53 protein-coding genes (1 of these 53 running past the window's edge) are annotated in these 57,671 nt (G+C 40.6%); 33 read left to right on the forward strand and 20 right to left on the reverse strand.

What is annotated here, in order from left to right; translation table 11 throughout:
* Positions 1-165: DUF5344 family protein (locus tag JI666_RS22015; protein ID WP_211201546.1), on the reverse strand; the 165-nt coding region annotated here is incomplete at its 3' end.
* Positions 162-530 (reverse strand): YwqH-like family protein, encoded by a 369-nt coding sequence (locus JI666_RS17245; RefSeq protein ID WP_206894173.1) that lies wholly within the window; start codon positions 528-530, stop codon positions 162-164. The genes JI666_RS17245 and JI666_RS22015, both read right to left, overlap by 4 nt.
* Before the next feature lie 626 nt (positions 531-1,156).
* Here JI666_RS17245 and JI666_RS17250 point away from each other — a divergent pair.
* Both JI666_RS17250 and JI666_RS17255 read left to right on the forward strand, forming a co-directional pair.
* Entirely contained in the window at positions 1,157-1,639 is a 483-nt protein-coding gene (locus tag JI666_RS17250) for a competence protein ComK (protein WP_206894178.1), read from the forward strand.
* A gap of 85 nt (positions 1,640-1,724) precedes the next feature.
* On the forward strand, positions 1,725-2,561 hold the full coding sequence (locus JI666_RS17255) for a DUF2785 domain-containing protein (RefSeq protein WP_206894179.1): 837 nt from the start codon (positions 1,725-1,727) through the stop codon (positions 2,559-2,561).
* A gap of 27 nt (positions 2,562-2,588) precedes the next feature.
* On the opposite strand, the gene JI666_RS17260 is transcribed toward JI666_RS17255, so the two are convergent.
* From JI666_RS17260 to JI666_RS17270, 3 genes are all read right to left on the reverse strand, one after another.
* The gene (locus JI666_RS17260; protein WP_286170927.1) at positions 2,589-2,765 is read right to left on the reverse strand and encodes a DUF4021 domain-containing protein; all 177 of its coding nucleotides are present in this window, start codon (positions 2,763-2,765) and stop codon (positions 2,589-2,591) included.
* A 131-nt stretch (positions 2,766-2,896) separates the two neighbouring features.
* Entirely contained in the window at positions 2,897-4,078 is a 1,182-nt protein-coding gene (locus tag JI666_RS17265; RefSeq protein ID WP_206894181.1) for an NAD(P)/FAD-dependent oxidoreductase, read from the reverse strand.
* 27 nt (positions 4,079-4,105) lie between these two features.
* The gene (locus tag JI666_RS17270; RefSeq protein ID WP_206894183.1) at positions 4,106-4,531 is read right to left on the reverse strand and encodes a helical membrane plugin domain-containing protein; all 426 of its coding nucleotides are present in this window, start codon (positions 4,529-4,531) and stop codon (positions 4,106-4,108) included.
* 393 nt (positions 4,532-4,924) lie between these two features.
* On the opposite strand from JI666_RS17270, the gene JI666_RS17275 reads away from it, so the two are divergent.
* On the forward strand, positions 4,925-7,324 hold the full coding sequence (locus JI666_RS17275; RefSeq protein ID WP_206894186.1) for a M14 family zinc carboxypeptidase: 2,400 nt from the start codon (positions 4,925-4,927) through the stop codon (positions 7,322-7,324).
* A 150-nt stretch (positions 7,325-7,474) separates the two neighbouring features.
* Entirely contained in the window at positions 7,475-9,307 is a 1,833-nt protein-coding gene (locus JI666_RS17280; RefSeq protein WP_206894187.1) for a terpene cyclase/mutase family protein, read from the forward strand.
* A 47-nt stretch (positions 9,308-9,354) separates the two neighbouring features.
* Here the strand turns inward: JI666_RS17280 and JI666_RS17285 are convergent, their stop codons facing one another.
* Positions 9,355-9,798 carry an ASCH domain-containing protein gene (locus JI666_RS17285; RefSeq protein WP_206894189.1) on the reverse strand — a complete coding sequence of 148 codons (444 nt, stop codon included), beginning with the start codon at positions 9,796-9,798 and terminating at the stop codon, positions 9,355-9,357.
* Positions 9,799-10,142: 344 nt separating this feature from the next.
* Between JI666_RS17285 and JI666_RS17290 the strand changes: the two genes are divergently transcribed.
* Positions 10,143-10,916, forward strand: coding sequence for a PAS domain S-box protein (locus JI666_RS17290; RefSeq protein WP_349769354.1), 774 nt, complete (start codon positions 10,143-10,145; stop codon positions 10,914-10,916).
* Between the two features lie 59 nt (positions 10,917-10,975).
* Entirely contained in the window at positions 10,976-11,758 is a 783-nt protein-coding gene (locus JI666_RS17295) for a YhfC family intramembrane metalloprotease (RefSeq protein WP_206894193.1), read from the forward strand.
* 888 nt (positions 11,759-12,646) lie between these two features.
* Here JI666_RS17295 and JI666_RS17300 read toward each other — a convergent pair.
* The 4 genes from JI666_RS17300 to JI666_RS17315 are packed head-to-tail and all read right to left on the reverse strand — an operon-like array spanning position 12,647 to position 15,649.
* A complete protein-coding gene (locus JI666_RS17300; protein WP_206894195.1) occupies positions 12,647-13,201 on the reverse strand; it encodes a DUF3794 domain-containing protein in 555 nt (184 codons plus the stop codon).
* Positions 13,201-13,815: a DUF3794 domain-containing protein gene (locus JI666_RS17305; protein WP_206894196.1), complete on the reverse strand. Its 615-nt coding sequence runs from the start codon at positions 13,813-13,815 to the stop codon at positions 13,201-13,203. Before JI666_RS17305 ends, JI666_RS17300 begins: the two co-directional genes overlap by 1 nt.
* Before the next feature lie 13 nt (positions 13,816-13,828).
* Positions 13,829-14,353, reverse strand: a complete 525-nt coding sequence (locus tag JI666_RS17310; RefSeq protein ID WP_206894197.1) for a DUF3794 domain-containing protein — start codon at positions 14,351-14,353, stop codon at positions 13,829-13,831.
* A gap of 18 nt (positions 14,354-14,371) precedes the next feature.
* The gene (locus JI666_RS17315) at positions 14,372-15,649 is read right to left on the reverse strand and encodes a collagen-like domain-containing protein (protein ID WP_206894198.1); all 1,278 of its coding nucleotides are present in this window, start codon (positions 15,647-15,649) and stop codon (positions 14,372-14,374) included.
* 449 nt (positions 15,650-16,098) lie between these two features.
* On the opposite strand from JI666_RS17315, the gene JI666_RS17320 reads away from it, so the two are divergent.
* On the forward strand, positions 16,099-16,980 hold the full coding sequence (locus JI666_RS17320) for a DUF3794 domain-containing protein (protein WP_206894199.1): 882 nt from the start codon (positions 16,099-16,101) through the stop codon (positions 16,978-16,980).
* 354 nt (positions 16,981-17,334) lie between these two features.
* Here JI666_RS17320 and JI666_RS17325 read toward each other — a convergent pair whose 3' ends face one another.
* Positions 17,335-17,418: a YjcZ family sporulation protein gene (locus JI666_RS17325; RefSeq protein WP_206894317.1), complete on the reverse strand. Its 84-nt coding sequence runs from the start codon at positions 17,416-17,418 to the stop codon at positions 17,335-17,337.
* Positions 17,419-17,702: 284 nt separating this feature from the next.
* Between JI666_RS17325 and JI666_RS17330 the strand changes: the two genes are divergently transcribed.
* From JI666_RS17330 to JI666_RS17355, 6 genes are all read left to right on the forward strand, one after another.
* Positions 17,703-18,251, forward strand: coding sequence for a sigma-70 family RNA polymerase sigma factor (locus tag JI666_RS17330; RefSeq protein WP_206894200.1), 549 nt, complete (start codon positions 17,703-17,705; stop codon positions 18,249-18,251).
* Positions 18,248-18,676 (forward strand): hypothetical protein, encoded by a 429-nt coding sequence (locus JI666_RS17335; RefSeq protein ID WP_206894201.1) that lies wholly within the window; start codon positions 18,248-18,250, stop codon positions 18,674-18,676. Before JI666_RS17330 ends, JI666_RS17335 begins: the two co-directional genes overlap by 4 nt.
* Before the next feature lie 15 nt (positions 18,677-18,691).
* Positions 18,692-19,756, forward strand: coding sequence for a DUF6677 family protein (locus tag JI666_RS17340; RefSeq protein WP_206894202.1), 1,065 nt, complete (start codon positions 18,692-18,694; stop codon positions 19,754-19,756).
* Positions 19,757-19,760: 4 nt separating this feature from the next.
* Positions 19,761-20,714 (forward strand): LiaF transmembrane domain-containing protein, encoded by a 954-nt coding sequence (locus tag JI666_RS17345; RefSeq protein WP_206894204.1) that lies wholly within the window; start codon positions 19,761-19,763, stop codon positions 20,712-20,714.
* 274 nt (positions 20,715-20,988) lie between these two features.
* Complete coding sequence (locus JI666_RS17350) at positions 20,989-21,636, forward strand: pentapeptide repeat-containing protein (RefSeq protein ID WP_206894205.1); 648 nt, start codon at positions 20,989-20,991, stop codon at positions 21,634-21,636.
* A 151-nt stretch (positions 21,637-21,787) separates the two neighbouring features.
* On the forward strand, positions 21,788-22,822 hold the full coding sequence (locus JI666_RS17355) for a zinc-binding dehydrogenase (protein WP_206894325.1): 1,035 nt from the start codon (positions 21,788-21,790) through the stop codon (positions 22,820-22,822).
* Between the two features lie 132 nt (positions 22,823-22,954).
* Here the strand turns inward: JI666_RS17355 and JI666_RS17360 are convergent, their stop codons facing one another.
* Complete coding sequence (locus JI666_RS17360) at positions 22,955-23,302, reverse strand: carboxymuconolactone decarboxylase family protein (RefSeq protein ID WP_206894206.1); 348 nt, start codon at positions 23,300-23,302, stop codon at positions 22,955-22,957.
* Positions 23,303-23,875: 573 nt separating this feature from the next.
* Here JI666_RS17360 and JI666_RS17365 point away from each other — a divergent pair.
* The 4 genes from JI666_RS17365 to JI666_RS17380 all read left to right on the forward strand — a co-directional run bounded on the left by JI666_RS17365 (position 23,876) and on the right by JI666_RS17380 (position 27,567).
* Entirely contained in the window at positions 23,876-24,349 is a 474-nt protein-coding gene (locus JI666_RS17365; RefSeq protein ID WP_206894207.1) for a GNAT family N-acetyltransferase, read from the forward strand.
* 481 nt (positions 24,350-24,830) lie between these two features.
* Complete coding sequence (locus JI666_RS17370) at positions 24,831-25,505, forward strand: DUF421 domain-containing protein (RefSeq protein WP_349769355.1); 675 nt, start codon at positions 24,831-24,833, stop codon at positions 25,503-25,505.
* Between the two features lie 272 nt (positions 25,506-25,777).
* Entirely contained in the window at positions 25,778-26,650 is an 873-nt protein-coding gene (locus tag JI666_RS17375) for a vanadium-dependent haloperoxidase (RefSeq protein WP_206894208.1), read from the forward strand.
* A 137-nt stretch (positions 26,651-26,787) separates the two neighbouring features.
* Entirely contained in the window at positions 26,788-27,567 is a 780-nt protein-coding gene (locus JI666_RS17380) for a DUF2628 domain-containing protein (RefSeq protein ID WP_206894209.1), read from the forward strand.
* A 62-nt stretch (positions 27,568-27,629) separates the two neighbouring features.
* On the opposite strand, the gene JI666_RS17385 is transcribed toward JI666_RS17380, so the two are convergent.
* A complete protein-coding gene (locus tag JI666_RS17385) occupies positions 27,630-30,689 on the reverse strand; it encodes an efflux RND transporter permease subunit (protein ID WP_206894210.1) in 3,060 nt (1,019 codons plus the stop codon).
* 268 nt (positions 30,690-30,957) lie between these two features.
* Here JI666_RS17385 and JI666_RS17390 point away from each other — a divergent pair, with 268 nt between their 5' ends.
* The 4 genes from JI666_RS17390 (at position 30,958) to JI666_RS17405 (ending at position 35,373) form a co-directional block, all read left to right on the forward strand.
* Positions 30,958-31,836 (forward strand): TetR/AcrR family transcriptional regulator, encoded by an 879-nt coding sequence (locus tag JI666_RS17390; protein WP_349769356.1) that lies wholly within the window; start codon positions 30,958-30,960, stop codon positions 31,834-31,836.
* A gap of 85 nt (positions 31,837-31,921) precedes the next feature.
* Entirely contained in the window at positions 31,922-32,212 is a 291-nt protein-coding gene (locus tag JI666_RS17395) for a YnaG family membrane protein (protein WP_206894213.1), read from the forward strand.
* A 127-nt stretch (positions 32,213-32,339) separates the two neighbouring features.
* Positions 32,340-32,717 carry a hypothetical protein gene (locus JI666_RS17400; protein ID WP_206894215.1) on the forward strand — a complete coding sequence of 126 codons (378 nt, stop codon included), beginning with the start codon at positions 32,340-32,342 and terminating at the stop codon, positions 32,715-32,717.
* Between the two features lie 268 nt (positions 32,718-32,985).
* The gene (locus JI666_RS17405) at positions 32,986-35,373 is read left to right on the forward strand and encodes an immune inhibitor A domain-containing protein (protein ID WP_286170928.1); all 2,388 of its coding nucleotides are present in this window, start codon (positions 32,986-32,988) and stop codon (positions 35,371-35,373) included.
* A 15-nt stretch (positions 35,374-35,388) separates the two neighbouring features.
* On the opposite strand, the gene mprF is transcribed toward JI666_RS17405, so the two are convergent.
* Entirely contained in the window at positions 35,389-37,977 is a 2,589-nt protein-coding gene (gene mprF / locus JI666_RS17410; protein WP_206894216.1) for a bifunctional lysylphosphatidylglycerol flippase/synthetase MprF, read from the reverse strand.
* Positions 37,978-38,327: 350 nt separating this feature from the next.
* Between mprF and JI666_RS17415 the strand changes: the two genes are divergently transcribed.
* Positions 38,328-38,468, forward strand: coding sequence for an FmdB family zinc ribbon protein (locus JI666_RS17415; protein WP_206894219.1), 141 nt, complete (start codon positions 38,328-38,330; stop codon positions 38,466-38,468).
* 101 nt (positions 38,469-38,569) lie between these two features.
* On the opposite strand, the gene JI666_RS17420 is transcribed toward JI666_RS17415, so the two are convergent.
* Positions 38,570-39,484 (reverse strand): TetR/AcrR family transcriptional regulator, encoded by a 915-nt coding sequence (locus tag JI666_RS17420; RefSeq protein WP_206894220.1) that lies wholly within the window; start codon positions 39,482-39,484, stop codon positions 38,570-38,572.
* A gap of 202 nt (positions 39,485-39,686) precedes the next feature.
* On the opposite strand from JI666_RS17420, the gene JI666_RS17425 reads away from it, so the two are divergent.
* The 6 genes from JI666_RS17425 (at position 39,687) to JI666_RS17450 (ending at position 46,928) form a co-directional block, all read left to right on the forward strand.
* A complete protein-coding gene (locus JI666_RS17425; RefSeq protein ID WP_206894222.1) occupies positions 39,687-41,207 on the forward strand; it encodes a DHA2 family efflux MFS transporter permease subunit in 1,521 nt (506 codons plus the stop codon).
* 314 nt (positions 41,208-41,521) lie between these two features.
* Entirely contained in the window at positions 41,522-41,893 is a 372-nt protein-coding gene (locus JI666_RS17430) for a lactococcin 972 family bacteriocin (RefSeq protein WP_286170929.1), read from the forward strand.
* A 129-nt stretch (positions 41,894-42,022) separates the two neighbouring features.
* On the forward strand, positions 42,023-44,221 hold the full coding sequence (locus JI666_RS17435) for a DUF1430 domain-containing protein (RefSeq protein WP_206894223.1): 2,199 nt from the start codon (positions 42,023-42,025) through the stop codon (positions 44,219-44,221).
* Positions 44,222-44,228: 7 nt separating this feature from the next.
* Positions 44,229-44,894 carry a putative bacteriocin export ABC transporter gene (locus JI666_RS17440; RefSeq protein ID WP_206894224.1) on the forward strand — a complete coding sequence of 222 codons (666 nt, stop codon included), beginning with the start codon at positions 44,229-44,231 and terminating at the stop codon, positions 44,892-44,894.
* On the forward strand, positions 44,887-45,996 hold the full coding sequence (locus JI666_RS17445) for a S8 family peptidase (protein WP_206894225.1): 1,110 nt from the start codon (positions 44,887-44,889) through the stop codon (positions 45,994-45,996). The genes JI666_RS17440 and JI666_RS17445 overlap by 8 nt, the downstream gene beginning before the upstream one ends.
* Positions 45,997-46,142: 146 nt before the next feature.
* The gene (locus JI666_RS17450) at positions 46,143-46,928 is read left to right on the forward strand and encodes a class I SAM-dependent methyltransferase (RefSeq protein ID WP_206894226.1); all 786 of its coding nucleotides are present in this window, start codon (positions 46,143-46,145) and stop codon (positions 46,926-46,928) included.
* A gap of 47 nt (positions 46,929-46,975) precedes the next feature.
* Here JI666_RS17450 and JI666_RS17455 read toward each other — a convergent pair whose 3' ends face one another.
* Entirely contained in the window at positions 46,976-48,673 is a 1,698-nt protein-coding gene (locus JI666_RS17455) for an ABC transporter substrate-binding protein (protein WP_206894231.1), read from the reverse strand.
* 130 nt (positions 48,674-48,803) lie between these two features.
* Between JI666_RS17455 and JI666_RS17460 the strand changes: the two genes are divergently transcribed.
* The 4 genes from JI666_RS17460 (at position 48,804) to JI666_RS17475 (ending at position 52,375) form a co-directional block, all read left to right on the forward strand.
* Positions 48,804-50,063 (forward strand): MDR family MFS transporter, encoded by a 1,260-nt coding sequence (locus tag JI666_RS17460; protein ID WP_414635154.1) that lies wholly within the window; start codon positions 48,804-48,806, stop codon positions 50,061-50,063.
* A 59-nt stretch (positions 50,064-50,122) separates the two neighbouring features.
* The gene (locus tag JI666_RS17465) at positions 50,123-50,677 is read left to right on the forward strand and encodes a DEAD/DEAH box helicase family protein (protein WP_206894238.1); all 555 of its coding nucleotides are present in this window, start codon (positions 50,123-50,125) and stop codon (positions 50,675-50,677) included.
* Between the two features lie 132 nt (positions 50,678-50,809).
* Positions 50,810-52,093, forward strand: a complete 1,284-nt coding sequence (locus tag JI666_RS17470) for a S41 family peptidase (protein WP_206894239.1) — start codon at positions 50,810-50,812, stop codon at positions 52,091-52,093.
* 45 nt (positions 52,094-52,138) lie between these two features.
* A complete protein-coding gene (locus JI666_RS17475) occupies positions 52,139-52,375 on the forward strand; it encodes a hypothetical protein (protein ID WP_206894240.1) in 237 nt (78 codons plus the stop codon).
* 51 nt (positions 52,376-52,426) lie between these two features.
* Here JI666_RS17475 and JI666_RS17480 read toward each other — a convergent pair whose 3' ends face one another.
* The 4 genes from JI666_RS17480 to JI666_RS17495 all read right to left on the reverse strand — a co-directional run bounded on the left by JI666_RS17480 (position 52,427) and on the right by JI666_RS17495 (position 56,915).
* Positions 52,427-53,023: a hypothetical protein gene (locus JI666_RS17480; RefSeq protein WP_206894241.1), complete on the reverse strand. Its 597-nt coding sequence runs from the start codon at positions 53,021-53,023 to the stop codon at positions 52,427-52,429.
* 217 nt (positions 53,024-53,240) lie between these two features.
* Positions 53,241-54,389, reverse strand: coding sequence for a Ger(x)C family spore germination protein (locus JI666_RS17485; protein WP_206894243.1), 1,149 nt, complete (start codon positions 54,387-54,389; stop codon positions 53,241-53,243).
* The gene (locus tag JI666_RS17490) at positions 54,386-55,474 is read right to left on the reverse strand and encodes a GerAB/ArcD/ProY family transporter (RefSeq protein WP_206894245.1); all 1,089 of its coding nucleotides are present in this window, start codon (positions 55,472-55,474) and stop codon (positions 54,386-54,388) included. The genes JI666_RS17485 and JI666_RS17490 overlap by 4 nt, the downstream gene beginning before the upstream one ends.
* Positions 55,467-56,915, reverse strand: coding sequence for a spore germination protein (locus tag JI666_RS17495; protein WP_206894247.1), 1,449 nt, complete (start codon positions 56,913-56,915; stop codon positions 55,467-55,469). The genes JI666_RS17490 and JI666_RS17495 overlap by 8 nt, the downstream gene beginning before the upstream one ends.
* Before the next feature lie 228 nt (positions 56,916-57,143).
* On the opposite strand from JI666_RS17495, the gene JI666_RS17500 reads away from it, so the two are divergent.
* Positions 57,144-57,671 carry the beginning of an NAD(P)/FAD-dependent oxidoreductase gene (locus JI666_RS17500; protein WP_206894248.1) on the forward strand. It continues 738 nt past the right edge of the window, so only the first 528 of its 1,266 coding nucleotides appear in the window; the start codon lies at positions 57,144-57,146; its stop codon lies off the right edge, out of view.

A 57,671-nucleotide genomic window follows, 5' to 3' on the forward strand; every position in this document is an offset into this window, starting at 1 on the left:
TTCTGTCATCATGTGATTCAACTCATTCAAGCGGTTCACAACATCAAGATTATTGCCTTCTCCTGTGTTCTTCGGAAGTTCTGCGTTAAAGGCACTTAAACTCTTTTCAATGCGACTAATGGACTGTTCAATTTCATTGAATTTGACTAGTAGTTCATTACTCAATTGGTATTTCTCCTTTCTAATGCTTCTTGTTCAATGCGGTGCCTTTCTTGGGTAATGTTCATTTCAAGTGCTTGAATTTCGTACCTGAGATACTTTGCTTTATTTTCCATTGTGATCATTGCTGTGTTTAGCTGGTTCGTAGATAAATCTTGGTAAGCTAGTTTCATATCTTCTCGTATATTTTTGAATGAGTTCGCTAGCTCACCTTCCCATGTAGCGGGGGAGAGTTCAGGAGTATCGATAAGCTGTTTATTCTGGAAGAATTCATTTTGTATACCTTCAAGTTTAGTTAAGCTAGATTGTAGGCGGATAAGCTGAACTTGTTTTTCAGCTACTTCGGATTGTAAATATGATAAATAGGACATTCGCTCTATCCCCTTTGTATGGTCGTTAAGAAAAATCGTGCTCAAACAGTATTATAGGGTACCAATAGTCACTTGTGTGGTAAATAGGAGGAACCTCCCGAAAATGAGACTGATGTATGGGGTCTTAGTACCTAAAAGTGAGGAAGGAGGGAAGATGCGCTCGGATTGGATTTTCCTTAATTGGATAAAAAAACCATTATATTATACAACTTTTATACCGAAAATCAATAGCTCCTAATCCTTTCAAAAGTGGAAAGGAAAAAGAAAAATAAAGTGATAAAATCATACTAAAAAAGTATTCCTAAATTTCAAATAATTAACTATAATCAGAGTAGGATGGAAATTACTAGTAGGATCTAACTGGATTGTGGGAGAAAGGGAAAAGGCCACTAGGTCATCCAGACTAGCAGAAAAGGAAGGTAATTGAACGGTAGGGTGGTGAATCGTTAGTGAACGGCATACCTAAAAACCCCAGAATGTCTAGTCGTGGCAGACTCATTCTGGGGTCGTTGTTGGCGTGGAAACCAACTTTACACTTAGTATACCGTTTTACGTGGGAAAGGGAAACCTTAAGGAAGGTATTAAGTGACAATTCATCTAACATTAGAGCGGAAGGGATACTAAGGATGAGAGAATATAATACTGAGATAATGGAAGACTATGAGATCAGCAAAACAACGAAGGCGATTGAGCTTGCGAAAGAGGTTGGTTATAGCTCTCGGATCTATGACCGTAATGGGATCTATTTATCAACGAAAACGCCGGTTGAATTAATTCGGCATGCGTGTCTTGAGGCCGGTATGACATATGAAGGTCGGAGAAAGGCTGTTATTTATCATTTAAGGTATGAGCAGCAAACGCCGATCATTGTGTCGAACTGGAACTCGATTTCGGTTTTTCCAACCGAATCACCAGAGAAAATGGATTGCTGTTGGATTTTCTATCAGCATGTGAAAGAGATGACGGCGCTGTCGAAGAGTTCTTCGAAGATTCTTTTTCAAGATGGGTTTGAGTTAATTGTCCCTGTTTCCATTGGGAGATTGCAGAAACAGATGGAGCGGATGGGGCGTTGGATCAGTCACTATTCGAACAATCCGGTGTATTCTTAAAAAGGGAAGGGGTCAGACACGTGTCTGACCCCTTTGCTTATAATTTGTTAAACTATGTAAGAGATGCTTTTTGGGGGGAGACGGTATGGAACTTAAAACGGAATTAAAGCAGTTGAACTTCGAACACCCTGATCAAGTGAAACAAGTTGATTTGGATCTTCTATTGAAGACCATGCTGAACGAGATCGGGTCTACGGATCCAGAGCTCAGGGATGAACTTATTTTTGGAACGTTTGCTGAGCTTGTGATGAAGGATTATTTAACAGTAGAGCAGCTGAAATTTGTTATGACGACTTGTTTAGATAATCAACACGTATTCTATAGACTTGGTGAAAAGGGGACGGATACTGTTTTCACCCGTTCTTTCTCAATTCTGGTTGTTGCACTTCTTTTAGAGAAGGATCGAGATGTAGCTTTTCTATCAGATGGAGAAGCAACTAAAGCTATTGATCATTGTGTTCGGTATTTGCAGGAAGAGCAGGATACGCGCGGGTATGTAGAAGAGAAGGGCTGGGCGCATGGTATTGCACACGGTTCGGATGCGCTTGCAGAAGCGGTGAAGCATAGAGCATTTGGTAAGGAGCATGTTACGCAGTGTCTAGAGACGATTCAACTTTGTTTGTTTAAAGACGGCGTGTATGTAGATGATGAGGATGAGCGGATATTGTTAGCGTTGGAAGCCCTTCTGGACAGGGGGGTGGGTGATGCCGTCTTAGTCTCGTGGATTGTTGGAATGGAGGACGAGCTTGAGATGCTATTCAATAACGAAGGGTACAGTGTGCCTTTCTTTCATACGAAAGGAAATGTGATGCATTTCTGGAAGAGCTGTTATTTCAGGCTTTTGTTTAAGAATTGCTGTGTAGACACAAGAGGTACGATCGAGAACGTGGTGAAGAAATGGACGGAGAAATTTTATGGGTAGGCATAGCTTCACGCTATGCCTCTTTTTTTATTTTTTTCGTTTAGGATTCGAATCGGGCAATCGATCTTCCTGCTCCGTTTCTAACATCCCGTATTCGCCATTCATAGCCTGTTCGTCTTGATCGACGCCGAGATCGTATTCGTTTACATACGATTTCTTCATCATCGTTGGCTGATTAGCGAATTTTTTCTTATTCAATTTCATATGAATCACCCCTACTTGTTATAGTGGCTCAAAGCGGGGTTTTTATACGGAAATGATGGAGTGTCACGATTCAACAAATAACTACAAAAAGCGGGTGGTGCCAGGCACCACCCGCTTTTTCTGATTAACTCTTAATACGCGAGCGCAAAGAGACCTTTAATATGAGAGAGGTAACGAACGCTACTTGCTTCTTTCATGACGGAAGCTGGTAGTCCTTTAAGGGACGTTGCGTTCTCGCCAATTGATGCTACAGCATCTTTACGACCAAGGCTTGCAAGTGTTCCTGAGTTAACTGGAGTAAAGTCTTGGTAGTCCTTGCCTTCAAGGTAAGCATAGAGGTTATAACCAACTAGCTCACCCATCTGCCATGCGATTTGAGCTGTTGGTGGTTGTGGACGTTCATCACCCGGTTTGAAGTATACGGCGCTATCACCTACAACGAATACATCTTCGTGTGAAGTGGATTGAAGGTAGTTGTTCACTGTTGCGCGTCCGCGATTTACGGCAATACCTGATTCAGCAACTAATGGATTACCTTGTACGCCACCTGTCCATACGAACGTGTTTGCTACGATTTTCTGGCCGTCTTTAAGCTCAATTGTGTTGCCTTCAACGTTTGTAACAGGTAGGTCAGTTAGGAATGTTACCCCGCGTTTTTCAAGGCTTGTCATGGCGCGATTAATCAATTCATCCGGAAGCATTGGAAGGATTTTCGGCATTGCTTCAACAAGCATTAATTTGATTTTATCGCGGTTAACGCCGTATTTACGTGTCAGCTTCGGAAGTTCATCCGCTAGTTCGCCTACAAGCTCTGTACCGGTTAGACCCCCACCGCCGATAAGGATCGTTGCGTCTGCTTCGTCTCCTGTTTCAGCGAAACGCTTGATGCATTCTTCGACATGAGTACGGATTTTGTTAGCATCTTCAGCTGATTTCAAGACCATGCTATGTTCTTCAAGTCCAGGAATTCCGAAGTAAGCTGTTTTGCTACCGAGTGCAACGACAAGTGCATCGTAAGAAAGAGTAGAGCCGTCTCTGAGCTTCACTTCTTTGTTGTCAACAGAGAAGGAATCAACGGTTGCGATTTTCAGGTCAACGTTAGCTCCTTTTAACAACTTTTCTAATGGAAGGGCAGCTGCTTGTTCGGTTATGTTTCCTGCTGCAAGACGATGCAGTTCTGTGATGATTTGGTGTGTTGGTGTTTGGTTGATCAATGTAACGGTTGCTTCAGATTCACCTAAGTATTGACGTACGGATAAAGCAGCAAGAAGCCCACCATAACCTCCGCCTAGAATAACGATTTGTTTTGACATGATGTTTCCTCCATTCTTAGCTGCTCTTTATGATTTTTGGTCGTCGCGTTCGCCAGAAACTTTCAGGTAAGCATTCACAAATCTGAAAAGCTTCTGTGCTTGTGGGTCTTTGAGCATTTTAAGTAGACCGAAAACGCCGATTGTTTCTGAACTCTTCTCAGCCATGTCCTTCGCTTCAATTGCATTCGCTGCAACCTCTTTGGCAGTAGATTTCACTGGATGAATAAGTTCTGATAGAAATTCCGTTGTATCACTCATTAACACGTCATCTGTTGCGATGGAGTTAACGGTGTTGTATGTGGAAGAAAGCATGTTCACTAATTCAGTTACTTTCGGAAGCTCCTTTACAAGTGTGTTCAATGATTCCTGTACCTCGGGGTCTAAGAGCTGATCGAGTAATTCGCGTTGCTCTTGTGTCGCTTGAGTTGTCTCTTTGGTTGTTGATTCTGACATAACCACTACTCCTTCTTGTAAGCAAATTTGCTTATTTATCGTGTTGAAAGAAAAATCGATAGTAAGGTATTTCCATGCATGGTCTGAATCGTTACGACTCACATGATGCATGTGCAAGCTAATAGCAAATCTGATAATTCACCTATTTTAGTGTCTACCATTGTGTAATCTTCAATACGTACTTACTTAGGTTAAGTTATCGGTAAGGTAATTTCAATGTATTGCATTTGCTTAACCGCTTACATTTGAAAAAGAGTTTTGGAGGGGGTCAGACAGGGGTCTGACCCCCTCCAAAAGACCTACTACCAATCAGTATGAATGACATATACAAAATATTGAATAAGAGTAATAAACTAGAAGTTAGACTATTTAGTTAATTAGAGGGGGAATAAGATGAAGAAGCAATTAATCGCTGGACTTGTCACGCTCGGTCTTTTTGCAGCGCCGATGACAGGTTCTGCTGAGGCGAATTGGAAGAATGTGAATTGGAATGAAACGTTACAGGAAGAGGAAGGAAGCCCTTTTAATAGTGAGAATTATGACTTTGTGAACTATTCGGAAGTCGATCAGAAACTTAAGGAAATTGACAAGCAAAGCAACCGGATAACAGTTGAGACGCCTACGCAATCTTCTGGTGGTCATGATCTTTATGTTGTCACCATTTCAGATCCTGATTCAAAAGGGAAGTATGGGTATCAGAAAGCATTAAGAAAGAAGATGTTTAAGAATCCTGAGAAAGCAGAGAAATTTATTGAAAAGCACCCTGATTTTAAAGTGCCTGTGATGATCAATGCATCCATCCATGGAACGGAATTCGTTGGATCGGATGCTGTACTTCAACTGATTGAACGCTTCGCTACAGCTGATGATGCAAAGACAAAGGAGCTACTTGAGAATCACATTCTTATTTTTAATGTGGTAGCAAACCCGGATGGTCGCATCGATGCCACACGGTTTAACTCGAACGGTATTGATTTAAACCGCGATTTCATTACGCAGTCTCAGGTTGAGACAAAGCATACGGTTAACTTGATTAAAGAATGGAATCCAATGGTCTTTCTTGATTTACACGGCTATGTTAAAGCGTACGGAGGGGAAGATCACCCTGGATTAATTGAGCCATGTACACCTCCTCATAATCCGAACTATGAATATGATCTGTATTCAAAGTGGGCCATGGATCAGGCAGAGTCAATGGAAGGTAACATTGTCGATCATAGAAGTGAATATGACAATACAAACACAGAAACGTCTAACGTCAACTATCAAACGATGACAGGTACATACATACCACAGCGGGATGATGAAGCAGGCTGGGATGACTATCCACCGATTTTCACCCCAATGTATGCGATGTACCACGGGGCATATGGATACACCCTTGAAGCTCCTACAAATGATTGGGATGGTGTAAAGTGGCATTACGATGCGGTCATGGGTGCGCTTGAATTCTCTAATGACAATAAAGAAGCGATGGTTAAAGATCAAATTGAAGTGTTTAAGCGTGGAATCCAGTTTGATCACCCGTATCACACAGAAGGATTTTTTCCTAAAGCCTACATTCTTCCAGTTGATGAAAAGGATCCAACTGCTACAGAAAAAGCCGTAGAGCACTTAATGTTCAATGATATTAAGGTGACAGAAGCGAAAAAGGCATTCACGTTCGATGGAAAAACGTATCCTGCAGGGACTTACATCGTAGATATGAGTCAGGCGAAAGCAGGACTTGCGAATACGATGCTATGGGACGGAGAAGATATAACGGACATTACTCCGGCCATGTACGATATTTCTGCGTGGAACCTTCCTGAGCTTTGGGGATTTGAAGCGACTGAAGTTGATGCAAAACGTTCCTTTGATGTGAAAACGTCAGATGTGAAAAAAGTCTCTACAGATGGAGAACTAGTTGACTCTGGTCCTTATGTTATTGAAAACTCATCCGTGCAAGCTGTGAATCTTGTGAACAAGTTAATCCAGAATGGGTTTGACGTAAAATGGGGCCAAGATGGAAAGTTTCATATTAATGCAGACCCAACTCCTGACTTGAAAAAGCTTGTGAAAGAATCTGGAGTTAAGGTTGTGAATGGTACTCAAGCGGGAGGAAAGAACCTTACCTCGAAGAAAGTAACGATACTAAAAGATGGTGGAATCTATAAAGCGCAGTCGCATGCTGGAACACGTCTATCACTTGAACGATTAGGGTTTGATGTGAATGAAATCACTCCACGTGAGCTTGCAGAGCATGGTCTTGGCGATACGGATGTCTTCTTCTATAGCGGTACGTCTCGTTTAATTTCATACTCTAATATTGAAGCTAATGCCCCGTTTGGTTTGGATGACGAAAGCCAATATCAAGCGTTCAAGCAACAGATTGAGTCTTATGTTGAAGACGGAGGAAAATACATTGCAATCGGAGCTGGCGCTTCTGATGCGACGAAAAAGCTTGGATTAACAGATGTGACGGTTAACAAAGGCTACTCAAACAGTAACGGAATTGTGAAAGTGGATTATGGTAATCACTCTTTAACATCAGGGTATGGAGCAAATGATTATGGCTTCGTGTATCAGCCAGTTTGGTATTCGAATGTTGAAAATACTGATATTCATGCATCATTCGATACCGGTGATTTCTTTGTCGCAGGCCACTGGGAGGATCGTGATGCGGCAGAAGGGCAACCTGTCATTGTGAAAGAGCGCGATCATGATATTACGTTAATTGGAATTGAAGCAGGATTCCGAGATCATACGGATTACTTGTTCCGACTGCTATCGAATGCAGTGTTTAGCGAATAGAAGTGAAAAGAGCTGATCCAATGGGTCAGCTCTTTTTTAAAGGGGGAGTGGGTCAGGCACGTGCCTGACCCACTCCCCTTTCTTGAATGGTTCCCGTCCTATAAGAATAGGTATAAGGAAAAAGAATATCTGCGGAAAGGGTTGATTGAAGTGAGGGCAAAGGTAGAATCAGAAATCAACCGAATCGTGCGAAGGTTAAAGAAGGATCAATTGCCTGGTGGGGACTGGGACTATCCGTTTGAGACGGGAGTTACAACGGATGCATATATGGTCATTTTGCTAAGAGTGATGAAAATTCATAACGAGGAGTTAATTCGTTCTCTTGTTGAACGAATTCTAAGTAAACGCGGTTCGGATGGCCTGTGGAAGCTATTTCCTGATGAAGAGGAAGCGAATTTCAATGTGACGCTGGATGCATACTACGCACTTCTTTCTTCTGGTTATAAATCAACTAATGATCCTGATATGAGGATTGTAAAGAGGTATCTTCTCTCAAAGGGAGGCCTTGCAAACGCGGGGATGTTTTCGAAGATATTGCTAGCGATTACAGGTCAAATCCCGTGGCCGAACGACTATCCATTTACACTTGAACTTATGGTACAGCCTTTAACCACACCGCTAAACATGTTTGATATTTCTGTGTTCGGTCGCTCAAATCTCATTCCGATCTTAATTCTGGCAGACAAGAAATACAGTCTAAAAAACACTGGAGGACCAGATTTATCTGATCTTACTGTTGAACGATTTTCACGTGAAACTGAGGATGGAAATGCGACAACCTTTCTCAGGAAGCCGAGGTATGACAAACCGCTTGCTTTAAAAAGAGCAGAGCAATACATGCTTGATCGCATTGAACCTGATGGAACATTCCTGAGTTATTTCAGTTCGACCTTCTTAATGATCTTTGCACTGATGGCGCTTGGCTATTCAAAAAGTCATCCTGTTATTACAAAGGCAATTCAAGGCATTCAGTCGATGCAGGTTAAAATCGATGGGCTAACACATATGCAATATACGACGGCAAATGTATGGAATACAGCGCTAATTAGTTATGCGATGCAAGCGGCTGGTGTTCTTCCTAAATCAGAAACGGTTCAAAAAGCGAATCACTACTTGCTTTTGAAGCAGCAGCTTTTATACGGCGACTGGGCAGTGCATAATCCTGATACTCTCCCAGGTGGATGGGGATTTTCGAACATCAACACAATCAACCCGGATGTTGATGACACCACAGCTGCCCTAAGAGCGATTAAGCATTTCGCGAAAAGAAATTCTGAGTATAGGGGTGCGTGGGATCGTGGGAGTACATGGATGATGTCGATGCAGAACAGCGACGGTGGGTGGTCAGCTTTTGAGAGAGGCATCGATAATAAATTGTTAAGCGCACTGCCACTTCAGGGCGCAGAATATTTGTTGCTCGATCCATCAGGCGCAGATCTAACAGGGCGTACCCTTGAATTCTTAGGAACGTTCACGAAATTAAATAAAACCCATCCAAGTGTGAGGGCTGGGGTTAACTGGTTAGTGAACCATCAGAAAGAGGATGGGTCCTGGTATGGACGCTGGGGGATTTGCTATATCTATGGGACGTGGTCTGCGTTGACAGGGCTAAGATCTGTTCGATCGATGGAGCAGGCGACGGTTGAGAAAGCGGTACGCTGGTTGAAGGAGATTCAAAATAAAGACGGTGGATGGGGAGAGTCCTGCAAAAGTGACATTGAGCGGAAATATGTGCCTCTTGGCGTAAGTACGCTGACGCACACAGCCTGGGCAGTGGACGCTCTCATTGCATGCACGGATGAACGCTCACAGGAAATCGAAAGAGGCATTCACTTCTTATTAGAAAACGGCCAAAGAGACGACTGGACGACTGCTTATCCAAAAGGACAGGGCATGGCAGGAGGCCTCTACATTCATTACCATAGTTATCGGTATATCTGGCCACTACTTGCGTTAGGGCATTATCGGAGGAAGTTTGGTTGAGTGGAGGGGGTCAGGCACGTACCTGACCCCTTTTTTTGTGAGCAACTTTATTTAACATCAATCAATTCAAACCGTTCACACACCACTAACATATCTTCCGAAAATTCCCTTTCAACTTCCTTTAATTCGGCTGTGAAGAACGCTTCATGGACATTCCACCAGTACTCATAACTTAGGTCACCTTCACCTTCAGCCGCTGCAAATTCCTCTGATACTTCATTCATGGGAACGATTGAAACTTCAACTGTCTTAATGATTGCTACCGGCTCGTTTTGACTATTGAGGATAATGCTATAGTCGTTTGTTGTTGGTAAAGGCTCTTCATCAAATTCGTAAAAGATGTGCGCTGAGCATGTAGCTGTTTTGATTCCTCTCATTACTAGATTAGCGAGCTGATCTGCATCGTCCCCGAATTGCCAGGCTGTGACAGATTGAGGCTTTTCTCGATCCTTCCAGTAGTGATCCCAGTAATTCTGTGCTGCTTCAATCATTAGTGATAACCTCCGTTAGTAAAAGTGAAATTCAACATGCTATAAATCTTAGATAATACCAAGTATTTCAAACAAACCATGATTCCACAATCATCTTTTCGGTTGTAGAGCTAGACAATCTTATAAACCATAACTTTCTTTAATGCTTTAAAGTAGCGGGGGTCAGGCACGTACCTGACCCCTTAAAGATAAATAGTAAAAAGGAATTAACCCTTTTTTGTAGAATTTTAAGGTAATGTTGCTTGTTCTGGTAAATATGTATGATTTTCGTTCAAACCTTTGCTTATGACCGGTGAGTTGTACACCATCAATTAAGACTAACAATGAGAAGGGGGAGTGGTGTAGTGGAACAGCTTAAGGGGGATAAACAAGTATCCGTCATTCAACAAGAAGCGATGTATCAGCAAATTGTCGAATATTCGTTTGAAACAACCGTTATACATTCCAATCAGAAGGTACTTTATATAAATCAGGCGGGTGCGGATTTTCTAAGAGCAACGAAAGAGAACATTATTGGGGCTAATATCGTTGATCTTTTTACCAATGAATACAAAGATTTTATCGTTGAACGAATAAGGAAAAACGAGGAAGAGAATATCATCGGGGAGCTTATTGAAACGACAATCTATCGGCTGGATGGAACGCTTGTTGAGGTAGAGTTGTACTGTCATCCTGTTTATTTCGGTAAAACAAAAGCGATACAGTCAATTGTTCGGGATATTACGCCGCGAAAAGAAGCGCAACGTAAGCTAAGGCAGGTCGTTGATGAAGTATCAATTCCACTTGTACCTGTCTTAGATGGCATAGCAGTTCTACCACTCGTTGGAATGATGGATCAATGTCGAAGCGAGCAAGTGCTTGATAGTCTACCAAAGAAAATTCAGGGGCGGAAACTAACTCATTTGATTATTGATGTTTCAGGAATCTACAATTTCGACGAAGTGGTAGCACAGTTTCTTTTCAAAATTAATGCAATCGTGAGCTTGCTTGGAATTACGTTAATTTATACCGGATTCAGACCTGAATTAGCTCAGAAAGCTGTTCAGACAGGGATTGATATTTCGTCAGTAAAGACGATGATAAATGTGAAGATGGCGTTACGGATGTTAATGGAATAGGAGGTTAAGGGAGTGGGGTACCTGATCTCACTCCCTTACCCTTTGATAAGGAGAGGATTATGATCGTTAGCCAATCGATAATCATTTCAATGTTTGTACCTGTTGTTTTTTCGTTTGCACTGTTTGTTGGGTTAATCCTGTTCTATAAGAAAAAAACGGGGATTTCTGTTAAACCTCTAATCGTCGGCAGCATTGGTTTTATCGTTATCACTCAAGTGCTTGAAAAAACACTGCACGTTGTCGTCGTTCTGAACTTCCCAAACTATGCGAATTATCCATGGCTATTCGGATTGTACGGCGGAATGGCAGCAGGTATATTTGAAGAGGTTGGCAGGTTTCTTCTCTTTATCTGGCTTCTGAAGAAGTACCGTGAGTACAAAGATGGTCTTTCGTTTGGTATTGGATGGGGAGGAATTGAAGCGATTGTGCTCATGTTAACTGTTGGACTTCCGAATATCCTGTTTGCTTATATGATTAATGCAGGGACGTTTGAAGTAAACTTGGGAGTACAGCTGGCAGCAGATGAGATAGCTACATTGAAAGAGACAATCTTGAATCAGGGAATTAGCTTTTATTTATTGGGAGCTGTAGAACGTTTCTTCGCAGTGTTTATGCAAATTGCATTCAGTCTATGGGGGCTTTATGCTGCAATAAAGGGTAAATTCATTTATGTCCTTTATGCTGTTCTTATTCATGCAGCGATTGACTTTCCTCTGGTCTTTTTTCAAACCGGTCATTTTACGAACATTTGGGTGATCGAGAGTTATGTGGCGGTTATTGGCGTTCTTTCATTTATAGTGATAGGTAGAATAAAGACAGCTATTCATAAGGCGAATGAGTAATTATAAATACGAAACGGAGTAAAAGGGGTCAGGTGCGTGGCTGACCCCTTTTACCACATGATGGATAATTTAACTATTTTTGCAAAACACTGCTCTTCATCCACACCGTTCTTTTCAATAGTCATAAACTATTGTTAAGGGAGGTGGTTGATTTGTGTAGTAAATGCAAAAAGAGTTATTCTCACAAACATGAGGGCTATTCTAAGTGTCATAAGTATGAAGAAGATTATGACCATTCATATAAAAACAAACATCATTGTTACTCTCATTGTTGTTGCAAGAAGTATGTTTGCAAGCCAGTTTACAAAGTTGAGTATTGTTGCTGTGAGGTAAAGAAATGTAAATGTTGTAAGGATTATTAAGGTTAGCACCTTTCATGTTCATGAAAATAGTCTTGTTTGTAGGAACGCATTCGTCTGCCCTTATAGTAGGTTCATATAAGACAAGCTATTTTCTTTTAGAGGTCTACAAGTGTAGGCCTTTTTTTCGTCGAGTACAGAGGTAAGAAACTATTCATCTCCTTAATGATATGAGAGTTAATTTCATTCTAAAAATGGATGTAGAAATTAATTGATCTAGAAGAAATAAGTGATGAGGCTGGGACAAAACTAAAATACATGAAGGAAATCGCGAATTTTGAATGGTAAGAGTATGACCTTAGCGTAGCCAACATACGTAGACTCCGACTGAGGCCGTGCCCGCGGAAAGCGAAGTATGTTGGCGAAGCGGTTGTTTCCTATCTGTAAATTACGAAAGACCCGATCTGATTCAAATGAATTGTTCGGGTCTTTCTCATGGTTATTTACTTATGTCCCAGCCTCATCTATGTAAGAAGAAACAAGATACTTTATCGTGTTTCTTCTTTGTGAATTATGGAGCTGTTGTGTCCTACGGGCAAAAAGGTGGTTCTTTTGTTGCTCTTAGGAATAGCGTAACGTTCTTAAAGATTTCTCGATCGTTAATCGCTTTTACAAAAACGTCTTCTACACAAGTCTCTACGCAGAAGCGATCTTCTTCTGTTGTATTTGCTGGTAGGATGATAAAAGCTGAGAATGGCACTGTAAAGTGAGCGGAATGGACAGATTGAACAGCATTCCAAGCTGTATAGACGACTTTTTGTTTAATGACGCCTTCTATTACAAGCTTCCATCCTGTTAGTTTTGTTCCTTCTGCATTCTCTTCAGTACTTATTGGAGTTCGAATGACGCGTTTCGAAAGAATTTTTACTTGAACAAATACTTTGTCAATTGTTTCGATGTCTGGTTTTTGAGGTGGAATGTGAAGTACTTCAGGTATTGAGACTTCAGTCCAGTTACGATCGTCTGTATCTAGTCCTTCAAATGTAATTGTTGATGGATCACACAATCCTACAATTTGAATAGCACTCGGGCAGCCGTTTGGCTGGCAGGAACAGCGTGTATGGTTATTGCAACCGCAGCTCATTATTGACCTCCTCCTTGTGGTGGACATACAAGTGGTGTCGCTTTAATAAAGAGTGTAACGTTTTTAAAGATTTGTCGCTCCGTCGTACGGCTAATGAAGATATCTTCAATACACGTATCAATTTTATATTGTGTTGTGAGCGGTGTACCAACAGGCAGAATAATGAATGCAGAGAATGGAACGTCGAAGTGAGCGCTATGGACAGATTGATCTTCTGTGCATGCGGTGTAGATCACTTTTTGACGAAGAATCCCTTCTACGACTAGTTTGCGTCCTGTTAAAAATGTTCCCTCTTCGTTTTCGATAGGTACGACAGTATCGGGAGCTGATTCATAATAAGGCGTACGAATAACGCGCTGAGAAATGATTTTAACACGTGCATTTACGGACATTAGTTCTTCAATGTCTGGCTTTTGAGGCGGTACACACAATACTTCTGGAACGAAAATTTGCGTCCATGTGTCATTTCCATCTGCTAATAGTGCTGCTTTTTTGGCGCTTGAGCATTCTCCAGTTGTAATGATTAATGGCTGATCATCACAAGAAGAGTGTGGCGATTCTACATAATTTCCAGTAACGGTACAATTCACTTGACCTAAGTTGGCTTTCATCATTTCACTCTCCTAATCAATGTTGGTCTTCCGGACATCCAACTGCCGGAGCTTCTACCGCTTGAAGCAGTAAGGTTACATTTTTGAAAATAGTACGATCTGTGAAATCCTCCACAAAAACATCCTCCACACAACTGTTCACTTGAAAGTTTTGTGTTAAAGGTGTATCTTCCCCGATAACAATAAACGCTGAGAATGGTACTGCAAATTGAGCTGAGTGAACAGACTGCTCATCAACATCAGCCGTATAAGAAATCGTCTGGCACAGTTCACCTTCAACAATTAATTTTCTACCAGTTACAAGCTTACCTTCTTGATTTGGTACACCATCTGAGTTAGGAGTTTCAATTACTTTTTGGCGTACGATTCTTACTGCAATATTGATTGAGTTAAGCTGTTCGATATCATATTTTTGTTCTGGCAGAATAAGAGTTTCCTGGACTGATAGTTGTGTCCAGTATTTTCCTGGGCCAGTTAAGTCAAAAGCGTCTACGTCACATAGCCCACTTACCATAATGTCTTCTTGTTCAAAATAACTCACTTTTTAACCTCCTTTTTTTTATGCGAAAATAACATCATCGATATACCAAACGCCGCCGATCGTTGCATCTGGGGATGGGTTTGTTTCTTCGGCAACAAAAACGATCGTTGCTTGTGTGGTGCCTGCAGGTACTGGAGAATCACAGCTCTGTACTGCACGATAGGATTCAAAGTCATAATTCGTAATTACTTCTGGTTCTCCATCGACTAGAGGTGCTGTCTCAATTTGATTAGGTACCCCTGGTGGGTTACATATTTTCATTGCCGCACCACTTAGGTCCATTCCACAAATATCCTGGACATCCGCTGTTCTATCTCCCCAGAAAACATATGCAGTTGTCGTTAAACTAGGGGGAGTAACATTACCGTTAAGGCGATCGAATCTAGCTCCCCAGAAGTTTAATTCATAGAAGCAAGCAGGATTGATAGTTACTACTTGAGCAAGTACAGCCTTCTCCCATTCAATTCCATTAAAAGTAGGTCTTAGGCAAGCTGAGTTTTTACCAGAGTGTGCCATGTAAAAAAGGTTGCTGGCAGGATCAAATTGAGTAGTATCTTTAGAGTTTTCAACTAGACACTGAACCGTCCAATCACTTGAAATTCTAGGTTCAAATCCGCCATTTTTAATTAAATCGCAACGTGGACAGCTGATTCCTGGAAGTCCCTGTGGTCCCTGTGGTCCCGTGGGTCCTTCTGGCCCCGCAGGTCCTTGAGGTCCCGGTGGTCCTGGAACTGGACAGCAACAATCGTTACATCCACCGGAACCTTTACATTCGCAGCACCCTGGAGGTCCTGGTGGTCCCGGAATTCCTTGAGGTCCGGCTGGTCCAGCAGGTCCAGCACACCCAGCAGGTCCCTGATCCCCTTTATCTCCTTTAGGCCCTACTGGTCCTTGAAGCCCTTGTGGTCCTGGAGGGCCCATACATCCACTGTCACCTTTTGGCCCTTGTGGTCCACTTGGTCCTAGAGGTCCTTGATCACCTTTTGGACCCTGAACACCCATTGGTCCTGAATGCCCCTGCGGGCCGGGGTATCCTGGATAACCCATTGGTCCTCCTGGCCCCATTGATCCGCCGTCCCCTTTTGGCCCTTGAGATCCTGCGTCACCTCTTGGTCCAGGATAACCAGGGTATCCTGGTGCTCCAGGAGGTCCGTAGCATCCACTATCACCTCTTGGTCCTGGATCTCCTTTAGGCCCTTGAGACGCATAATAAGAGGACTGTTGTGAGTTATGAGATTCTTCATAAATTGACCGCTTTTTACGTGGACGGTCATTAAAATTCCTATAGCCTGTCATGATATACCTCCTTTTCTTACAATAGACTATGGCAATAGAGACAAGAGTGAATAGACGAATATACTTGTTTATTGAAAATGTTTAAGGTGTCCACACTTCCCATTTCAACTATTCATATTCTAATTCAAAGGGAGGTGTTCTTTATGTGTAGTAGATGTCACAAGTCGAAATCGTGCTTCTCCTATAAGAAAAAATGTTGTACAACATACTATAAACGGAACTGTTGTTCCTACGAGAAACATTATGAGAAGAAATGCTGTTGTCGATCTTGCTATAGGTGCGAATGCGTTCGCGTATGTAAAGTGAAGTGTTGCTGCTACGACTATGAGCCATGTCACTATACGAAATGCAGTTATGAGCGAACGTTATTGTAATCACTGGTAATTAGTCTCTGCATACAGTGTTACTAGCATAGTAGATAATTGGTTAGCTAGAGGGGGGATAAAAGAATGAATGATTGGTTTTACAATATTCATGGGGTAACGCCAAACCATATGTATCCAGAAGTAACATCGAGATGTGACGTTGTAACGATTTGCGAAACAGATCTATTGAACATCCCTTGTGCTAAGCCAGACTTAGAAGAGGTACTGGACATCTTTGTAACGATTCATAAAAAGGATATTAAATTAATCAAAAAACGTTCGGGATGCAAATGGGTTATCCATGCAGTGAAAAACATTAAAATCATGTATGAAGCAAATACACCGTGTCAATCAGTTCACACCGCTCATTTTTCGATCCCGTTTTGTATCGTGATAGAAGCAGAAACGGATTGTGCAGACTTTTTTATAGCAGTAGAGGATATTCACCTAACGGAGCATAATTGCAGATCGTTCTATGTTTCTGTTGTGATTTGTGCTATTGAGTTTCCAGGGAAATTCCATATTGAAAAGCATGAAGAACACTTTCACTACCGTCGTGAAAAAAATGAAGAGCATCACCATCCTAACCATCGTCATAATCATGAGTGTGAGTGCGATTGTCATGATCACCAGCATGAGGATCACAAGGGACCTAAGCATGAACAAGAATGTGGCTGCGAAGATCATGACGAACCACTGCATGAACAGGGGTGTGGCTGCGATCATCATGAAGAACCGAAGAATAAACGTGAAGATGAGGATGATGAGGAGTACGATCACTACTCAGGTGGGAAAGATAAATTCATTCGCTATTCTGCACGAGACAATAAATCAAAGCCTTGCAAAAGTCTGTTTGAGAAAGAAGACCAATCGAAACATAATAAACAGAGCTACACTTCTTGGGTGGAGAATGAAATTAGAGATGCAAAGCGTAGAAGAAGAAAGAAATACTCACGGTTAAGATAGCAACAAGTAGAAGGAGCATTCTTACTGAACCTCTTATCTGGTTTCTAGAAGTGCTTGTTCTAAAGTATGGAGGGACACTGGTTTTCATTGCGTTTCACTTGAATCCAATGTGGGTTTCATCTATGTATCATTGTCCCTTTTCAAATAGGTAACCTGTTCATGCTTTTGCACTTTATTGGTATGTGTGTATATGTTTCACCAAACTTAGAAAGTGGGCAAGCTGTGAAGAACATCATAAATGGAAGAATTACTTAAAAAGCACACCCCTTCTTTGAAAAGGGGTGTTTTTGTTCGTAGGACTTTTGAAGGGGGTCAGGTACGTACCTGACCCCCTTTCATTGTTCATTGAAATTCTCAGTTTACGAAAGTAACGCCAACGATAATTAATAGAACAAACAACACAACAATTAGAGCAAAGCCGTTATTGTATCCAGACATAGTTATCACTCCTGTTTCTTAAGTTAAGAGGAATTGGATCACCCTCATTAATAGAATATGCAATAGAATAAAAGGGGTGAGGACAAGTAGTGAAAATAGTCTTTAGTGGTTTAATGTGTTGGGGGACAGGTACGTACCTGTCCCCCTTTTTTATGTGTAAAATAAAAATGGTAGATTAATGGTTGTTAAGTAAACGAAAAAATAAATTTAATTTGAGAAAAAGTGTAGGGGTTTATTCGTTTTGTTCGTCTATATAGGTAACGTCGCATGAAAGGGGGGAGAGGTTGGAAGAGTCATTGATTCATCGAGCGAAGAATGGCAATGAACATGCTTTTCGTCTGCTGATTGAAATGTATAAAGACTATGTATTTAAAAGCATTTACGGAGTGCTTCGTAACCAGAAGGATGCTGAGGATGCGTCTCAGGAAGTATGGATTAAAATCTATACCTCTCTCCCCAGCTATGAGGGGCAGGGGTTCAAAACGTGGATCTCTCGAATTGCGGTTCGTCACGCGATTGATTGTAAAAGAAAGAAAGCAAGACGAAGTGAGGAGCTTGTTGATGAGTTTGCGATCAGCATAGACACTGACTCCAGGAGCAGTCACCTCGTTGAACGAAGCGTCCTCTTAAAGGAGCAAAAGCAGCTCGTCTTAAAATGTCTTGAACAGGCCCCGGCTGCCTATCGCGACGTGATTGAAGGGTACTACATAAAAGAAAAAACGTACCAACAGTTAGCAGAAGAACATAACGTCCAGGTGAAAACCATTGAGACGAAGTTATACCGCGCAAGATCTTGGATTCGAAAGCATTGGAAGGAGGAGGATTTTCTATGAATCATTACACGTTGGAAGAGTGGATGCGATATGCACGAGATGAGCTAGATTTTGGGAAACAAACAGAATACGAGAACCATCTCGATCATTGCGAGCACTGTCTTACTCTTTATATGAAAGCGATTGAGTGTATAGAAGATGAGCTACCTAAGATTGAAAATCCTTCACTCTATACCGATGACCTTATGATACAAATTCCGTTTGAACCTGTCGAAGCTATTCCAATTAAAAAGAAGTGGTATGAGAATCGAGCATTTCACTATGTATTAGCTGCTGCGATGACATTCCTTCTCATGACGACAGGCGTTTTCTCGCAGCTTACAACCGTACCGAAAGAATTAGAACAGAACCAGCGTTCTTCATTTACAGAAGACGTACTTAATAAAACGACGAGCTTACTTGATCGAGTTGAACAAAAGAAATAGAGGAGGTAAGAGAATATGGTGAAAAATAAAAACCCAATTATTGCATTTTTGCTAGCGTTTCTTCCGGGAGTGGGATTGATGTATTTAGGTAAAGTCGGAAGAGGAGTATTGTTCTCTCTTGCCATTATTGGATCAATTCCCTTTGGATATGCATTGAATCAAGCGTTATGGATGCCAGAAGCTTTCATTCTATCAATTGGAGCTGGACTTTTGCTGTATGGTGTAAGCATTATCCACACAGCGTTGATCGCATCTAAAAGTGTGCAACGGACCGAGAATCAAGGTGAGCCTTTAAGCTCGGAACGCTTCTACACAATTATTCTATCGATGGTGCCGGGGCTCGGTCATTTCCAACTTGGATTAATGAACCGTGGCGTAACATTTCTAGCATCCTTTCTTGGTGTCGCAGCGATGATTCTATTCGTCACCTTCATTACAGGCACCGGGGGATTTGTTGTATTTCTTATTATTCTCCCGGTCATCTGGGTTTACAATTTCTTTGATACGATGCAGTTGCTGAACAAGAAAGAAGCGGGAGAAGATTTACAAGATCGCTCGATTCTAGAAGATTTTGAAGATCACCATCAAGGTGGCAAAAAAAGCGTTGTGCTTGCAACACTGTTATCCATGTTTCCTGGAGCAGGGCATTTGTATCTCGGATACCAGCGCAGAGGTGTGCAATTAATGGCGGCGTTTCTATTCTCGATCTACATACTGGATGCCCTCCGACTAGGTATCTTTCTATTTCTTGTTCCGATTATCTGGTTCTTTAGCTTCTTCGATGGCTTGCAGCGCGCAACCCGTCATAACAGAGAACCGATGGAAGATGAACCGATTGTCTCCTATTTCGTGAATCACCAGAAGTGGATTGGCATTGCACTGATTTTCATCGGGGTCTATTACCCGATTACGAATATTATCTTACCGGCTTTGGCACCGTATGTGGATAACTATTTTCAAGTGAATCTGTACAACCTCGGTCAATACATGCAAACGGGAATTGTTTGTGCTCTACTAATTATCGGTGGCGTTAAGCTTCTTGGTGGAAGTAAAAAGAAAACGAGTATGGGGGAGGAATAGCGTCATGAGAACATGGAGAGTAGGAACGATTTCAATGGGAGTAAGCCTTTTGTTTCTTGGCGTTATATTATTGCTATCCCAAGTTTTTAAATGGGACACTGCATACGTCTTAATTAGCTGGTGGCCAGTGTTGCTTATCGTGCTAGGGATCGAAACGCTTCTTTACTTTTTGCAATCTCATGCGGAAAAACCATATTTAACATTCGATTTTCTTAGTATTTTCTTTGTGGGAATGATAGGGACGATTGGGATAGGGTTTACTGTCTTTCAAGCATCCGGATTCCTTGATCATGTAAGTTCATATCTGGATGGTGAAGTGAAAACGACCAGTCTCCCAGCGTATAATCAGGATGTTGGAGAAGGGATTAAGAGAATCTTCGTTGATGCAGGGAATCAGCCAGTTACGATCGAAAGTTCCCCTGAAAAAGAAGTGAGTGTTTTTGGAACGTATCGTGCTCAGGAGATAAACGGTGAGCCTCTTCTAGACAACTTTGAAGAGTATCTTTTTACAAAAGTGAAGGGTGATACACTCTATGTCACGTTTCAGGACTTGCCTGAACGACAAGGCTTGGTAACACGTCAAAGCACGATGCAGGCCACACTCGTTGTTCCGTCAACGACTGAACTTGAAGTCATTAGTGCTTACGGTGGTTTAACGCTTAAACCAAGAACACTTGTTAGCTCGTGGGATGTCTCGAATGCTTCAGAAGTCTCGGTCAATCTCTCGAGAGACGACAACCTGACTGTCAATTTAGAACATGTTGAGTATATAAATGGTGAAGAATCTGAATGGGAGTATTCGGAAAATTCATCTGGTGATAACACTGTTAGCAGTACTGATGGTGATGAAGCAGTTGCACTTGAACCAAGTCAGTCTGCCTCGTTAGCGGTTGGAGATGGAGATTACCTCGTCTCGATTTCCAAAGCGTCTACTGTGACTGCTTCAATTAGAGAATAGCAAAGTTGGAAAACCACGCTCTGAGTGAAAGAGAGCGTGGTTTATTGTTTTCGCGGATAAAAGAGGTGAAATCGCGGATAAAACGAAAATATCGCGGATATATCAGGATTTTCGCGGATATATTCGGAAAATCGCGGATATCCTTCATTTAGTTGAAGAAGCGATTATTCTTTTGGAGAGTGACACAATTTAATTAGAATAAACAGTCTTACTCACTAAACTTGAATATGGTATCTTTTTAAGTATCCAAATGAAAGTTATGGAAGGTGTTTGTATGGCTACAAAAATAAAGCTAGAGCAACCGAAAATCCCGCCCGTTTTAGGAGAGGGATCGTTTCGTGATATATACCGTGATGAGGATTTGCAGTTAATGAATTGCATGATCACCGGTGAACAGTTAGATGGTGAGGAGCTTGACCAGGTTATTTTATCGAAAGTCGTTTTTAGAAATGCAACGTTTACGAATGCTGCGTTTCCTCGAATTGATATGGTGGATGTGATTTTTGATAATTGCAATCTCTCCAATGTGAGTTTTCAAGAAGGTCTTATTCACCGTGTGGCGTTTAAAGATTGCAAACTTATGGGGGCCGATTTCTCAGAAGCTACGTTGGGGAATGTATCGTTTACTAGTTGCATGGGAAACTTAAGTCACTTTACGGATGGACGTCTCAAGCAAGTGCGATTTGATCATACATCGTTACAAGGTGCGAATTACCATCATAGTAAGTTTACAAAGGTTGTCTTTTCAGATTGTGACCTGAATGATGTCAACTTTGCTGAAACCTCGCTTAGTGGTGTGGATATTAGTACTTGTACTTTTGATCGTCTTCATGTCGATTTCGAGAGCCTTGAAGGGTGTAGCGTTTCTCCTGAACAGGCGATTGGATTTGCGAAGCTGTTAGGATTGAAGGTAGTTGAATAAGAAAAACAATGGAGTAGAACTGTTCTGCCCTTTTTTTCTTTATTCGAGAAGTCACAAATAGAGTATTCTTTCTGTATTTACCATTAAACTTCAGAGATTCGGGAATAATTCCTAAGAGGAACAAGACAAAAAGACAAGGTGGTCATAAATGATGAAAGCAGTTCAAGTATCAGGATATGGTGGTTTAGAACAATTAGAGGTAGTAGAGAGAGAAATACCTAAACCGAAAGCAAGCGAAGTACTTATTCAGGTGAAGGCGTGTGCGATTAATAATACAGAAATTTGGATGCGTGAAGGGGCGTATGGAACAGAGGGTAAATCAGGGTGGCGACCAGAAGGGGTACAGTTTCCTAGAATTCCTGGCTCTGATATTACTGGACAAATTGTTGAGGTGGGAGCGGACATAGATTCGAAGCGAAAAGGAGAAGATGTAGTCCTATTTCCTTTTACATCAAGCGGTGAACCAGGAAGCGAACATATTTCGGAAGACATGTCATTTATCGGATCAGAGTACGATGGCGGTTATGCGGAATACGTTGTTTGGCCAGCTGACCTTTGTCTTCCGATGGCTCTTCCTAATTATGAAGAGAGTGCGGTGTTCTCGGTGAGCGGGATGACAGCATGGCATATGGTGGAGCAGTCTCGCATAAAGCGTGGAGAAACCGTGATGGTTACAGGTGCGAACGGTGGCGTAGGCTCACTCAATGTCCAAATCGCTGCAAACGTATTTGGTGCAAAGGTTACCGCTATCGTAGGCGATTTGTCCCTTGAAGGGAAAATGAAAGAACTGGGCGCAACGCACGTTCTATCCTATCAATCAGATAAGCTAGCTGAAGAGATCATCGAAGCGAACGGTGGTCCAATTGATGCCGTATTGGATGTTGTTGGAGATGCGCTTTTCCATACCTCTCTAGAAGTGCTCAGAAAAGGTGGACGCTTCTGTACATCTGGCTCTGCAGGTGGACAGAAAACGGAGCTCGATTTCAGAACGATGTACCTTAAGCACATTACACTGATTGGTTCTGTTCTTGGAACAAGAGACGAATTCGAACGTCTTATGAAGGCTGTATCAGAAGGAAAAGTAAAACCAATCATCGATCGCACCTTCCCACTTGAAGAAGCAAGAGAAGCACAAAGCTATTTCAAGAAGTCAGGGAAGCTTGGAAAGATCGTTTTGTTAACATAATGGGGGTCAGGCGGGGGTCTGTCCCCCGCTTCTTTAAAGCGATAAAATCCATGCCGTTTTCTTCAACACAGGTGAAGACAGTAGAAGAGAGAGGTTGGTCAGTTCCATACTGATCAATCTCTCTCTGTTTTTCTATCGATTGCGCAGTTGATTCAGAATTTCTAGCCCTGCTGTTACACCTTGGCTCATAGCGGAACCTCCCCCATAACCTGCAGCGACGACCATTGTTTCGTAGATTTGTTGATCAGAGCAGTCCATCGCTACGCATTGGTCCATATGGTAGGTGATGCTCGCTTCGTCACCGTCTTTCAGGCTAATAGCTAAGGCCATTAAATGCTTGTGTGGACGATCAATTTCTCCATCCTCAAACGATTCACCTGTGAAACGATTGTACTCGTTAATTGCATCAGGGAGATATTCGCTTAATTGTTCTATTCCTTTACGATAGTTTTCAAGGTTTTTTTCAGCGTTAATTTTCATGTTCCCACTCTCCATTTCTTTATAATTGGCTATGTTAGTAAGCAGTGTTGATTTTTGGCTCATTTACGCCCTGCGGTGACCAATCGCTTCGAGCAAATTCATTTGCTCAGACGATTGGTCACCGCAGGACGACCTTTCAGCAGAGCTGAAAGGCGAGTGAAACTAAGGTTTCACTCGAATGAGCCAAAAATTGAGAAATCAACAATAAGAGCTAACATAGCCTTATCATTAGTGAACCATTCCTTTTCTAGTTAAGAAGGTAAACATTTGGATGTGCTTTAGTGCATTAGTGAAGCGGGGGTCAGGTACGTACCTGACCCCCACATCTAAAAAGAGGAGTTTAACCATCTACGTTGTATCTAGAAGGATGGGTGATATTATTTTCATTGCATTTTATAAATTGGTGTATAAGGATGGAACGAATTGGATTGGAAATACATAATGAGTTTGGAGAATCTGATAGGGTTTAAGTAAGTGAAAACGGGAATGGCCAGGTATTTAAGTCCTGCTTTAAGAAATGAATAGTTAGAGTCTTAAATTCTGAAATAATATTTAAGCAGATAAGAGGTGCCTATGCAAATTCGAAACGTGAAACAGTCTGATTATTACGTTATATCTCCCATAATTAACGAGTGGTGGAATGGGAGACAGATGGCAGATATGTTACCTAAATTGTTCTTTGATCATTTTACGTCGACGAGTTTTGTGGCGGAAGAGGATGGCGAGGTCATCGGATTCCTTATTGGTTTCTTATCACAGACACATCTTCACGAAGGGTATATCCATTTTGTTGGTGTTCATCCAAAGTATCGAGGGCGGAACATTGGAAAGCAACTGTATTATGAGTTTTTCAAAACGATTAAGCTCTATGGTCGCAGTATTGTAAGGTGCGTAACCTCGCCAGTGAACAAAGCGTCAATCGCCTATCACATCAGAATGGGATTTGAAATCGAAGGTGGAAATCGCGTGGTAAATGGTATCGCTGTTCACTCGAATTACGATGGACCTGACCGAGAGCGTGTTGTTTTTGTAAAGAAACTCTATTGAGAAGGTGAGAGCTTTTCAAAAACGTGAGTGTTCCTTGAAAGTAGGTGCTTATTTTGCATGAGGGTAAAGTGCTTGGAGTTGGACAGACAGCTCAAGTGGTTGGACTAGATGATGGGAAAGTAGCCAAGAACAATTGACTGGCTAGATGCGACAGTTGGAAACCATGTCGCTGATGTTGCGAGAACGACGCTTTTATTAAAATATGGTGGGTTTCCCACGGAAATTTCACCGATCGCTTATAACATTCAAATCGTTATTCGCAAATTTCTAAGCAGTCTTTATCTTTCTTTTTACCGAAAATCTATGCCACTTGAGCAAAAACAGCTAGAAACATGGTTACTTCCTGTCGCTGTTGCCAGATTATCAGAATCATTACCGGATCATGAAAAAAAGCAGTTGCTTAGAATCGCCCATACTCGATTGCGGTTGGTCAAAAGAAAGGATAGATCGTTAAAAGAAGGGAGATAGTAAGGGGAAATTGGTGCGGGGTGAAGGTATGATGTTACTTATTAAAATCCTTACGATCTACTTGATTACCATTGCGATTATGAGATTAATGGGAAAGTCTACGATCATCCAGATGACACCGTATGATTTAGTGGCAATTATTATTGTTGGAACGGTCGCATCAGAGCCTTTGATTAGTACCGAATTCTGGCCAACAATTTACGCGCTAGCGATCCTCGTTCTGTTTCATATCCTCTTCTCTAAGTTGACGCTCTGGCAGGTGGGGAACCACTTTTTTCTTGGGGAGCCAACAATTCTTGTGAAACATGGGGAAATCATTGAAGATAATTTGGAGAAATCAAGATTATCTGTGGCGCAGTTGTTATCCATTCTAAGAAGCAAAGGCTATCCGAAAATTTCTGATATTGATTATGCCATGCTTGAGCCTATTGGAGAAGTGAGTATCATTCCAAAAGTGGAGAACACGCCTGTTACTGTGCAGCATTTGGAAATTTCTATTGATGATGAAGGGTTACCTATTTCGGTTGTAATCGATGGTAAAATTCAAATGAAAAACCTTAAGCTATTAGGTAAATCGAAGGGGTGGCTCATAGACCAGCTTCAAGCGCAGGATTTGCTTATAAAAGATATTATCTATGCATATGTAAATGAAAAAACGAAGAAGTTGAATATTAATAAACGAGGTTAAGTGTAGTGACAAAATCCACATTGATCTCTATGACAATAATGTATTGAGATGAACTGATAGATCGGCACTATTAAGCATTCATATAGTGACCAACTTGTCTGAGATTAAACGTAAGCTAGAAGCAAGGCGTCTTCCTTATTGGAGACGTCTTTTTTTGTTAGTTTGTTATCCTTTTATATCAAAAGTAAACGAATGTACACGCCATCTTTAATCAGATACATACAATATAAAAGCTACAGCTAGAACAATAAATTTAAAAAACAGGTGATGCTATGAGTCGTTATTTAAAATGGTCAGAGGTACCATATGGCGGTGAAACGAAGCCACCAACCGATCCTGTCAATCCCCTTGCCGGATCATGGCCTACTACCTATATTAAACGAAGGGGAAATCGATTTTATAGTCCTAGTGGTCCTATTCGTTTTAGAATTCCACACCCGAATGATATAGACTGGGAAGCAGAATTGAAAGTTGTACAAGAAACATTAGATAACATTACGCCAAAACAAATCCAAATTGCGAAGTACTGGGGGACAGGGGTTGCAACGAAACAATGGACGCCAATTATCGATAGGTTGATTGATACGTATGGTGTAACCCCGCCTTATGCTGCACGAATTTTAGAGGCAGTACAAGCAGGAATTAACGATACATTTGTTACGGGGTGGTATTACAAATATGTGTGGGATGTCGCTCGTCCAATTCAGTATGATCAGGATCTTGAACCGATTCTATGTACGCCGCGGTTCCCGACTTATATATCTGGTCATTCTGCAATAGCGGGTTGCGCTGAAGTGATGTTAAGCTACTTCTTCCCTGGAGAGGCCAAAAGGCTTCACCAACTTGCTGAAGAAGCTGCCGTGTCTAGACTTTATGCGGGAGTTCATTTCAAAGTGGATAACAAAGCTGCGCTAGAAATGGGAAGACAAATAGGAGGTATTGCTGTCGCGCAATTAAGCCGTCAACGTAACTCTAGTGGTGAGAAAATTGATACACCATACTTTAAGGATTTACATGCTAGGTTACAGCCGGCACCGTACAGACAGGCAATTCCTTACCCTTTTAAGAATACCTGCACTTCAAATACAAGAAGTTTAGAGAGTAAGCCTAAACTATTTATTCCAAATAAAAATTGGAAACGTTAAATATACGATAGACTCTATTGCCCATTGTGGCGATAGAGTCTATCTGTTTTATTAAAGAGGTTTTTTTAAAAAGAAAGGTTGTCTCTCTCCTTTTAGTCACGTATCCTTAAAAAGATGAAAATACGAATTGGGGGAGTATGATGAGTTGGCTCAATCGAAATAAGAATGACATCAAGTTCGCTGAGCTTGATGAAGAAACGCAAGAAGAGATGTTGGCGTTTGCGGGTAAAAGAAATAAGGTTTACGAAAAGAAATGGGAGAAGTTATCTACAAAGAAAACACCTATTTCATGGAATTGGGCGTCTTTTTTCTTAAGTTTATTCTGGTTTACATACCGCAAAATGAACGTCTATGCTTATGTGTTTCTAAGTATCATCGTCGTTGTGGATGTTCTATCGATTCTGTTTTTAAAGAAAACACTACCCGGCTCAACGATGGCACCTGCTTATGTTGTTTTGGCCTTGTTTGCGAATAAACTTTATTTTGATTTTGCGCTAAGTAAAGTTAAGAAGTTGAAGAATCTTTATCCAGACCGTGATGAACGACTTGAAATGCTTAGAAAACGTGGTGGCGTTAGCTGGTTACATGCTCTTCTTTTTGTTCTCGTTATGATCACCTATGGTTTTGGAAGTGTGTATCTAGAAGAGGAAGTCTATTACTCGTATATGACACCAAAGTTCAGAGAGGCTGCTGATCTACAGGGTGCAGGAAAGCTTGATGAAGCATTGACTATTTATGATGACATCGAGAATGAAAACGTGCCTGTCCCATCGATTCATTATAATAAAGCACTTATTTATGAGGAGCAACAAGAATACGATAAAGCCTTAAATCAAATGAATAGTTACCTTGATTTAGTACCTGATGATGAAGAAGCAATAGAGATCCAAAAAGAGATGATGGAGAATATGAAGTAGGATTTACATAATATTTCAAAAGAGCCTGGGGAGTTGCCCCCAGGCTCTTTCAGTGTTTCAGTCTACATTTCTTCCTGAACCATTTTCTTTCTTCTAAAACGATAGAAGACGAGATACAGCATAGGCACCATTATAAGCGTAAGAATCGCTGAGAATAGGATACCCGATATAATCGTAACTGCTAGCGGTGTGAAGAGGGCATCGCCACTTACAGCTACTGGAATTAAGGCAACAATTGACGTGATCGCTGTGAGAAGAATTGGGCGTAAACGTACGCGTCCGGATTCGATGACAGCTTCTTTCACATCCATGCCTTTTTTCACTGCTTGTTCAATAAATTCAATTAACACAACCGAGTTCCTTACAACGATACCTGTGAGTGAGACCATTCCCATCACACCAAGGAAGCTGATCGGCGTTTGCGTAACGAATAGTCCGAGTATCGCTCCAGCAATTGCAAGATAAACCGCAACGAGTACAAGGAACGGTAGTGAGAGGGAGTTGAATTGAAGAGCGATAAGCAGATACACAAGGAATAGAACAATGATGAAGAGGACGGTAATTTCTGCGAAGAAATCACTTTGTGCTTCATTTTCTCCTCCAAGTGTAATGCTGTAATCAGCTCCAAGCTGATCACGCTGTTTCTCAACAATGTCGGTTACGTTTGCTTTGTAATTCTCTTCATTCTCTGGAAATGCACGAAGCGTAATCGCGCGTTCTCCATCAATGTGAGGAATGGTTTGAAGCTTTTCGTTTCGTTCGGTTGTAACGAGCTCATCGAGTGAAATCAGTTCAGGTGGTCCACCTGCAGAAGCAGCTGGAAGCTCTAGACTTGAAAGATCCACTTTCTCGTCGCTACCTTCAAGCACAAGATTCATATCTCGCTTCACGACACCATTATCGAAAGCTTTTAATGGTATACCTGCTGTCGCAAGTCGGATTTGCTGGCTAATTTGGTTAACGGTAATGCCGTTCTCTTCAAGTGCTTCACGGTTTGGAACGTAGTCGAGTGATGGGGCAAAATCCCCAACATTATCAACGACAAGATCCGTTTCTAGGTCTTCAATTTCCGATGTTAATTCATCTCTCAGATCAATCAATTTGTCCATTTCAGGACCAGAAATGGTTACCGTAACAGGTGCACCAACTGGTGGACCTTGTTGGATCGTTTCCATGAAAATTTCCGCTTCAGGGTACTCATTTCGAAGTTTGTCTGTCCAGTCGTCAATTAGTCCCTGTGTTGTCTGGTTCTCACGATCGACGCGTGCAACGATCTGACCGGTGTTTTCACCAGTGCTTGTTAGTGAGCTATTAAATAGTCCAGGTGTACCGGTTCCGGTGAAGACGCTTGTTTCATATACGCCATCATCTGTTTGTAGTCTTTCCTCAATGTCCTGTAGCGTTTCATGCGTTTCCTCAATCGGTGTTCCAATTGGCAGTGTAATGTCGACCGTTACTTCTTCTTTATCAGCTGCAGGGAAGAATTCGAACGGTGTTAAAACAACTAATCCGAAGATCGCGGTTGTGAACACGAGACCAATAATGGAGACGAGAATAGGTTTCTTGGAAAATTTCTTAAGTAATTTATCCGCATAGACGTCTGCAAGTTTGTTTAATGGCTTGCCGAGAAGGCCAGGTGCATCTGACATTGGCTTCTTCGATCTGCGGCTCAAAAAGTATCTTAAGATCGGAACGAAAATGAGCGCGACAAGTGTTGATGCGATGATAGTAGTAATGAGTACGGTTGGCAATGCTCTGATAAAGGCGCCATTTCCGCCTGATAGAAAAATGAGCGGGAGAAATGTAAAAACGATTGCAAGAGAAGAGGTAACGATTGATACCCAAATCTCTTTTACGCCGTTTACTGCACCCATTAATCCTTTATCCCCAAGCTTGTATCTGCGCTGAATGTTGTCATTGATCACGATGGAGTCATCAACGATAATTCCGAGCGCAATGATCAACCCGATAACTGAAATCTGGTTAAGGTCAACCTCTGCGAACGGTAGGGGAATGAATCCCATTAAGACAGAAATCGGAACAGCAAGCGCTACAACAAGTGCACCGGATCCAGAAAGTCCTAATGACGTTGCCACAATAACCGCAAGAACGGATATAGCAAGTGATAGGAATAGCCCATCAAAAATATCGTTTACGATCGATGCTTGTGAGTAATAGGGCTCTAACTCAATTTCAGAAGGTAATCCTTCAGCTAGCTCGTCCATTTTTTCGCTAACTCGTTCATCCACAGTTGGAATGTCTTCACCAGGTTTCACGTAAGCAGTGAACGAGATGGAAGGTTTTCCTTCATATGTGATGATGTCTGTTAATACTTTTGGACTCACTTCTACACTCGCGATATCTTTTAGAAAGATGGAGTCGCCTGCAGGGTTCTTTCCGATGAAAAGCTCTTCCATTTGGTCAAGTGAATCATAGTTCTCAACAGAAAGCTGGACAAGTTCATCATCCATTTCCTGTTTGCCAAGCGGAGTTGGATAATACTCGTTATTAATGGCGTTCTGAACATCGATGACATTCAGTCCGGACTCTTTTAATTCGTCTTGTTTCAATTCAATTAGAATTTGTTCTTCAGGTAATCCTTTAATCGTAACGCCTGATACACCAGATAGTTCTTCGACTTCGTCTTTCCAGCGGTTTAACTCTTCCTGCATGGAAAGGAGATTATCTCGGTTGTCGCTAGTAAGGTGATAAGAAACAATCGGCATTTTGGCCGTTGATTCGTTCACTTCTGGTTCAAAAGCGTCATCCGGGAAGGATGTTGAAGCATCTGATACAGCTTGACGTACGTCACTAAATACCTCTTTCTTACTTTCACCATCGGCTACTTCTACAACAATTGTAGAAAAACCAGCTGCAGATGAAGAAGTAACTTCTGCGATACCATCAATTGAACTAAGTGAGGATTCAATTGGGTTTGTAATCGAGCGCTCGACTGTATCGACAGTAGCACCTGGATAGACGGTGTTAACTGTTCCAATATTAACGGTCGTTTCAGGAATTTCACGTTGCGGGAGTTGGATGAATGTAAATACCCCAACAATGACAAATAATAGGATGAATATGATAAATAGCTTGGATCGTTGCAGAATCCACTTAAGCATTAAAGGGCCTCCTCTACTAGTTTACGACTGGTCGGTCAGTGTGTATTCGTTTATACCCTCTATGTGTTGAAATATAAACTTCTGATCTTCTTGACTCATTAGTCATTTTACCTAGATAATAGTGGATGTCAAGAAATGAGTATGTTTCTGAGAGTGACTTCAAAGGAATACATGATGAACATTGTAATCGTATCTATCGGAAATTCGCTCTTTAAGAAAAGAAGGAGTATGATTTGATTCAAGGCATGAATTGATTGAGAACATCGAGGTGAATACATTGGATAAAAGAAAAGCAATTCTTGAAGCGGCCGTTGAGCTAATAGGAGCGAAGGGCTATACACATACATCCATGCAGCAAATTGCCGATAGCGTTGGGATCTCGAAAGGATCACTTTATTCATTTTTTCCATCGAAGGAAGACTTGATTATATCGATTTATGAGCATTACCAGCAGCTCGTATTCGAACGCGCATTTGTCGTTGGATTGGACGGCAACCTTCCACCTTATGAACGATTCGCTAAACAATTTCAGGTCCAGTTTGAAGGGATTCTTGAATACAAATCGTATATGAAGATGCAAATGCGAGGGGAAACGGCGCAAAGTAGTGAGAAGCTAGAGAGCATGGGTCATCGTATGAGGGGAAGGTTGTTCAGTTGGCTTGAGCGGAATCTAATTGAGTTATATGGAGAGGAGATCTCCCCGTATAAATGGGATTTAATGTGGATGATACAGTCAATCTATACGTCGTATACAGGACTAATGATCTCTTCAGAAAGCGAACTGGCACCTAAGGACCTGGGGAACCACATCGTGCGACAAATTGAGATTCTGGCGAATGATTATTTCTCTGGGAGTAGTAAGCCATTGCTTGATGACGAGATGATGCAACCATTCTCGGTTGGTATGGATCGAGAAGGGGCTTTCACTTCTTTCGAGAAGAGAGAGAAAGCTTGGAAAGCTGTGTATGAACAAATCCATACCCTTGATCAGGAGCAGTATTTCCTTGAAGTGACCAATCGCATCTCTGAAGAATCAAGAAAGTCAAAGCCTGATGAGCTTGTTATAAGAGGGCTGTTTCATTTATTGAAAGAAGAAGAGAGATTGAAGGCAGAAGCTGTGGCTCTAGAGGAACAGCTCCTCTCGTAAGAAACACATTAATTGGGTTATGTTTGCGTCAGTTAGGGTAAAAACGGTTTACAGACAGTGAGCGTAAACCAAAGGAGAGAAAGATATGACAAAAACATCCCCAGCAATCAATGGCAGTAGTACCTTTATTTCAATTGTATCGATCGCTGCAGCAGGACTTGCAGCTATAATAGCAGGTAGCTTCTTATCCGGAATGATTGAACTTCAGACAATACAAAAACAGTTCTTCCCGGTTATCTTACCTCTATTAATCTGTGCAGTGGGAATCATACTAGGAATCACTGCTTATCGCTTATCGAAACGTAAGATTGCTATAGCAGGGATTATACTTAATGCAGTCGTTGTTTTAATTCCTGTTACTTACTTAATTATGTGATTATATATGGAGAAAATAGCGTGAGTGGTCAGGCAAGTGCCTGACCACTTTTATTATAATTGCAACTTTCACTTTCCAAATAACGTCTAATGAGAAAAAGGTATGACAATAGAGTGGAGGTCATTCTATGAAACTGCGAAAATTTGGATCCGTGTTGCTTATAAGTATCCTTCTGGTAGGTACAATAGGGTGTACAGCGAAAGGCGAGCAACAGTCGAATGCCGCTACAGAACCAAACGCAAGCGTTGAAAAAGATGGAACGGAAGAGGAAGCCGCTCAAGCTGATCAGATAGAGATGATAGCGAACGATGAGAAAATCATTGAAATGTTGAAGTCTTCAGGTGTTATTAAAGAGAACGCAACGGCAGAAGAAATTAAAGAAGCAGTAAAAGATTACCTTCAGAAGAAAGCAGAACAGAACAAAATGAGAGAGAAGTCAGATAAGAAGAACATTGAGGAGTTAAAGAAAGAGATACAAAAAGACCTTCAAGTAGAAGGTTCATGATTTGGGAGACTCGGTTACTGAGTCTTTTTTTTTGTGGAGTTAACGGGTTGAAGCGTTATTGCGAGAAAATAAATATGTTGTCGTATAGCGGTTCTTTTGACTCATGTCTTAAGTAGGATAATTGTATTTTTATTAGAGAAAATAGATATTTTTGCAGGAAAATGGCAGTTTTTGAGACTTTTGGATCATTCATATTTTTCAGAAAACATATTATAGTGAGTCTATTGTAAAGGTTTTGTAAAAACATTTTTATAGGGGGCTTGAGCATTTGAAAGGGAAAAACGTATTGTCGATGGCAATGATTGCCGCTTTAACACTAGGTTCACTAGCAACGGGGACAAGCAGTACAGTTCATGCGGATTCAACTTCAGTCAAGCAAGAAGTGAAGAAAGAAGCCGTACATAAGCAAGGGCCGTTTGATTTAGCGGTAGCGAATGAAGAGAAACTGATTGAAATGTTGAAAGAAAACGGAAAGATTCCAAAGGATGCTTCGGCTAAAGAAGTGGAGAAAGAGCTAAACCAATTTCTGAAAGAGAAGTCGGATGCCCTTAAAGATATGGAGTCTAAGGGAGAATTAAATGACGAAAAGCTTGAACTTGAGAAAGAGATCAAGGATAAGCTGAAAAATGATAACGATAAGAAAGCAAAGGATAATGGCCGTAAAGGCGGTAAGAAACTGGGCACAGTCGTTGAGGAAGACTATCACGGTGATGTTCGCTCAGATAACGTTCTAGTTCTTCTAGTTGAATTCCCTGATTTCCCACATAATAGTATCCAACCAGATGAATCAGATATGTACTATGAGGATTATGTGAAAGAGCATTATCAAAATATGATTTTTGGTGAGAACGGGTACGAGGGGCCAAACGGCGAGAACCTAGTATCTATGAAGCAATTCTATGAAGAGCAAACGGATGGAGCTTACACGGTGAATGGAACAGTTGCCGGTTGGTATATGGCTTCAAAGAATGCAGCGGCATATGGAGGCAAGAGTCCATCTGGTGGAAACGATGTGAATGCTCGCGGTCTAGTTAAAGAAGCGCTTACTGCAGCAGGTGCAGATCCAAGCGTGAACCTAGCAGACTATGACCAGGAAGATCGTTACGATCTTGATGGCGATGGTAACTTCCGAGAAGCAGATGGACTGATTGATCATTTGATGGTTGTTCATTCAGCTGTTGGTGAAGAAGCTGGTGGAGGTCAGCTTGGTGAAGATGCGATTTGGTCTCACCGTTGGAACCTTGGAGGTATTTTCCCGATTGCAGGATCTCCAGAGCCAGAAGTTGATTACTGGGGCGAAGGTTCCATGTATGCATATGACTATACAATCGAACCTGCAGACGGAGCAGCTGGCGTATTTGCACATGAATATGGTCATGATTTAGGGCTACCTGATGAATATGACACGCAATATTCTGGAGCTGGTGAAGCTGTCTCGTACTGGTCGATCATGGCAAGCGGTAGCTGGGCTGGTAAACTACCAGGAACAGAGCCAACTGGATTTAGTGCATGGTCGAAAGAATTCCTTCAAGCTGCACATGGTGGAAACTGGTTGAAATATGATGAAGTCGATTTAGAAGAGATTGATAACAAAGGTTTGGAAGTGTACCTTGATCAAGCTAACACGAAAGGGACCAATCTTGATGCCCTTCGAATCAATCTTCCTGATAAAGAAACTCAAATCAACGCGCCTTATAGTGGAGAATTCGAATATTTCAGTGGAAGTGCGGATGGTTTGAATAACTCTGCAGTCTTACCTGTTGATCTTACAAATGTTTCAAACGGAGAACTGTCGTTTAAAACATGGTATGACATTGAAACGGACTGGGATTATGGTTCTGTACAAGTGAGTGAAGATGGTAAGGAATGGACTACTATTCCAGGTAATATTACAACAGAAACGGATCCAAACGAAGCTAATCCTGGACACGGTATTACTGGAAGCTCAGAAGGTTGGGTTGATGGTACATTCAATCTAAATGATTATGCTGGTAAAGAAGTGTTTGTTAAATTTAACTACCTAACAGATGGTGCCGTATCAAACCCTGGCTTCTATATTGATGATGTTCTTGTAACGGGTGATGGCAACGAATTGTTCTTTGATGATGCAGAAGGTACGCCTAAAGTTGACCTTCAAGGATTTACGAAAGACAATGGTGTGAAGGTTTCTGAACATTACTATTTGCTAGAGTGGAGAAATCATCAGGGTGTAGATAAAGGACTAGATCACATCCGCCGCGGGGCTAGCCTTATGTCATTTGAACCAGGTCTTGTTGTTTGGTATGCAGATAACAAATACTCTGAAAACTGGACAGGCGCTCATCCAGGTGAAGGTTTCCTTGGCGTAGTCGATGCTGACCAGCACGAATTGTTCTGGAGTGACGGCACACCTGCTCAAACACGTTACCAGATCCACGATGCTGCATTCAGCCTTCGTAAAGATAATAAAATGTTTATTGACTACTCTGGTATCAATGGCCTAACAATGACAGATAAGAAGAATCAATTTGTGAAACAATTTGACGATAGCAAGAGCTATCTAAATGAAGCGATTCCGGATGCAGGACGTAATGTAACGGAATATGGCTTGAAATTCAAGGTAACAGGCGAAGCAACTGATCGCTCTGTTGGCCGCGTTTCAATCACAAGAAAATAAATGAGTAAGGAGCGCTTAGTGATTAGCGCTCCTTGTTTTTTGTGTGTGGATAGAAGGTGGGGTCAGAGAGGGGTCTGACCCCATTTCCCTTTTTCTGCTAATTAAAGTAGAAACTTGAGCCATCGTGATAGGAAGAGAGGATTTTTTTCGATAAGCCAAGTATTTTCCTTCCCATTCATTCGCGTATTTTTCTTTGAAATTTCTTAACCCTTGAAAATGATAGAAGACGTGACCGTGAAGGAAAATTTGTGAAGCGATTTTCTCGCTTAAGAATGAGAATTTCGATAGGCCGACGTTAGAAAGGGGGGCCATCCCTAAATTGAATTTCTGATAGCCTTCTTCTTTCGCCCATGTGAATAACGAGAGGAAAACGTAATCCATCGTTCCGGATGGTGCAGGACGCTTAAATCTCATTAAATCAACAGAAATCGTTTTGTTATGATCGTATACTGGCATAAGGTTTGTAAAGGCGACGACTTCATTGTCTTTATCTCTAACAAGCGCGATGTCTGATTGGTTAAGGTAATGGTCATCAAAGAAACCTAAAGAATACCCTTTTTCTTTTCTGCCTCGCAGCCACCCGTCTGATACCTCTTTCAACTTCATCATCAACTCGTTACTGAAAGGTGGTTTCGCTATTTCGAAACGATAGTTCTCTCTTTCGAATTTATTTTTAACTGCTCTTGATCCTTTCATTTTCTTACCGGTTAGCGTGAAGAGCTGTAGATCAACATACGCCTCCTCACCAAGCTTGAAGAAGTCAAAGCCGCTTTCATGAAGATAAGAAAGCATTTCTTTGCTCACCTGGTAGAAGACTAGTGAATAGCCATAAAGATCCGATTGGTTCTGAAACTCTTCTATTGCATTCCGAAAATCGGATTTCTCCCCAATTGGATCCCCAAGAATAACTAGCTTATCTGCTGATTTTTGATAGAAGAATAGAACACTATTCTTTGAATTCCAATACATGTATTTATCATGAAGAAAACATAAATGGGTTAAGGTTGTGCCATTGTAGTTTCTAAGATGGTCATAAATTCGGTTTTCCTGCCCTCTTGTTGTTAGCATGATCCAATTCCGTGGTTTAATGACGCAATACCCAATGATAAAAAAGAGTAACGCCATTAATAAACCAATCCACGCACTATCAATTAGATTGTGAGGAGAAGTCATGATGAAAGGAGCGAGTTTTGTAGGAACTGCTTCCCTAAACGGTAATGTGACATATCCGATTCCGATGTAAATCAACGTAATAAGGACAAGGGAGGTACCGTCGAAAAGAATTCTGCTCCACGTTAACACGTAGCTCTCACGATAAAAGCGGGATTTAGACAGTCGAAGGAGCAAGGCAACAATTATTATGAAAATGGCTTCTTCATAGTCGAATCCTTTGGAAAATGTGAAGATAGCAGCAGAAAATAATACAGCGAGAGTTACGAAATAGGCCCATTTCACTTTGTATTGAATCCCTCTTGATAACCCAATCAGCACAAATCCAGCGGCAACTGAAAGCTGATGGGAGACAGTAACGAGAAATGGCAGCGAGAAGAGCTCTTCAATGATCGTTAACCGATCAATGATCCCAGGCAGTGCTGCAGACAAAAGAAGAATGAGTCCTGATAGAAAAACCAGAGTGGTGATAAGGATATGACTGATGCGCTGGATAATGTTGAGTGGCAATTGATTCCACGATTCATTCCACTTATCCCAGTACTCTTTAATGAATAGAATGACGGCAAGTAAGAAGGGGAGGAGAAAGTAGCCAAGTCGATACAAGATTAAGAGGAAGAGGACTTTCTCATCCTGTATGCCTAACAATTGGGTTCCCCATATAAAGACAAGATCAAAAGAACCAAGACCACCCGGAATCATGCTCATGATTCCAGCACAAGAAGCAACAATGAAGATTGGGAACAGCTGGCCAATAGATAGGTTTAAATCGATCGTGCTTGCTAATAACCATACTGCTAGGAACGCAGAGGTCCACTCAACTAGAGAAACACCGATGAGTTGAAATCTAATGTTCAAGCCAAAAGGTCGATTTGTTGTTTTATCCTTGCGAATAAGGAACGTGGTCAGAAGGAAAGGAAGATACATGCCGATCGCAATGACTGCAAGGTAGAGCCACTTTGTATTTGTTAGAAGGGGACTTTGTCTATAGCCTGCAAGGACAAGCCAGGATAGAAGTGAGATCCCGGTCAGATAGAACAATGAGACGCTAGCAATTGTCTTGAGTAATTTAACTCTGTCGCTTTCGTAAGCTTGAAAGAAATAAGTTCGTAGCATACCACCGATTAAACCACCGAAACCAAGGAGATTTGAGAATGAATTCGCGATGACGGACTGTTTAATTAGTTTCATTACCGGAGTGGTTCTCTTCATGATTCTTAAGATTAAGGCATCGTAGAAAATCATTGGACTGACAGCTCCCATTGTTAGAAGGAGGACGAACAGAAGCATAACGACATTAAACTGCCGAACTTCATGACGAAGTAAGTGCACATCGATATTGCTTGTAAACTGACTGATTTCAAAAGCAGCAAGCGCAAAAAGAAAAAGCGGAAATAACACTTTCAACACTTGAAATGCTCGTTGTTGGTTCATTTTTATGGTTATCCTCTCTGGTGGGGGTCAGACAGGGGTCTGACCCCCTTCTTTAGACCTATAGTTTATCAACGCAATTAAATTATGATAGGCGAACAAATTAAAGAAGTGTTCAAAATGATAAGGGTTGATGTTATAGCATCTATTCGGAGTGATCCATTACTATTCCTTTATTTTGATCATATAGATGGTTGTGGATGGAAGGGATTAAGAAGGCGGAATATTAAAAGTGAAAAGAGAAGGGGGTCAAGTACGTACCTGGCTCCCATAAGTTATTGAAGGTGAATACGTCGTTCGCGTGGAATTAATTTATTGAGCAATCGTTTAGATTTAGAAGGAGGTTACAGAGTATGTATGAATACTTCTGTCCTGATTGTCATATCTCTGAATTCTCGTTTGAAGTTGAGCCATTAAAGCAGTGCCCAGAATGCCACCTTATGATGGAGCATATCGAAACGGAAGGAATAGAGAGTAAAAACAAATTATTGTGAGAGAACATATTTCTGTCGAGGAAAGGAAAGGGATTGGAAAAATCCAATCGCTAAATTACCCCCAGCATAACAAAACACCCGCTAACGCTAGCGGGTGTTTGCTATTCATGTGTATTTTTCTCGCAAGCTTCTGCCACTCGCTCAAAATATCGTTCTACTAGAGCATCAAGTGTTACAACGGCTTCCTGATCAAGCGATTGATCTTCTTTAATTGAAAGAAGCACACTTTCAATTAAAAATTTCCTTGGCTTTTTGGAGTGTAGTAATTCATCTTGAACAAAGTCTAACAGTTGGATTGATTTAGTGTGGTTCTCTTTAGGTGCAAGGTTTTCTTTTAATGTTAGGATCGTTTGGTAAAGCGTATCTTGAAAATCTTGTTCTGATCGCATTGCATCAGGTAACCAGCTGTTCATTTGTTCAGGCATATTTAATTGATCGCCTGACTCAGTAGCACCGTTAACGACGTTCACTATACGGTCGACAGTATAACGTACAACAGGATAAATATCAGCACTTGCTCCATTTGCAATCGAATAATACTTCACATTATGATGGAGCATTCCTAGGAACATAATCGAACTATCGAGTAAATAGGGACGTTTCTCCTCTCCGAATAATTCTATAAATCGATTGAATACCCATCGTAGCATCCTCATCTGACCGACTTTCAGAAAATGTTTCAACTCTTCATCAGTTGATACAAAAACTTCTTCAAATAGTGTAATCAATTTATTCTTTTTATTCGTGTTCATTTGAAATTCAATTTGTTTGACGAAAATCTCTAGGTCAGACGGGTCTTGTCCAATAAGTAGTTCATTTCTGCTAGTCTCCATTGTTTCATAAAGCGCCTTGAAAAGAGCAATTAACAACTCATTTTTGGAAGAAAAGTAATTGTAGAATGTCCCTTTCGATATCCCGCTATATTCTAATATATCCTGGATGGAAGTTGCTTGAAACCCTCGTTCTATAAATAGTTGATGAGCCATTTTTATAACATGTTGTTTTCGATCGTTCATTGCATCACCTTTGGTTTAATAATAATTAATTTCAGATTGTACTACCTGTATAAAAATGATCATACATTACTTTTACTTCTAAGACAAATGCCTTTAAATAGGGAATAAATATTGATTGCAATTAATGTACTGATGGTATATGATGTGAAGAGTTGAAACGATAGTATAATTTATTGAACTTAAGGTATATGGAGGAATAACGATGAGTAAAACAATGACTGAAACGCCTCGTCCAAAGTACGGTATTCTTGCTGTCCTGATTATTGGTGCTTTCATTGCATTTCTAAATAATACATTACTAAACATTGCGTTACCTTCAATTATGGCAGATTTAGAAATCGAGACGGCCACGGTCCAATGGTTAACAACCGGATTTATGCTAGTGAATGGCATACTGATTCCAACGACAGCCTTTTTAATTGAAAAGTATACAGTTCGACGCCTGTTTCTAACGGCTATGGGCTTATTTACATTAGGTACAGTTGTAGCAGGAGTGGCAGATGTGTTTCCTGTTCTCTTAAGCGGACGTATGTTACAGGCTTCGGGGTCAGCGATTATGATGCCACTCCTCATGAACGTCATGCTAGTTAGCTTTCCGATTGAGAAAAGGGGAGCAGCAATGGGGGTTTTTGGTTTAATTCTTATGGCTGCACCAGCGATCGGACCTACGTTATCTGGATGGATTATTGAGCATTACGATTGGCGGATGTTGTTCCATTTCGTAACGCCAATTGCGGTTATTATTTTCTTACTTGGCTTCTTCCTATTAAAAGACAAAAAGGGGAAAGTAAACATTCGACTTGATTTCACTTCGTTACTTCTATCAAGTGCAGGTTTCGGAGGAATTCTATACGGCTTTAGTTCAGCAGGAAATAAGGGCTGGGATAGCCCACATGTCTATTTAACAATTGGAATTGGCGTTGTTTCTCTCGTAACGTTTATCGTTCGTCAATCTAAATTAGATCGACCAATGCTTAATTTTAAGGTGTTTCAATACCCAATGTTTGCTTTATCGTCTTCTATTTCGATGGTGCTCAATATGGCGATGTTCACTGCGATGCTGCTTCTTCCGATCTACGTGCAAACGATTAGAGGAATCTCGCCGTTTGATGCAGGTCTCATGATGTTACCAGGAGCACTTGTGATGGCATTTATGTCGCCAATTACTGGACGCCTGTTTGATAAGTTTGGTGGACGAATCCTTGCCATTACAGGCTTATCCATTACAGTCGTAACAACCTATCTCTTCAGTACGTTATCGATGGATACGACCTACAATTCGATTATGGTACTTCATGCTGTAAGGATGTTTGGTATTTCCATGGTCATGATGCCAGTATCGACGAACGGCTTGAATCAGTTACCTGCACGTTTCTATCCGCACGGTACCGCAATGAATAATACGTTAAACCAAGTTGCTGGTGCGATTGGAACTGCTCTTCTTGTAACGATTATGTCAAATCGGACGGAATCTGTAGCAACGGACTTAATGGCATCAAGTGCAGGTACCCAAACGGACCCTGCATCGCTTGCTACATTGCAACAGCAGGTTGCCATGCAAGCGATGCTCGAAGGAATAAACTATGCCTTCTTTATTGCAACGTTTATTGCAGGGCTTGCCCTTTTCCTATCGTTCTTTATTAAACGGGCAGGTTTCGAAGAGAAGACGGATGATCAAGACGTATTAAAAGAACAAAAACCAGGTGAATTAGTCGCCAATTAAGTTAAGTAAGCAGCTGTTCATTAACAGCTGCTTTTTCTATTTAGATATGAATGTGGCGATGGTAAAAAAGTTTTGGTGGTATTATTTTAGATGCAAATCATTTACAAATGTTAGGAAATATAGAAGCGTTTCAAACGCTTAAAACGAGCAAAAAGTCACTTCATTTCCCAATACCCAAATGGAAGATAAGCTGTATAATGTAAAGAGTGAGTTGGTCATATTACATAATTTAACAATATTACCAATTCTAAATACCGCTGTATTGTTCGGTACCAACACTATGGTGGTTATAAAAATGAGGGAGTTGAATGAAGATGTCTTTAAGAAAATTTGTAGCAGGAGCAGCAATGGCTGGCGTTATGGTTGCCTCATCTGCAAGTGTAACGGAAGCTGCAGGAAAAGATAAAGCGACTAGTGGATCAGTGGATTTAACGAATTCAGAAGTAACCCCTTTTACAACAGCTAATGTTGGTGGTGGCACATGGTCTTACGGAACGGACTACGTCTTTCCGCTAAGCAAGAAAGTCTATTCCAACTACTATCATGGATCTAAAGTTCATTCTTCAACAAGTCAAATTGGTACGCTCGTTAATAAAAGCGGGAAAATTAAGGCTGGCTCAACTTCCTATTCCGATGCAAAAGGCGGAAGTGGCGATTCAACACACGCATACTGGAATACTTATTAATAGAGTAGCATAGCAGGAGGCCGTCCCAGAGGGGAGAACCTAATGGGGCAGCCTCTTTTGTCTTGATTTTATTCATGAGAAACCGACATAGCTTTTTCGGATAGCACAATTGGAATGGAGTTGTTGAAAGTGAAGAAGGTGTTAGTTCTGTTCCTTCTCATGACATATTTCTTGTCGATGGTGATTTCATATAAAGTGACAGACAACGAGCAACTTGAAAACGTACAAAATGTTGAAAACGAAATAGCGCAGCGGTTTGTTATACCAGGTAACACGGCGATTGCTAATCCTGAGGAAGTATATCCTGTGTTGGAAAGTGTGGCTAATAAGCTCCAAGTCAATCTTTTTAGACCTATGTTTACATATCAAGATGAAGGCGTTGATATTTCAAAATATCTCCTACTAACATCGCGTACTACTTTTTATGATTCTTTCACGTTAACGAACGGGGAAGCACTTAGTAAAAAGGAAACCCAGTCGGGCGTGCACTATTTATCTACCCGTAATTCCGAAGACCCAAATCAAATTGGGACGATTAAAGATTTTGGAGGTAATGATGAGATAACAATCAAACCTCTTGCTGAATCTTATAACTCTTTACCTGTTGATGGCTATTATTATGTAGAGGCGGCTGATCAGGTATCTTATGACGAATTCTATCTTCTTTTATCAGAAGAATTAAATAAGCAATTTCAAAGTTCTTTTACACCTGAAGAGTTTAAAGATGCATCTACACCAGAAGCATTCTCTAAGTCATCCTTGGATTACTTGAATTACATAACCTACATTGTCTTCTTATTTATCTTGCTTTTCTTACTTTATTACATTTTTAGTAATGCAAAGCAAATAGGCGTGATGAAGTTACATGGAATATCAAATTTACGCATTTGGTTTACTAGTATAGGAAAGATTCTTGTGATTACTTTTGTAATATCAATTCTTATCTCGCTTGTTACTTCGTTGCTTATAGAAGGGATGAACAAAATGTTCATTTCTAATCTACTAGTGCAGCAAGCTAAGACCTTTGGTGTGTTTATCTTACTGTCTCTCATTGGTTTCTTCTATATTGCAACAATTAAAGTCAACCAAATAATCAAGAATCGTAAAGATACAAAGGGTATTTTTGTGTTCAATTATGTATTGAAAATCGCTTGTACGATAGGCGTATTGCTGATGATCAGCTCGATCATAGAGCAATATGCTACTGTGAGTGAAAAACAACACATGTTAGATAATTGGGAGATTAGTAAAGAATACGGGTTATTCTATCCTTTCGAGGTCGGATTTGATACAGATGAAGTAACTGAAGGTTTACCGCGAACGACGCTCGCTATGAATAAGGAGCTGTACCCGATTCTAAATGAAATGGGCTCTGTTCTCATCAATGCTCGTAGTTATGAGGAACAAGCCTTAACATTAGATAGTAACTTCACAGGGATTCGCTCAATTACAATAAATCCTAATTATCTAAACGAATTTAGAGTTAACGATACAGCGAATAAACCGGTAACCATTGAAGAGAGTGAAACGAATTGGATACTCCTTGTCCCTAATCAATATCGAGACAAAGAGAACGAAATCGTGAAGTACTTTACAGATCAGCGAAAGCAAGATCGTGAATATGGAAAGAAATATCTTGGTGAAACAGCTCCTCCCGTCATTCAAAACCAGGCAGTTCAGATTGTCTGGTTAGCGAGTAATCAGGAAATTTTCAGCTTTAACCCTGAGGTATTTAAAAACGAGAAAAATGTGATTGTAGATCCTATTATTCAAGTAATAACAGAAGGGAATAGCCTTGCGAGTGATCGGGATTCAATACTCGGAAACGGTGGGACAGATCCATTAAAGATCAAGTTGCTTCAAGGTGATCCTGCTGCAACGTATGAAACGTTAGCACCTGAACTCAGTAGGCTCAACTTAGATGATAATCTTAAGCATCTAGTGAATGTAAATCAGCTTGTACTCGAGGAAATATACGACCTGAAGCAAGAAATAAAGATGCTGATGTCTATTGGATTACTATTATTCTTTGGGTTATTATTTCTGATCATCCAAAGCTTACTTGTTCACTTCAATCAAAATGAACAAAAATACACGATTTATCGTTTGTTTGGAATTGGTTTCATTAGGACATATCAATCTTACTTGCTTATTTTGCTTCTGACTTGGGTTTTGCAATATAGTGTGATGTTAGTAATTAAGAAGGACGTCCAGTTTGATTTTGTCGTTGTTATGACTATTCTTATGTTCATCGAGTTCTGCGCATCTATTGTGACGGTGCTCATTCTTGAGAGTAGAAATAAAGTGCGCGTCTTAAAAGGGGGCTGATTAGCATATGGAAATCGTTTGCGAGCTTTCGAATGTGACTAAGAGCTACAAGAATCATGTCGTGATTAGAGATTTAAGTATGACTGTCGAAAGAGATGAAATGCTTGCGATTACAGGGAAAAGCGGTACAGGGAAAACAACCTTACTCAATATGATTGGCATGCTTGAGAAACAAGACGAAGGTAGAATTACTGTTCTTGGAAAGGACTATCCACTGAGCGGATCACAAAGGAACTTCGTACTCCGTGAGAAAATTTCCTATTTGTTTCAAAATTACGCACTCATTGAGAATGCGACGATCAATGATAATTTAGACATTCCGCTTCTTTATTCAAAGAAATCAAAATCGGAGAAGCAGAAGGTAAAAAAAGAAGTGCTGGAGAGAGTGGGCTTAGATCTTTCACTTAAACAAAATATCCATGAGTTATCAGGAGGGGAACAGCAACGTGTCGCGATAGCGAGGCTGCTTCTTAAACCAGGAGAGTTGCTTCTAGCAGATGAACCAACTGGCTCACTCGATGCTAAGAATCGTGATGAAATTATGAGTCTACTAAAAGAGATTAATAACGAAGGACAAACCGTTATTATTGTGACACATGATCCTGCGGTCACACAGTATTGTGATCGCATAGTTGATTTATCTCATAGTGAGGTGAATACTAACAGTGATTAGCAAATTAGTGAAGGTCCTACTTGTATTTGTATTTGTAGCTTGCTTATCTCCAACATCAATTGGAGCTATGGAAAGTCCGAAAAAGCAGGTAATTGTTCTATTTAAGGATGCAATTGATCAAAGCTTAGTTGAAAAAGTAAACGGTGAGATTCTAACAGAATATGAATTTGTTCCTGCTTTAGTTGCGTCTCTATCAGAACAAGGGATCGATAAACTACAAAGCAATCCGAACATACTAGCAGTTGAGCGTGATGTTCATGTCACGAATCACAGCAAACAGGTAGTAGATTGGGGTGTAACGAGTACGAATGCACCACTTGCCTGGCAGTCTGGATTAACAGGATCTGGCATAGACGTTGCGGTCATTGATTCAGGGATTTCTAATCATAAGGATCTTGTGATTTCTGGTGGGGTGTCCTATGTATCAGGGTCAGACTACACAGATGATCCTTATGGTCATGGCACGCATATTGCTGGAATTATTGCCGCAAGAAATAACGAGCATGGAGTTGTTGGCATAGCGCCAGAAGCTAGTCTCTACGCAGTGAAAGTATTAGATGATGAGGGTATTGGTAGTCTTTCAAACGTTCTATTAGGGATCGATTGGGCTATTCGTCATGACATGGATATTGTTAATTTAAGCTTAGGAGTCAATCTTCCAACACAAGCGTTGGAGGAAATCCTTGATGAAGCGTATAAACAAGGTATCCTGCTCGTAGCTGCCGCAGGAAACAGTGGGACTGCGGATACGAGTGAGGACACAGTCCAATATCCAGCGCGGTACGAATCGGTTATTGCGGTGTCTTCAACGAATGAGATTGGCGAGAGAGATGGATTTTCTTCAACTGGAGAATCAATTGAAGTATCTGCACCTGGCGTGAATATCACGAGTACATTTTCTAAGAATAAGTATCAAACAAGGACAGGGACGTCAATGGCAGCAGGTTACGTTACAGGAGATTTAGCATTGTTGAAACAGCTGTATCCCCACTTAACAAATGTCGAGCTTCGAAAAGTGTTGCACAAACATGTGCTTGATTTGGGGGTACCTGGTAAAGATTCATTATTTGGTTATGGGTTCATTCAAGCGCCAAGTAACTAGTCAGAAAAGCATCTCTTTTGGTTTGTGAAGACCCTAAACCAAATAGAGGTGTTTTTTCATTTTTTTCCATATAACAGCGGTGTATGTGATATTCTAATAGAAGAGAATTTTCAGAAATTATAAGGTATATAGGAGGGCTTTTTTACATGGATACAACACTACATAACAGCAATGCATGGGATCAGAAGGTAGAAGAAGGCGCGAGATACACGCAATCGGTAAGTAAGGAAACAATAGAGGAGAGCAAAAAGGGGAACTGGTCTATTTCAGTAACGACTGAAAAGCCAGTGCCTAGAGAATGGTTTCCAGCAAATTTGAAAGGCGTGAAGGTGCTTTGTCTCGCATCTGGAGGTGGTCAGCAGGGACCAGTTCTCGCAGCGGCAGGCGCTGATGTTACGGTAACGGACATTTCAATGAAACAGTTAGAGCAAGATGAATTAGTTGCAAAACGTGATGGGTTAAAGCTTAAAACGGTGCAGGCTGATATGACAGATCTTAAAGATTTTGATGACGAATCTTTTGATCTTGTTGTTAATCCGGTATCCAATGTATTCGTACAAGATGTTGCGTCAGTTTGGAAAGAAGCGTCAAGAGTTTTGAAGAACAATGGTGTACTCATATCTGGTTCTACGAATCCGCTTCTTTTTATTTTCGATGACATTGAGGAACAAAAAGGCGTTCTAAGTGTGAAACATGCTGTGCCTTCATCAACATTAGATTACTTGACAGATGAAGAAACAGAAGCGCATCTCAAAGCTAATCAAACGATTGAATATGCTCATACGTTGGAGGAGCTTATTCAAGGACAAATGAATGCCGGTTTCTTGATCTCAGGCTTCTATGAAGATGATTTCGGTGGATCAAGAATTCTTGATCAGTATATCAAAACCTTTATTGCAACAAGAGCGGTTAAGATGAGTCCGAAGGCATAACGAGAATCGAAAGCGCGAAGAGATGTTACTCTCCCTACGCGCTTTTTCTAATGGGGAATCCATAATTTCTTAAGGTCAATATGGCCAAATGACTGAAATTCAACGTCTTTAATGAGTGGATGAAACGTTCTTGTCTTGAGAGGGTGGTGTTGGAAGATTAATAAATTCTCACATCGTATTTTTTCTTCAATTCTATCCATGAGAGTCTCTCTATCTTTTGCCGTGGAGCTTGCCTTCACAAGCTCCAGCTGGTGATCTATCCAATTGATTGCTTGTTCAGGAAACATGCGCCGGAACAGTAGTGTCTCGTTATAGAACGCACCCAAAAAGGAAAGGTGAGAATCAAGGGAAGATACTTCTCCCATGAAAATCAGGTCCGCCTCATGATCCATTTTACGTTCAACAAACTCGTCTAACGAAAAGGATGTGGACTTCATCCTAATGCCATACATCTTAGCTCTTTCCACAAACCAGTCTGCTTCTTGTTTTGCTTTAGTGAAATCAAGGTGATAGAGTTGTAACGTTTCTCCTTGATAAGATGATTGCTGGAGTAAAGGTTTAATGTTTTGAGCATTCTTCGGTTGGTGAGAAGATCTTGAATAGTGAAAGCTACTCGCTTCAATCCAATTCTCCCAATTTAGTTCTCTTGCCATCCTTTCCATATCAAGAAGTTGGTAAATAGCCGCTCGAAAGATATGATCACATACAACATTCTTCTTTTTATCATTAAAGATTAAATACCGAAATCCTGATTCAATTTCTTGCTTCTGTAGTGGCTTTGTAAGTCCGTCATCATCCGATTCAACTGTATAATTGACGAGATCTGCTATTTCTTGTGAGACAACATAGAAATGAATTTCATCTAAAAGCGGTCGGTCTCTAAAGTAGCGATCAAAAGCAGCAAGGACAAGTTTATTATTCTTTCTCTCTTTTAGATAAAAAGGGCCAGTTCCAATCCAGTCTTCCTCATGAAATGGAATGTCTGCAGGCAGAATGCAAAGGTTTGGAGATGCCATATACCTTAAGAAGAAGGGGTTGGGATGATTGAGCGTAAACGCGATTTTGTAACGATTCACGCACTCAACATGGTCAATCCCACTTGTTAACCATGAGAAAGAGGCAGGTCCTTTCTTTACACGATTAATCGTTGCTTCCACATCTTTACTGGTCAGTTCTTTGCCGTGATGAAATTGAACGCCTTTTCTTAAGTAAAAGATCCACTTATGTCCTTTTTCCCTCGTCTCATAATGATGAGCGAGGTGAGGGGTGACGGTGTCTGTTGTAGGGTCATACTTCATTAGCGAATCACCGAGCTGTTCGATAACATGTGCTTCGAATGCAATGGCTACTTTAAGCGGATTGAGAGTTGTCACAGGTCTTGAAATAAAGGAACGAAGTACGTCGCTAGAAGAGGCATCTTCCTGGTAACCGAAAAGCCTGCGAATGTCCTGAGAAGATTTCGCAATCCATGACTGTGGGATCGGCAATCTTAAAATGTGTGCAGCTAAATCCAATTGCTCATTTTCAAGACACTCTTTCACATAGGATTCAACTTCAGTTTGGAAAGAAGTAGGGAAAGTAATCATTGAAAGATTTCCCCTACCTTTGCCAGGTATGTAGGTTAGCCACTGCTTTTCTACAAGGCTGTTTAAAATTCGTTTCGCATTTTTCACAGATGTATACCAGAGTTCTGCAACCTCTGATAATTTAAACGAGATCTTACAGGCTGTTTCTCGTTCATACATATACGCTCTTAGCGTAAAATAACGTTCGCTTTGAATAGAAACACCTCCTAAAAGGGGACAAGATTTCTTAGATTGTACCCTTTTTAACCCCTTTTGGAAAGATGATAATAAAGGGGAAGGAGGGATGATGATGTTCCGCACACTACATCCAAATATTAAAATACGCATTTATACCTCATTTCTCAGTCGTATTGTGGGTTCAGCCATATTCCCGTTTATGGCGATTTATTTTACAACAAGAATGAATGCTTCAATTGCAGGAGTACTTGTAGTAAGTCAGGTTTTCATTCAATTCATAACAGGGCTATACGGTGGCCATTTGGCCGATCTGGTTGGAAGAAAGCGATTAATGGTAGCGGGTGAAGTGATTAAAGTAGGGGCCTTTATTGGGATGTTGCTAGCCAATTCACCATGGTATGAATCAGCTTTGCTTACATATGTGATGATGCTTCTTGTTGGTGTCTCGGGTGGGCTCGTTAACCCTGCTGCAGAAGCGATGTTAATCGATGTTAGTACGAAAGAAACGAGGTCATTTATGTACGCCGTCAACTACTGGGCGGTTAATCTCTCCATTATGATTGGACTAAGCATCGGGGGTTGGTTTTTCGAAGATTATTTATTCGAACTCCTTATTGTTCTTATGGCACTTAGCCTTCTTACGCTATGGATGACAGTAACGTTTATTATCGATACCTATGTTGTAACTTCGGAGAAATCTCGTGGCCAATATGGACTCAAGCCACTGCTCACGAGCTATGGCTTAGTTTGTAAAGATCTTTCATTTCTAGCCTTCACACTTGGAGGCGTTGCGATCTTAGCTATTGAATTCCAACGTAATAACTATATTTCCGTTCGACTTGAGCGAGACATACAGCCAATGATGGTGGATTTCTTAGGCTTGTATGCATTCCAACTCGATGGCATTAAGCTGTTAAGTCTTCTTACGGTTACGAACACATTGATCATCGTCCTATTTACAGCAATCGTATCCAGATGGATTAAAAGGAAAGATGAACAGCCGCTGATGTATGTTGGATTTATTCTTTTTGGTGCTGGATATGCATTTATGGCATTTAGTACGCACCTTCCCGGACTTTTTCTAGCCGTTGTCGTCCTATCGATCGGAGAACTTCTCTACGTTCCAACAAGGCAAGCGATGCTAGCAGAAGTCGTTGACGATAGTCGAAGAGGAGCATATATGGCCTTTAACGGTCTCGTTTTTCAATTAGGTAAAATGCTTGGTGGACTGGGATTAATTATAGGAAACATTATCGGAGGAGTTGGAATGAGCGTTCTTTATCTCCTTCTCGTCTGCGCTGGGATTTTCTTTACAAGATTTGCTCTTCATCGGCATAAGAGTCATGTAGCGAATACAGTGGAAGTTCATTAAAGATGTATCTGTGAAGAGATTGCGAAACAAATAGTATAAACATCCAGGGGGAATGACAGATGAAATTTGTATTATTATTTGGGCCACAAGCAGTCGGTAAAATGACTGTGGGGCAGGAATTATCGAAAATAACAGATCTAAAGTTATTTCACAATCACATGACGATTGATTTTCTTGAACCTTATTTTGGGTTTAGCCCTGAAATGTGGAGGCTTTCTACGCTGTTTAGAGAGGAGATCTTTACATCATTTGCTAAAACTAATCAGTATGGCATGATTTTCACATACTTATGGGCTTTTGATCAGAAAGAAGATTGGGATTTCGTCGAGAAGGTATGTGAAATCTTCAGTGATGCTGATATCTATTTCGTTGAATTAGAAGCGGGTGTAGAGGAGAGGTTGAAGCGTAATACCACACAGAATCGACTCGAACACAAGCCAACCAAACGAGACATTGTCCATTCAGAAGAGAATCTGCTATCGACGATGGAAGAGTATCGAGTCAATTCAGATGTAGGAGAAATAGACAAGGAACATTACCTTAGAATTAATAATGAGAAGAGCAGTGCGGAAGATGTAGCACAAATGATTAAAGATCGGTTTGGATTTGAGTAAAAAGGAAGGCGCTTTGTAATAGAAGCGTCTTTTTATTGATGTTAGAAGAATTTCATTGAGTTTGGGAGTCTATTTTGAAATAATTGGTAGAAGTAGGGGGCTGAAAAATTCTCATAGTAGATAGGTGATAAGATGTATTTAACTATTTTTGATGACATTATTCAAATCTTACATCATGATTACGCAGGTTGTGTAGATAAGAAAGGCTGGGATTCTCCTTATTATTATCGTGATAAGTTGATTCATATGCAAGAAGAGGGTGCCATATCAGATCAAACATTCGTAGAATTGGTAGAAGACTATTTGTTGGATTTCAAAGATTTACATATGAGCTTTAAGAAGACCGGGGAAGAAAAGGAACGAAATACTATAGGATTCAACGTAAGGAGATATGAAGATTCTCTTTATATTGTAGCTAGCCTGAAAGAGAAAAGACTACAACCAGGAGATTTTATCACCGCATTAGATGGTTTAAGTATTACACAGGTTGTAGAAACTCATAAACGCAGCTTAATGGAAGTGAAAGCAGAACGAGAGAATTGGAATACTCTTCTTATAAAATACAAAACAGCTCTAGTCACAAATCAGAAAGGGCAAACGTTCACCCTCGACCTTAGAACCTATAATCAAGAGCCATATCAACCCGACTATACATTGGTAGAAGTAGCGCCGGGGATAGTCTTGTTAAAGCTAACAGACTTTATGGACCACCATGCGATCTCAACTTTGCTCAATGAAAAGAGTCATTTGCTTAGAGAACGCGATCACCTGATCATTGATGTGCGTGTAAACAAAGGTGGTAATGATTTAGCTTATTTCGATCTCCTTTCCTACCTGTTTGAAGATGAAGAAATCAATTTAGAAGACTTCACTTCAGATCGTATGTTAACAAATTGCACAAACCGAAACGTGGAATTGAGGGTTAGATTTCTTAAGAATCTACTTTTATCTATTAATGATGACAACACAGTGAATCAAATAAAAGCTATGATTAAGACGTTAGAAGAAAACAAAGGGAGAGGCTTTGTTGAATTAGACTTCAAAGGTAGCAAAGAAACTCTTCGCATCAAAACGAAAAAAGGTCCCAAGCAGGTAATTGTTCTAACAGATGTCTACTGTGGAAGTTCAGGGGACTCTTTTGTTGAGATTTGCAAGAATTCTTCTAAGGTTACTGTATTAGGAAGAGCAACGAAAGGACTGAATGATTATTCCAACCTTGCAGTTAGGAGTTGGAATGATCAATTTGAACTCTGGTACCCTACTTCTAAATTATCGAGGGTAGATCATGGATATGGAATGACTGGAATAGGGATAGTACCTGATTGTTATATTCCATGGTCTCCATATCATATTATGGAAGATATCGACTTAAAGAAGGCGATTGAGCTAGTTAATGAGGTAATGAGGAGTCATTAGAAATGTTCCTTGTTATTGAATGGAAATGGAAGGGGCTTTGGGATTATGAAGGTTAAAACAGTAATCATTGCGCTTTTATCATTTCTTGCTGTAAGTGGTATTCTTTTGTTTCTTGGACAAACGTACCAGATAGAAGTTTTGATGTTTCAATTCTATAATGAAACGTCTGATGGTTTCGAAGCAGGAGGCTCAATCGCTCCGTTTGTTATTGGGGGATTGGTTAGTTATCTTATGGGGAGATGGTTTGAGAATAGAAAGAGCGAGGTTAGTGGAAATGAATAAGAAGAAGCACAATGACCTATAGGTCATTGTGCTTCTTCTGCATCAGGAACACTATTTCGCAGACGTAAGAACTTTGTAGTCGTTCGGGATATGAAGCGTGGTTTCGTAAAATGCTTCTTTATTGAATTGATCTGAAATATCTCGTTCTATTGTCTTATATGTAAGATAAGGCTGTTCGATTGCTTCTTTTACAATTGTCGTTTCAATAAGTTCCTTTTTCTTAAACCCCGTTTGATTAACAACCGTTAGCTTGAGTAAAATTGACTCTGTTTTCTTATTTAGATAATGTGATTCAATCTGGGTGTCGTCCTCTTTAATGACTTGAGAGAATTCCTCTACTTCTAATTTCTGCTCTGGTAGTGATTGAATATATGGCTTGAAATAGTTCTCGCGCCATTCGTTTTCATCCATTGCGAAATCATAGGAATTCAGAGTGATCGATAAATAGCTAATAATCGTCAAAATCACCAGGAAGTAAATGCCTCTATACATAAACCCAGAATGAGAGAATGACTTTCGATCTTTTACGAGATGGACTATGAAAATAAGACCAACAAAAACCCATAATACTTCTGAAATAATAGTTAATGGTGCATCAGAAAGTCGCATTAACTCATGGTGACTATCTATTACTTTTTGGATGTTCATCTATTTTCCTCCTGAATTGAAATAACAATGTAGTAAGGTTAAAAGCACCACTTCCTTTCTTACATGAGAATTCATGAAAATGCCCTTAAGAAGTGTTATTCTTAAGGGTATTTTCTTCTTGTTAAATTGTAACAGTAGAACGGTCTTTTAATCTATAGTTAATAAAGTGATTGAATTTTCATTAGATTAACTGTGAAGTATTGAGGTATAGTACCAATTAGTTAATATCCTGAGTGCCATACCCAGTTATCGTAAAATTCACGTTAACCTTAACAGGAACTTTGCTGAATTCTTTATTCCAGCCTTTTTCGTGCCCTTTCCAATAGTCAGGTTGTTTAATTCGCACCCATGTTGAGAACTCTAAGAAATCTAATCCATATTCTTCTTGAGCAAGTGATATTACATGCTCAATTTCTTCTTTGACAACTTCTTCGCTCTCTTTCTTTATTTCTTTATCCCAACCTGGTTTAAACACATTCCTTTCAATATTCCAATCCTCACCAAGCCTTAGAGAGGAATGAACAGATAACTCAATGAATAACTGACCATTCTTTAGGACCGGTTCAATTGTTGTATGGGATTTGTTGATTTCCAGTACAACTTGATCTTCCGATGTATGTTCCTGATCAATCGTCACAAGACCACCTCGAACAGTATTTTTAATCCATTTTAATCCGCCTACCTCGTCAGGTGTTAACCAGCCTGCTATTTTATCGTCTTCATTTGAGATGATTCCGGCTCCTTCTAAGTGGATACGCCCTTGATTAATAGAAACTTCAGGTATGACGAAGCTCGAGCGGTCCGAAAGGTGTTTTGATAAATCACCGAAGTTAAGGTTATCTTGGACATTTAGGCTTCGATCGATGTTCTGAGTTAATTCTTTAATTTGTACTGCTGGAAACATTTCTTTTGTTGGTTCCACGTTAAGAATCTTTGCAACGTTTTCTTTTGTAATAAAGACAGGAACCGTTCGTCTAAATTCATGATCACGCAAAAAGAAGCTGATGATTTTGTTGATCGATTCATGTTCAATAAGATTTTCAGATACAACCATTGATTTCAGGTGGGTGTAGTTAGGCGGCCGATCTGATTCTAAAGAATTCTTTCGAATAATTTCAAAGAAGTTATCTCCACTAAGCGTGAGATTTTGAAAGGGACTCCCTTGTTGTCCACCAGCTTGAGTGCTTGGTATATTATTCGGTACAACATATTGGTTCGTCATTGAAAAGCGGCCAGTCTCTTCTTCTCCATAATCAAGCCCTACGGCCATAATGATTCCAAGATCTTCAATCTCATCACTATCCCAGCATGCAGTTAGGCTCAACAAAAGTGGGAAAGTGAGGATCAAGAGAAACCTTTTCTTCATTGGAATCTCTCCTTTGTAACTGATACAACTAATAAAATAAGAGGGATCACAATAAGAGCAGCATACGACAGATTGTTAGTATAGGTAGCGGTTGAGAATAACTCGGTTATGCCTGACGGATAGAGTGAGAGAGAGAGAATCGTCATTCCGACAATAATATTAACGAATATGTTTCGTTGGCAGTTAAAGGTTTTGCATATCCCAAGCAAAGCTGAATAATAATAGGCCGTTAGCGTAGTGAAAATAGTGATAATCCATCCAAATAGAAATAGAAGCTCAAACCGTTCAAAGAAGAAGCCTTGGTATTCAATGGTTTTGGCCATTTCAATTGTTGGGAAAGTGATGACTTTTAATTCTCCAATACTAAGAATACCGATATTGAGTATAAAGAAGAGCACATAGATCATACATACCGAACCTATGCTTATCCCGAGGATCTTTGTTACTGAACCCCATTTTGTTAGCTTTTGATACCCAGATAGCACCATGATTAGTTCGTATCCTACGAAGGAGAAGAATGTCGTGTGTGTGCCTTTTAGTAGGGAGTAGCCATCATTAACGAATATAGGACGTAAGTTGGTCGGTTCTATGCTTTTGATGCTCAAAATCGTAAGTAAGAAAAACATAGCAAGAATAATGGGGAAGTAGAGTTGAAAGAACATCACGATGTTAGATAGACCACAAGAGACAAGATACATGCAAGACAGAATCAGGACGATTAGGACGACAAACTTGGGTGTTCGATCTAACAGATAATAATTAACAATTTCAGACATTGTCCGAATGACAAAAGCTGAAATGAAGATTGCGTAGGTAACGAAAATTAAGTTAAATAGCTTACCAATCCACTTGCCGATCACGTGTGGTGCAAAATCAAATAATGTTTGATTGGGATACCTCTTAATAAGCATGAAAATGAGGAGAGCGTTTAGGAAAGCGACGCTTGCTCCAAAAATGACGCTTATCCACATATTAGGTTGCCCGACAACAACAGCTGTTTCTCTGGGTAGAGTGACAATTCCTACTCCGATAATGGTGGAAATGAGAAAGATGATCATCGGTAAGGAAGATTGATTCTCATTCATTTACTTTCTCCCCCTTCACTCCTCCCTTATAGTACAAACGAACAATACTATCCTTCCATCGCTTTAAGTCGATCGGTGCAAAAGGCTCAAGATAGGGCATTGAAAAGCTTCTTAATTTAACAAGATGAGTCGTCACAATGAAGATCGCTATAAGCATGCCGTAAATCCCAAGGATGGCTGCTGAGAACAGGACAAAGAAGCGAATGGTTCGTAAAGCTAGACTTAATTGGTAGTTCGGAATGGCAAAAGAACAGATGGCTGTAAACGATATCACCATTACCATCATGGGACTTACAATCCCAGAGCTTACTGCAGTTTCTCCTATCACGATAGCCCCAACGATACTAACAGTAGACCCGATTGGCTTAGGAAGACGTACACCTGCTTCACGCAGAATCTCAATTGTGAGTTCCATTAGAAAAGCTTCAATAACAGATGGAAAGGGAACACCTTCTCTTGTTTTGGAAAGAGATACTGCGAGACTCGTTGGAATAAGACCGTGTTGGAAAGAAACTAATGATATATAAGTAGCTGGCAGCAAAACCGAAATAAGTGCTGTGATATAACTAAGTAAGCGAATGAGTGAGGCGGGAATCCACTTGAAATAATAGTCGTCAGGCGTTTGCAAAAGCATGTTAAGCGTCGTCGGTGCAATTAAAGCAGTTGGTGAACCGTCTGTTAAAATGGCTACCCTCCCTTCTAGTAGCGCATTGGCCACTTTCGTAGGATGCTGGGTCGCTGTTAATTCTGGAAAGACGGAAAGTTTATTTCGCTCAATTAGTTGCTCAAGAATGCCACCATCTGTCACAAAGTCCACTTTCACTGAGGTAACTCGATCTCTTACTTCCTCTATTAAAGTGTCTTTGCTTTTTCCTTTCAAATAAGCAACGTAAATGTACGTGACGACATCTGTTCCAATGGTGAATTTCTCGAAAGTTAAATCCTTTGATTTGAGATGCATGCGAAGAAGCGTTTTGTTGTCCTGAATACATTCAATAAATCCATCTCTTGAGCCGCTGATTGTTGGCTCATTTACTGGCTCATCAGGGGTCCGTTTAATAAATTTAGTAGTTTCAACCACATAAATGTGTTGTACGTTTTCGTGCTTAACGATAATGATCGTACAACCGTCCATTAAATGTGCTGCAATGAGATCATGATCTATCACTTCCTCAATTGATGCAATAGGTAGAAGATCAGGAATTCCTTCTAATTGGATAGGACCACCTTCTTCAGCTGCTGAAAGCAAGGGAGAAATGATGGCTTTTTGAATTGTCATAGGATCAGAAATATCTTTAAGAAAGGCAAGCGTAATAGTAAGTGGAGCCACTTTTAACTTCTTGAATTGAAGATCATTGCTTTCGTGAAATACCTCTTTGATTTGATCCTCTAATGTAGATTGAGGTTTGCTTTTGCTATTGTGACTTCTACGTATTCTCATGTAAGGATCACCTCAACTATTGTCTACCGATTATTGTTTGCAATGACTAACGTTCTATCCATCTAGAAAGAAATTTCAGTGGAAGCTTTCGCAGATGAATGGATGAGATGATGCTGTCCTTCCAAAACCTTGTTAGGGTATCTCACGAATTATGTATTTTGAATTTTCAATCATGTTACGATTTCTGTATAGAATGTATAGAAGAACATAGCAGGAAGAAGGGATAATATGAAGAAAATTGTGGTTGTTGGGATGGGGATGGCGGCGATACGGTTCGTTGAAAATCTACTTTCTGTCAAAACAGTTCACTTTGAAATTCTGATTATTGGAAAGGAAAATAACCCAGCTTATAAACGGCATCTTCTTACACGTGTTCTACAGGGAGAATTTGGGATAGAAGAATCGATCATACATGATAAGAATTGGTATGAAAGCAATGGAATACGCTGTTTAATGAATGAAAAGGTAGTAGCAGTTGATTCGGAATCCCAAGAAGTGAAAACGGATCGAGGAAGGAAAGTCAGATACGATTATCTTGTTATGGCAACGGGTTCAACACCTCACTATTTACCAGTTAAAGGTGCAGGAAAGAAGGGGGTTGTAACCTTACGTACCATAGATGATTGTCATCACCTCATAGAAAAAGCTCATCAATACAAGAAAGCAGTCGTTATAGGTGCAGGTATTCTAGGACTCGAAACAGCGATGGGACTTGTTTCTCTCGGAGTGGAAACAACCGTTATCCACCATCAACCG

It is taken from the genome of Bacillus sp. NTK071 (genome assembly GCF_017303315.1).
GTDB lineage: Bacteria > Bacillota > Bacilli > Bacillales > Guptibacillaceae > Guptibacillus.

Excerpts from the sequence above, each read along its gene's own strand:
- JI666_RS17485 (WP_206894243.1), bottom strand. The coding sequence starts at position 54,389 with ATGAAGAAAAGGTTTCTCTTGATCCTCACTTTCCCACTTTTGTTGAGC.
- JI666_RS17365 (WP_206894207.1), top strand. The coding sequence starts at position 23,876 with ATGCAAATTCGAAACGTGAAACAGTCTGATTATTACGTTATATCTCCC.
- JI666_RS17295 (WP_206894193.1), top strand. The coding sequence starts at position 10,976 with ATGATCGTTAGCCAATCGATAATCATTTCAATGTTTGTACCTGTTGTT.
- JI666_RS17270 (WP_206894183.1), bottom strand. The coding sequence starts at position 4,531 with ATGTCAGAATCAACAACCAAAGAGACAACTCAAGCGACACAAGAGCAA.
- JI666_RS17400 (WP_206894215.1), top strand. The coding sequence starts at position 32,340 with ATGAAACTGCGAAAATTTGGATCCGTGTTGCTTATAAGTATCCTTCTG.
- JI666_RS17345 (WP_206894204.1), top strand. The coding sequence starts at position 19,761 with ATGAGAACATGGAGAGTAGGAACGATTTCAATGGGAGTAAGCCTTTTG.
- JI666_RS17420 (WP_206894220.1), bottom strand. The coding sequence starts at position 39,484 with ATGAACGATCGAAAACAACATGTTATAAAAATGGCTCATCAACTATTT.
- JI666_RS17455 (WP_206894231.1), bottom strand. The coding sequence starts at position 48,673 with ATGTATGAACGAGAAACAGCCTGTAAGATCTCGTTTAAATTATCAGAG.
- JI666_RS17380 (WP_206894209.1), top strand. The coding sequence starts at position 26,788 with ATGATGAGTTGGCTCAATCGAAATAAGAATGACATCAAGTTCGCTGAG.
- JI666_RS17495 (WP_206894247.1), bottom strand. The coding sequence starts at position 56,915 with ATGAGAATACGTAGAAGTCACAATAGCAAAAGCAAACCTCAATCTACA.
- JI666_RS17355 (WP_206894325.1), top strand. The coding sequence starts at position 21,788 with ATGAAAGCAGTTCAAGTATCAGGATATGGTGGTTTAGAACAATTAGAG.
- JI666_RS17265 (WP_206894181.1), bottom strand. The coding sequence starts at position 4,078 with ATGTCAAAACAAATCGTTATTCTAGGCGGAGGTTATGGTGGGCTTCTT.
- JI666_RS17315 (WP_206894198.1), bottom strand. The coding sequence starts at position 15,649 with ATGACAGGCTATAGGAATTTTAATGACCGTCCACGTAAAAAGCGGTCA.
- JI666_RS17325 (WP_206894317.1), bottom strand. The coding sequence starts at position 17,418 with ATGTCTGGATACAATAACGGCTTTGCTCTAATTGTTGTGTTGTTTGTT.
- JI666_RS17385 (WP_206894210.1), bottom strand. The coding sequence starts at position 30,689 with ATGCTTAAGTGGATTCTGCAACGATCCAAGCTATTTATCATATTCATC.
- JI666_RS17440 (WP_206894224.1), top strand. The coding sequence starts at position 44,229 with ATGGAAATCGTTTGCGAGCTTTCGAATGTGACTAAGAGCTACAAGAAT.
- JI666_RS17460 (WP_414635154.1), top strand. The coding sequence starts at position 48,804 with ATGTTCCGCACACTACATCCAAATATTAAAATACGCATTTATACCTCA.
- JI666_RS17465 (WP_206894238.1), top strand. The coding sequence starts at position 50,123 with ATGAAATTTGTATTATTATTTGGGCCACAAGCAGTCGGTAAAATGACT.
- JI666_RS17415 (WP_206894219.1), top strand. The coding sequence starts at position 38,328 with ATGTATGAATACTTCTGTCCTGATTGTCATATCTCTGAATTCTCGTTT.
- JI666_RS17360 (WP_206894206.1), bottom strand. The coding sequence starts at position 23,302 with ATGAAAATTAACGCTGAAAAAAACCTTGAAAACTATCGTAAAGGAATA.
- JI666_RS17490 (WP_206894245.1), bottom strand. The coding sequence starts at position 55,474 with ATGAATGAGAATCAATCTTCCTTACCGATGATCATCTTTCTCATTTCC.
- JI666_RS17245 (WP_206894173.1), bottom strand. The coding sequence starts at position 530 with ATGTCCTATTTATCATATTTACAATCCGAAGTAGCTGAAAAACAAGTT.
- JI666_RS17350 (WP_206894205.1), top strand. The coding sequence starts at position 20,989 with ATGGCTACAAAAATAAAGCTAGAGCAACCGAAAATCCCGCCCGTTTTA.
- JI666_RS17395 (WP_206894213.1), top strand. The coding sequence starts at position 31,922 with ATGACAAAAACATCCCCAGCAATCAATGGCAGTAGTACCTTTATTTCA.
- JI666_RS17255 (WP_206894179.1), top strand. The coding sequence starts at position 1,725 with ATGGAACTTAAAACGGAATTAAAGCAGTTGAACTTCGAACACCCTGAT.
- JI666_RS17335 (WP_206894201.1), top strand. The coding sequence starts at position 18,248 with ATGAATCATTACACGTTGGAAGAGTGGATGCGATATGCACGAGATGAG.
- mprF (WP_206894216.1), bottom strand. The coding sequence starts at position 37,977 with ATGAACCAACAACGAGCATTTCAAGTGTTGAAAGTGTTATTTCCGCTT.
- JI666_RS17425 (WP_206894222.1), top strand. The coding sequence starts at position 39,687 with ATGAGTAAAACAATGACTGAAACGCCTCGTCCAAAGTACGGTATTCTT.
- JI666_RS17450 (WP_206894226.1), top strand. The coding sequence starts at position 46,143 with ATGGATACAACACTACATAACAGCAATGCATGGGATCAGAAGGTAGAA.
- JI666_RS17470 (WP_206894239.1), top strand. The coding sequence starts at position 50,810 with ATGTATTTAACTATTTTTGATGACATTATTCAAATCTTACATCATGAT.
- JI666_RS17300 (WP_206894195.1), bottom strand. The coding sequence starts at position 13,201 with ATGAGCTGCGGTTGCAATAACCATACACGCTGTTCCTGCCAGCCAAAC.
- JI666_RS17375 (WP_206894208.1), top strand. The coding sequence starts at position 25,778 with ATGAGTCGTTATTTAAAATGGTCAGAGGTACCATATGGCGGTGAAACG.
- JI666_RS17275 (WP_206894186.1), top strand. The coding sequence starts at position 4,925 with ATGAAGAAGCAATTAATCGCTGGACTTGTCACGCTCGGTCTTTTTGCA.
- JI666_RS17260 (WP_286170927.1), bottom strand. The coding sequence starts at position 2,765 with ATGAAATTGAATAAGAAAAAATTCGCTAATCAGCCAACGATGATGAAG.
- JI666_RS17480 (WP_206894241.1), bottom strand. The coding sequence starts at position 53,023 with ATGAACATCCAAAAAGTAATAGATAGTCACCATGAGTTAATGCGACTT.
- JI666_RS17340 (WP_206894202.1), top strand. The coding sequence starts at position 18,692 with ATGGTGAAAAATAAAAACCCAATTATTGCATTTTTGCTAGCGTTTCTT.
- JI666_RS17320 (WP_206894199.1), top strand. The coding sequence starts at position 16,099 with ATGAATGATTGGTTTTACAATATTCATGGGGTAACGCCAAACCATATG.
- JI666_RS17430 (WP_286170929.1), top strand. The coding sequence starts at position 41,522 with ATGTCTTTAAGAAAATTTGTAGCAGGAGCAGCAATGGCTGGCGTTATG.
- JI666_RS17305 (WP_206894196.1), bottom strand. The coding sequence starts at position 13,815 with ATGATGAAAGCCAACTTAGGTCAAGTGAATTGTACCGTTACTGGAAAT.
- JI666_RS17285 (WP_206894189.1), bottom strand. The coding sequence starts at position 9,798 with ATGATTGAAGCAGCACAGAATTACTGGGATCACTACTGGAAGGATCGA.
- JI666_RS17250 (WP_206894178.1), top strand. The coding sequence starts at position 1,157 with ATGAGAGAATATAATACTGAGATAATGGAAGACTATGAGATCAGCAAA.
- JI666_RS17475 (WP_206894240.1), top strand. The coding sequence starts at position 52,139 with ATGAAGGTTAAAACAGTAATCATTGCGCTTTTATCATTTCTTGCTGTA.